General features: G+C 70.7%; 59 protein-coding genes (2 of these 59 running past the window's edge). 33 read left to right on the plus strand and 26 right to left on the minus strand.

Annotated features, from left to right (window positions below; all coding sequences use genetic code 11):
* The 3 genes in view from ABD785_RS26545 to ABD785_RS26555 are tightly spaced (each overlapping or abutting the next) and all read left to right on the plus strand, a layout consistent with a single transcriptional unit that may run on beyond the window.
* Positions 1–909: the 3' portion of an ABC transporter substrate-binding protein gene (locus ABD785_RS26545; protein ID WP_344833386.1), read on the plus strand. Its footprint begins 327 nt before the window's first position; 909 of the gene's 1,236 nt are visible here — the last part of the coding sequence; its start codon lies off the left edge, out of view; it ends in the stop codon at positions 907–909.
* A complete protein-coding gene (locus ABD785_RS26550; RefSeq protein WP_344833390.1) occupies positions 909–1,772 on the plus strand; it encodes a branched-chain amino acid ABC transporter permease in 864 nt (287 codons plus the stop codon). Before ABD785_RS26545 ends, ABD785_RS26550 begins: the two co-directional genes overlap by 1 nt.
* Positions 1,769–2,794: a branched-chain amino acid ABC transporter permease gene (locus ABD785_RS26555; protein ID WP_344833393.1), complete on the plus strand. Its 1,026-nt coding sequence runs from the start codon at positions 1,769–1,771 to the stop codon at positions 2,792–2,794. The genes ABD785_RS26550 and ABD785_RS26555 overlap by 4 nt, the downstream gene beginning before the upstream one ends.
* Here the strand turns inward: ABD785_RS26555 and ABD785_RS26560 are convergent.
* From ABD785_RS26560 to ABD785_RS26590, 7 genes are all read right to left on the minus strand, one after another.
* On the minus strand, positions 2,701–3,555 hold the full coding sequence (locus ABD785_RS26560; RefSeq protein WP_344833396.1) for a metal-dependent hydrolase: 855 nt from the start codon (positions 3,553–3,555) through the stop codon (positions 2,701–2,703). The two genes, ABD785_RS26555 and ABD785_RS26560, sit on opposite strands and share 94 nt — an antisense overlap.
* Positions 3,552–5,123, minus strand: coding sequence for a flavin-containing monooxygenase (locus ABD785_RS26565; RefSeq protein ID WP_344833399.1), 1,572 nt, complete (start codon positions 5,121–5,123; stop codon positions 3,552–3,554). Before ABD785_RS26565 ends, ABD785_RS26560 begins: the two co-directional genes overlap by 4 nt.
* 79 nt (positions 5,124–5,202) lie before the next feature.
* A complete protein-coding gene (locus ABD785_RS26570; RefSeq protein ID WP_344833402.1) occupies positions 5,203–7,068 on the minus strand; it encodes a helix-turn-helix domain-containing protein in 1,866 nt (621 codons plus the stop codon).
* Positions 7,069–7,108: 40 nt separating this feature from the next.
* Positions 7,109–7,882 (minus strand): 3-hydroxybutyrate dehydrogenase, encoded by a 774-nt coding sequence (locus ABD785_RS26575; RefSeq protein WP_344833404.1) that lies wholly within the window; start codon positions 7,880–7,882, stop codon positions 7,109–7,111.
* A 101-nt stretch (positions 7,883–7,983) separates the two neighbouring features.
* Complete coding sequence (locus tag ABD785_RS26580) at positions 7,984–8,730, minus strand: SDR family oxidoreductase (protein ID WP_344833407.1); 747 nt, start codon at positions 8,728–8,730, stop codon at positions 7,984–7,986.
* Between the two features lie 11 nt (positions 8,731–8,741).
* On the minus strand, positions 8,742–10,172 hold the full coding sequence (locus ABD785_RS26585) for a hypothetical protein (RefSeq protein ID WP_344833410.1): 1,431 nt from the start codon (positions 10,170–10,172) through the stop codon (positions 8,742–8,744).
* A 3-nt stretch (positions 10,173–10,175) separates the two neighbouring features.
* Positions 10,176–10,958: a sporulation protein gene (locus tag ABD785_RS26590; protein WP_344833413.1), complete on the minus strand. Its 783-nt coding sequence runs from the start codon at positions 10,956–10,958 to the stop codon at positions 10,176–10,178.
* 211 nt (positions 10,959–11,169) lie between these two features.
* Between ABD785_RS26590 and ABD785_RS26595 the strand changes: the two genes are divergently transcribed.
* The 6 genes from ABD785_RS26595 to ABD785_RS26620 all read left to right on the plus strand — a co-directional run bounded on the left by ABD785_RS26595 (position 11,170) and on the right by ABD785_RS26620 (position 17,925).
* On the plus strand, positions 11,170–13,002 hold the full coding sequence (locus ABD785_RS26595; protein ID WP_344833416.1) for an acyl-CoA dehydrogenase: 1,833 nt from the start codon (positions 11,170–11,172) through the stop codon (positions 13,000–13,002).
* A gap of 102 nt (positions 13,003–13,104) precedes the next feature.
* Complete coding sequence (locus ABD785_RS26600; RefSeq protein WP_344833418.1) at positions 13,105–13,869, plus strand: tetratricopeptide repeat protein; 765 nt, start codon at positions 13,105–13,107, stop codon at positions 13,867–13,869.
* A gap of 82 nt (positions 13,870–13,951) precedes the next feature.
* A complete protein-coding gene (locus ABD785_RS26605) occupies positions 13,952–14,185 on the plus strand; it encodes a DUF6458 family protein (protein ID WP_344833421.1) in 234 nt (77 codons plus the stop codon).
* Positions 14,186–14,364: 179 nt separating this feature from the next.
* Positions 14,365–15,483 carry a pyruvate dehydrogenase (acetyl-transferring) E1 component subunit alpha gene (pdhA, locus tag ABD785_RS26610; protein ID WP_425547820.1) on the plus strand — a complete coding sequence of 373 codons (1,119 nt, stop codon included), beginning with the start codon at positions 14,365–14,367 and terminating at the stop codon, positions 15,481–15,483.
* A complete protein-coding gene (locus ABD785_RS26615; protein WP_344833424.1) occupies positions 15,476–16,486 on the plus strand; it encodes an alpha-ketoacid dehydrogenase subunit beta in 1,011 nt (336 codons plus the stop codon). The genes pdhA and ABD785_RS26615 overlap by 8 nt, the downstream gene beginning before the upstream one ends.
* Positions 16,480–17,925: a dihydrolipoamide acetyltransferase family protein gene (locus ABD785_RS26620; RefSeq protein WP_344833427.1), complete on the plus strand. Its 1,446-nt coding sequence runs from the start codon at positions 16,480–16,482 to the stop codon at positions 17,923–17,925. The genes ABD785_RS26615 and ABD785_RS26620 overlap by 7 nt, the downstream gene beginning before the upstream one ends.
* Positions 17,926–17,969: 44 nt before the next feature.
* On the opposite strand, the gene ABD785_RS26625 is transcribed toward ABD785_RS26620, so the two are convergent.
* Positions 17,970–19,580 (minus strand): hypothetical protein, encoded by a 1,611-nt coding sequence (locus tag ABD785_RS26625; protein WP_344833430.1) that lies wholly within the window; start codon positions 19,578–19,580, stop codon positions 17,970–17,972.
* Positions 19,581–19,703: 123 nt separating this feature from the next.
* Here ABD785_RS26625 and purS point away from each other — a divergent pair, with 123 nt between their 5' ends.
* The 5 genes from purS (at position 19,704) to ABD785_RS26650 (ending at position 24,138) form a co-directional block, all read left to right on the plus strand.
* Positions 19,704–19,946 (plus strand): phosphoribosylformylglycinamidine synthase subunit PurS, encoded by a 243-nt coding sequence (gene purS, locus ABD785_RS26630; protein WP_344833431.1) that lies wholly within the window; start codon positions 19,704–19,706, stop codon positions 19,944–19,946.
* A gap of 171 nt (positions 19,947–20,117) precedes the next feature.
* The gene (locus ABD785_RS26635) at positions 20,118–20,549 is read left to right on the plus strand and encodes an ATP-binding protein (RefSeq protein ID WP_344833433.1); all 432 of its coding nucleotides are present in this window, start codon (positions 20,118–20,120) and stop codon (positions 20,547–20,549) included.
* Between the two features lie 61 nt (positions 20,550–20,610).
* Positions 20,611–21,285 carry a phosphoribosylformylglycinamidine synthase subunit PurQ gene (purQ, locus tag ABD785_RS26640; protein ID WP_344833436.1) on the plus strand — a complete coding sequence of 225 codons (675 nt, stop codon included), beginning with the start codon at positions 20,611–20,613 and terminating at the stop codon, positions 21,283–21,285.
* Positions 21,282–23,525: a phosphoribosylformylglycinamidine synthase subunit PurL gene (purL, locus tag ABD785_RS26645; protein WP_344833439.1), complete on the plus strand. Its 2,244-nt coding sequence runs from the start codon at positions 21,282–21,284 to the stop codon at positions 23,523–23,525. The genes purQ and purL overlap by 4 nt, the downstream gene beginning before the upstream one ends.
* 82 nt (positions 23,526–23,607) lie before the next feature.
* Entirely contained in the window at positions 23,608–24,138 is a 531-nt protein-coding gene (locus ABD785_RS26650) for a GNAT family N-acetyltransferase (protein WP_344833440.1), read from the plus strand.
* A gap of 6 nt (positions 24,139–24,144) precedes the next feature.
* Here the strand turns inward: ABD785_RS26650 and ABD785_RS26655 are convergent, their stop codons facing one another.
* The 5 genes from ABD785_RS26655 to ABD785_RS26675 all read right to left on the minus strand — a co-directional run bounded on the left by ABD785_RS26655 (position 24,145) and on the right by ABD785_RS26675 (position 30,819).
* Positions 24,145–25,299, minus strand: coding sequence for a type III PLP-dependent enzyme (locus ABD785_RS26655; protein WP_344833443.1), 1,155 nt, complete (start codon positions 25,297–25,299; stop codon positions 24,145–24,147).
* A gap of 13 nt (positions 25,300–25,312) precedes the next feature.
* The gene (locus tag ABD785_RS26660; protein ID WP_344833446.1) at positions 25,313–26,602 is read right to left on the minus strand and encodes an alginate lyase family protein; all 1,290 of its coding nucleotides are present in this window, start codon (positions 26,600–26,602) and stop codon (positions 25,313–25,315) included.
* Positions 26,603–26,660: 58 nt separating this feature from the next.
* Positions 26,661–27,563, minus strand: coding sequence for a coiled-coil domain-containing protein (locus ABD785_RS26665; RefSeq protein ID WP_344833449.1), 903 nt, complete (start codon positions 27,561–27,563; stop codon positions 26,661–26,663).
* A 53-nt stretch (positions 27,564–27,616) separates the two neighbouring features.
* The gene (locus ABD785_RS26670) at positions 27,617–28,744 is read right to left on the minus strand and encodes a S8 family peptidase (RefSeq protein WP_344833452.1); all 1,128 of its coding nucleotides are present in this window, start codon (positions 28,742–28,744) and stop codon (positions 27,617–27,619) included.
* Positions 28,745–28,824: 80 nt separating this feature from the next.
* A complete protein-coding gene (locus ABD785_RS26675; protein ID WP_344833455.1) occupies positions 28,825–30,819 on the minus strand; it encodes a serine/threonine protein kinase in 1,995 nt (664 codons plus the stop codon).
* Between the two features lie 74 nt (positions 30,820–30,893).
* Here ABD785_RS26675 and ABD785_RS26680 point away from each other — a divergent pair, with 74 nt between their 5' ends.
* Complete coding sequence (locus ABD785_RS26680) at positions 30,894–31,253, plus strand: sterol carrier family protein (protein ID WP_344833459.1); 360 nt, start codon at positions 30,894–30,896, stop codon at positions 31,251–31,253.
* A 66-nt stretch (positions 31,254–31,319) separates the two neighbouring features.
* Positions 31,320–31,973 (plus strand): LamG domain-containing protein, encoded by a 654-nt coding sequence (locus tag ABD785_RS26685; protein WP_344833462.1) that lies wholly within the window; start codon positions 31,320–31,322, stop codon positions 31,971–31,973.
* Here the strand turns inward: ABD785_RS26685 and ABD785_RS26690 are convergent.
* Positions 31,951–32,307 carry a hypothetical protein gene (locus ABD785_RS26690; protein ID WP_344833464.1) on the minus strand — a complete coding sequence of 119 codons (357 nt, stop codon included), beginning with the start codon at positions 32,305–32,307 and terminating at the stop codon, positions 31,951–31,953. The genes ABD785_RS26685 and ABD785_RS26690 overlap by 23 nt on opposite strands.
* A gap of 94 nt (positions 32,308–32,401) precedes the next feature.
* On the opposite strand from ABD785_RS26690, the gene purF reads away from it, so the two are divergent.
* From purF to ABD785_RS26705, 3 genes are all read left to right on the plus strand, one after another.
* Positions 32,402–33,850, plus strand: coding sequence for an amidophosphoribosyltransferase (gene purF / locus ABD785_RS26695; protein WP_344833467.1), 1,449 nt, complete (start codon positions 32,402–32,404; stop codon positions 33,848–33,850).
* Positions 33,851–34,879, plus strand: coding sequence for a phosphoribosylformylglycinamidine cyclo-ligase (gene purM / locus ABD785_RS26700; protein WP_344833695.1), 1,029 nt, complete (start codon positions 33,851–33,853; stop codon positions 34,877–34,879).
* A gap of 217 nt (positions 34,880–35,096) precedes the next feature.
* The gene (locus tag ABD785_RS26705) at positions 35,097–36,125 is read left to right on the plus strand and encodes an NAD(P)H-dependent flavin oxidoreductase (RefSeq protein ID WP_344833470.1); all 1,029 of its coding nucleotides are present in this window, start codon (positions 35,097–35,099) and stop codon (positions 36,123–36,125) included.
* A gap of 16 nt (positions 36,126–36,141) precedes the next feature.
* On the opposite strand, the gene ABD785_RS26710 is transcribed toward ABD785_RS26705, so the two are convergent.
* On the minus strand, positions 36,142–36,570 hold the full coding sequence (locus ABD785_RS26710; protein WP_344833473.1) for a VOC family protein: 429 nt from the start codon (positions 36,568–36,570) through the stop codon (positions 36,142–36,144).
* A gap of 227 nt (positions 36,571–36,797) precedes the next feature.
* Here ABD785_RS26710 and ABD785_RS26715 point away from each other — a divergent pair, with 227 nt between their 5' ends.
* The gene (locus tag ABD785_RS26715; protein ID WP_344833476.1) at positions 36,798–37,637 is read left to right on the plus strand and encodes an N-acetylmuramoyl-L-alanine amidase; all 840 of its coding nucleotides are present in this window, start codon (positions 36,798–36,800) and stop codon (positions 37,635–37,637) included.
* 68 nt (positions 37,638–37,705) lie between these two features.
* Here the strand turns inward: ABD785_RS26715 and ABD785_RS26720 are convergent, their stop codons facing one another.
* Entirely contained in the window at positions 37,706–37,960 is a 255-nt protein-coding gene (locus tag ABD785_RS26720; RefSeq protein WP_344833478.1) for a hypothetical protein, read from the minus strand.
* A gap of 181 nt (positions 37,961–38,141) precedes the next feature.
* Entirely contained in the window at positions 38,142–39,149 is a 1,008-nt protein-coding gene (locus ABD785_RS26725) for a LacI family DNA-binding transcriptional regulator (protein WP_344833481.1), read from the minus strand.
* 279 nt (positions 39,150–39,428) lie between these two features.
* On the opposite strand from ABD785_RS26725, the gene ABD785_RS26730 reads away from it, so the two are divergent.
* Complete coding sequence (locus tag ABD785_RS26730) at positions 39,429–40,094, plus strand: TetR/AcrR family transcriptional regulator (protein WP_344833484.1); 666 nt, start codon at positions 39,429–39,431, stop codon at positions 40,092–40,094.
* 185 nt (positions 40,095–40,279) lie between these two features.
* Here the strand turns inward: ABD785_RS26730 and bldC are convergent, their stop codons facing one another.
* Positions 40,280–40,483 carry a developmental transcriptional regulator BldC gene (gene bldC / locus ABD785_RS26735; protein WP_012850682.1) on the minus strand — a complete coding sequence of 68 codons (204 nt, stop codon included), beginning with the start codon at positions 40,481–40,483 and terminating at the stop codon, positions 40,280–40,282.
* Positions 40,484–40,846: 363 nt separating this feature from the next.
* Positions 40,847–41,590, minus strand: a complete 744-nt coding sequence (locus ABD785_RS26740; RefSeq protein ID WP_425547821.1) for a DUF8083 family protein — start codon at positions 41,588–41,590, stop codon at positions 40,847–40,849.
* 105 nt (positions 41,591–41,695) lie between these two features.
* Between ABD785_RS26740 and ABD785_RS26745 the strand changes: the two genes are divergently transcribed.
* Positions 41,696–42,754, plus strand: a complete 1,059-nt coding sequence (locus tag ABD785_RS26745) for a Glu/Leu/Phe/Val family dehydrogenase (protein WP_344833489.1) — start codon at positions 41,696–41,698, stop codon at positions 42,752–42,754.
* Between the two features lie 201 nt (positions 42,755–42,955).
* On the plus strand, positions 42,956–43,210 hold the full coding sequence (locus tag ABD785_RS26750) for a DUF3073 domain-containing protein (protein ID WP_425547822.1): 255 nt from the start codon (positions 42,956–42,958) through the stop codon (positions 43,208–43,210).
* A gap of 75 nt (positions 43,211–43,285) precedes the next feature.
* Here ABD785_RS26750 and ABD785_RS26755 read toward each other — a convergent pair whose 3' ends face one another.
* Positions 43,286–43,948, minus strand: a complete 663-nt coding sequence (locus ABD785_RS26755) for a SanA/YdcF family protein (protein ID WP_344833700.1) — start codon at positions 43,946–43,948, stop codon at positions 43,286–43,288.
* 64 nt (positions 43,949–44,012) lie between these two features.
* Between ABD785_RS26755 and ABD785_RS26760 the strand changes: the two genes are divergently transcribed.
* Positions 44,013–45,422, plus strand: a complete 1,410-nt coding sequence (locus ABD785_RS26760) for a DUF7059 domain-containing protein (RefSeq protein WP_425547823.1) — start codon at positions 44,013–44,015, stop codon at positions 45,420–45,422.
* A 124-nt stretch (positions 45,423–45,546) separates the two neighbouring features.
* Complete coding sequence (locus ABD785_RS26765; RefSeq protein WP_344833495.1) at positions 45,547–46,152, plus strand: nitroreductase/quinone reductase family protein; 606 nt, start codon at positions 45,547–45,549, stop codon at positions 46,150–46,152.
* Between the two features lie 17 nt (positions 46,153–46,169).
* Here the strand turns inward: ABD785_RS26765 and ABD785_RS26770 are convergent, their stop codons facing one another.
* Complete coding sequence (locus ABD785_RS26770) at positions 46,170–47,174, minus strand: quinone-dependent dihydroorotate dehydrogenase (protein ID WP_344833497.1); 1,005 nt, start codon at positions 47,172–47,174, stop codon at positions 46,170–46,172.
* A gap of 169 nt (positions 47,175–47,343) precedes the next feature.
* Here ABD785_RS26770 and ABD785_RS26775 point away from each other — a divergent pair, with 169 nt between their 5' ends.
* On the plus strand, positions 47,344–47,559 hold the full coding sequence (locus ABD785_RS26775) for a hypothetical protein (RefSeq protein WP_344833500.1): 216 nt from the start codon (positions 47,344–47,346) through the stop codon (positions 47,557–47,559).
* On the opposite strand, the gene ABD785_RS26780 is transcribed toward ABD785_RS26775, so the two are convergent.
* Both ABD785_RS26780 and ABD785_RS26785 read right to left on the minus strand, forming a co-directional pair.
* Positions 47,547–47,801 (minus strand): YiaA/YiaB family inner membrane protein, encoded by a 255-nt coding sequence (locus tag ABD785_RS26780; RefSeq protein WP_344833503.1) that lies wholly within the window; start codon positions 47,799–47,801, stop codon positions 47,547–47,549. The two genes, ABD785_RS26775 and ABD785_RS26780, sit on opposite strands and share 13 nt — an antisense overlap.
* A gap of 66 nt (positions 47,802–47,867) precedes the next feature.
* The gene (locus ABD785_RS26785) at positions 47,868–48,788 is read right to left on the minus strand and encodes a toprim domain-containing protein (protein WP_344833504.1); all 921 of its coding nucleotides are present in this window, start codon (positions 48,786–48,788) and stop codon (positions 47,868–47,870) included.
* Positions 48,789–48,942: 154 nt separating this feature from the next.
* On the opposite strand from ABD785_RS26785, the gene ABD785_RS26790 reads away from it, so the two are divergent.
* The 7 genes from ABD785_RS26790 (at position 48,943) to ABD785_RS26820 (ending at position 53,212) form a co-directional block, all read left to right on the plus strand.
* Positions 48,943–49,563 (plus strand): MBL fold metallo-hydrolase, encoded by a 621-nt coding sequence (locus ABD785_RS26790; protein ID WP_344833507.1) that lies wholly within the window; start codon positions 48,943–48,945, stop codon positions 49,561–49,563.
* Between the two features lie 183 nt (positions 49,564–49,746).
* The gene (locus ABD785_RS26795; protein ID WP_344833510.1) at positions 49,747–50,574 is read left to right on the plus strand and encodes a hypothetical protein; all 828 of its coding nucleotides are present in this window, start codon (positions 49,747–49,749) and stop codon (positions 50,572–50,574) included.
* Positions 50,575–50,618: 44 nt separating this feature from the next.
* Complete coding sequence (locus ABD785_RS26800) at positions 50,619–50,825, plus strand: hypothetical protein (RefSeq protein ID WP_344833513.1); 207 nt, start codon at positions 50,619–50,621, stop codon at positions 50,823–50,825.
* 25 nt (positions 50,826–50,850) lie between these two features.
* Positions 50,851–51,270: a hypothetical protein gene (locus tag ABD785_RS26805; RefSeq protein WP_344833515.1), complete on the plus strand. Its 420-nt coding sequence runs from the start codon at positions 50,851–50,853 to the stop codon at positions 51,268–51,270.
* Between the two features lie 63 nt (positions 51,271–51,333).
* On the plus strand, positions 51,334–51,936 hold the full coding sequence (locus ABD785_RS26810) for a hypothetical protein (protein WP_344833517.1): 603 nt from the start codon (positions 51,334–51,336) through the stop codon (positions 51,934–51,936).
* Between the two features lie 34 nt (positions 51,937–51,970).
* Positions 51,971–52,600 (plus strand): LysE family translocator, encoded by a 630-nt coding sequence (locus tag ABD785_RS26815; RefSeq protein ID WP_344833521.1) that lies wholly within the window; start codon positions 51,971–51,973, stop codon positions 52,598–52,600.
* A gap of 39 nt (positions 52,601–52,639) precedes the next feature.
* Positions 52,640–53,212 (plus strand): VanZ family protein, encoded by a 573-nt coding sequence (locus ABD785_RS26820; RefSeq protein ID WP_344833523.1) that lies wholly within the window; start codon positions 52,640–52,642, stop codon positions 53,210–53,212.
* Here the strand turns inward: ABD785_RS26820 and ABD785_RS26825 are convergent.
* The 3 genes from ABD785_RS26825 to ABD785_RS26835 form a co-directional block, all read right to left on the minus strand.
* Positions 53,094–54,164, minus strand: coding sequence for an acyl-CoA dehydrogenase family protein (locus ABD785_RS26825; protein WP_344833525.1), 1,071 nt, complete (start codon positions 54,162–54,164; stop codon positions 53,094–53,096). The genes ABD785_RS26820 and ABD785_RS26825 overlap by 119 nt on opposite strands.
* Complete coding sequence (locus ABD785_RS26830; RefSeq protein WP_344833527.1) at positions 54,161–55,318, minus strand: acyl-CoA dehydrogenase family protein; 1,158 nt, start codon at positions 55,316–55,318, stop codon at positions 54,161–54,163. Before ABD785_RS26830 ends, ABD785_RS26825 begins: the two co-directional genes overlap by 4 nt.
* 117 nt (positions 55,319–55,435) lie before the next feature.
* On the minus strand, positions 55,436–55,715 hold the 3' end of the coding sequence (locus ABD785_RS26835) for an ROK family transcriptional regulator (RefSeq protein ID WP_344833530.1). Its footprint extends 842 nt past the window's final position; 280 of the gene's 1,122 nt are visible here — the last part of the coding sequence; its start codon lies beyond the right edge, outside the window; its stop codon occupies positions 55,436–55,438.

Here is a 55,715-nt window from a genome sequence, read left to right on the forward strand (position 1 = left end):
ATCCTCGACGTCCCCTCCAGCGCCGCCGCGCTCGCCGTCGCCACCCAGGCCAAGACCAAGAAGAAGATCTTCATGGCGATCGGGCCCGCGACCACCGCCCTGGAGGGCGCGAGCTGCAACAAGTACACCTTCCACTACGGCTACAACACCTACATGCTCGCCCAGGGCACCGGGAAGGTCGTGACGGCCGACGGGGCCAAGAACTGGTACATCGTCTACCCCGACTACGCGTTCGGCCAGGACATGAACAAGTCGTTCACCACGGCCATCGAGGGCGCGGGCGGCAAGATCGTCAAGGCGGACCCGGCGCCGTTCCCCAACGACAACTTCTCGACCTTCCTGCTGAAGGCCCCCGGGCTCAGCCCCAAGCCCGAGGTGCTCGGCACCATGCAGGCCGGCGGCGACCTGGTCAACCTGGTGAAGCAGTACAACGAGTACAAGCTGAAGGACAAGGGCATCGGCCTCGCGGTCGGCCTCATGTTCATCACCGACATCCACTCCCTCGGCTCCGACGCCCTCGCCGGCACCAAGTTCACCGACCCCTGGTACTGGAACGCCACCCCCGAGAACCGGGCCTGGGCCGACAAGTTCCTGGCGAAGACCCAGAAGCGCCCGACGTTCGCGCACGCCGCGAACTACTCCGCCGCCCTCCAGTACCTCGAGGCCGTCCAGAAGGCCGGCACCGACAGGTCCGACGACGTCGTGAAGACCCTCGAGGGCCTCAAGTTCAACGACGTCTTCGCCCAGAACGGCGAGATCCGCGCCTCCGACCACCTGCTGCTCCACGACGTCTCGCTCGCCCAGGTGAAGCCCGCGGCCGAGGTCAAGGAGCCCTGGGACTACGAGAAGATCCTCAAGACGGTGCCGGCGGCCGAGGCCTTCCAGCCCGCGGCGGGATGCACGTTCTGATGCTGGTCCAAGCCTTCAACGGCCTGGTGGGCGGGGCGTTCTACGCCCTGCTCGCCCTCGGTCTCGCGGTCATCTTCGGAATGCTCGGCGTGGTGAACTTCGCCCACGGCGCGTTCTACATGCTGGGGGCGTTCGGGGCGTTCGTCGCCCTCGACTCCTTCGGGCTGAGCTTCTGGTGGGCGCTGCTGCTGGTCCCGGTCGTGCTGGGACTGCTCGGCGTCGTGCTGGAGCGGCTGTTCATCCGGCGGCTCGCGCCGCTCGACCCGCTCTACAACTTCCTGTTCACGTTCGGGCTCGCGCTGATCCTCCAGGACGTCGTGAAGCGCAGGTACGGGGTGAACTCCCAGGCCTACGAGCGCCCGGCGCTGCTGGACGGCTCGGTGAACCTCGGCTTCTTCGACTACCCCGCCTACCAGGTGTTCGTGCTCGTCCTCAGCGCCGCGGTCTGCGCTCTGGTCTGGGTCGTGCTGACCAGGACCAGGGTCGGGATGATCGTCCGGGCGGCGACGGAGAAGCCCGAGCTCACCCGGGCCCTCGGCATCGACGTCGCCCGCTGGGTGACGCCCGTGTTCGGCTTCGGCATCGCGCTGGCCGGGCTCGCCGGCGTGCTCGCCGCGCCGATGCGGGCGATCAACCCGCTGATGGGCGGCGACCTCATCATCACGGTCTTCGCGGTCGTCGTGATCGGCGGGCTGGGGTCGGTGTTCGGCTCCGTGGCCGCCGGGTTCGCGATCGGGCTGATCTCCGCGCTCGGCAACCTGTACGTTCCCGCGCTCTCGCAGACGCTGGTCTTCATCCTGATGGCCGTCGTGCTGCTGTGGCGTCCCGCCGGCCTGTTCGGCCGAGAGGAAGGCCTGCTGTGATCATCCGTCGTCTCGCCCACCGTCCGGTCCTCCTGGCCGCGGGCCTGTTCCTGGCCTTCGCCCTGCCGTGGCTGGTCTATCCACCGGTCGCGATGGACATCGCCGCCTGGGCGCTGTTCGCCGCCGCCGTCGATCTGCTGCTCGGCTACACCGGGCTGCTGTCGTTCGGGCACGCCGCCTTCTGGGGCGTCTCGGCCTACGTGACGGGCTATATCGCGCTCCACACCGGGCTGCCGTTCCCGGTCGCCGTCCTCGGCGGGACGGCCGCGGCGGGGCTGCTGGCCGTCCCGATCGGGCTGCTGTCGGTGCGGCTCAGCGGGATCTACTTCTCGATGGTCACCCTGGCGTTCGCCCAGATGGTCTACTTCGTCGTCAACCAGTGGCGCGACGTCACCGGCGGCGAGAACGGGCTCCAGGGCGTCCCGCGGGAGCTGTTCGGGCTCGACCTGACCGACCCGTTCGTCTTCTACTACGCGGGGATCCCGCTGGTCCTGCTCGGGCTCGCCGCGCTCTGGCGGATCGTCCACAGCCCGTTCGGGCAGGTGCTCGTGTCGATCCGCGACAACCCGTCGAGGGCGCGGGCGCTGGGCTACCCCGTCGACCGGTACCGGCTGCTGTCGTTCGTGCTGTCGGCCGCGCTGGCCGGGCTCGCCGGCGGGGTGTTCTCGATCAGCCACGGCTTCGCCAGCCTGCACGACGTCTACTGGACGACCTCGGGGCAGGCCGTGATGATGGTCGTCCTCGGCGGGATCGGCACCCTGTGGGGCAGCGTCCTGGGCGCCGCGCTGATCGTCTCGCTGAACGACTACCTCGCCACCGCCGGTTTCGAGGAGACGGGCATCATCACCGGTTCGATCTTCGTGGTGATCGTCCTGCTGTTCCGCAAGGGGCTGTGGGGCACCGCCGCGGGGCTCCTGGCAGGGCGGCTTCAGGAGAGACGGCCGGTGAGGGAGCCGTCGGGGCCGAAGAGCTCGGCCCGCCAGCGTTCGAGCAGCTCGGTGGCGTCGAAGTCGTCGGGATGAAAGCCCGGCCGGTTGTAGGCGCGCAGCCGGGCGCGGACGGCCGGGTCGAGGAAGGGGTTGCGGCGCAGGGCGGCCAGGCTGCGGAACAGCCGCCGCGGGTCGTAGGCGGCCCGGTCGCCCAGCAGCGACAGGAACGTGCCGATCACCACGACGGCGAGCAGGCCGAACGAGGCCTCCACCATCGTGCGGCGGCGCATCCGCTCGCTGCCGCCGACGGCCCGGTACACGTCGAAGGCGACGGCCTTGTGCTCGGATTCCTCCAGCGCGTGCCAGAGCAGGACCCGGCGGACCTCGGTGTCGCCGAGCAGCTCACGGGCGCGGGGATCGCTCAGGACGCACTCGGCGAGGGTGGCCGTCCAGTGCTCGAACGCCGCGGTCTGGCCGAGCCGGACGCGCGGCGGCATGATCCGGTCGCCGAACGCCAGGGCGCGTTCCACGAACCGGTCCACCCGGTGGGTCGGATAGCCCATCTCGCGCAGCGTCCGGTTGAGGACGTCGTGCTCGCGGCCGTGCACCACCTCCTGCCCGATGAACGCCTTGATCTGCTTCTTCAGCTCGGGGTCGGTGATCCGGTCGGAGTAGTGCCGGACCGAGCGGATGAAGAAGTCCTCGCCGGGCGGGAACGTCGCCGACAGGACCGCGACGATGTGGCTCATGACCAGGTCGCCGCCGACGTAGTGGCGGCGCAGGGAGCCCCGCGGATAGGCGAAGCGGACCCGGCGGACCCTGACGGTGCGTTCGGGCACGGGCTGGACGGTCACGCGGACCTCTTCTCCTCGGCGGGGGGCCGCAGCACGGCGGCCGGGACGGTGAAGACGTAGTCGTCCAGCGGGAAGGAGGCGCTGGCGGCGCGGGCCTGGGCCGAGCTGGTGGGGCGCAGGTAGGGGGTGTCGCCGTGGTGGTCGAAGTAGTAGCTGTGAGCGGTCGCGCAGGTGTCGGAGGCGAAGATCGAGCCGCCGAGCCGGGCGCGCATCTCCTCCGTCCAGCGTTCGGCCGGCTCCCGCCGGACCTCGACGGAGGTCGCGCCCCGGCGGCGGGCCTCGGTGATGACCCGGACGATGTGCGCGCCCGCGGTCTCCACGAGCTGGTGCCAGGTGCCGCCGACCCAGCCGTAGGGCCCGAACATCATGAAGTGGTTCGGCAGGCCCGGCAGGCTGACCCCCTCGTAGGAGGTGAGCCGGTGCTCGGTGTAGTGGTCGGCGAGGTCGAAGCCGTCCCGGCCCCTGACCGGGGTGCGCCGGAAGTTCTCCGGGTCGGACGCCAGCCGGAATCCCGTCGCGAGGATGATCGCGTCGAAGGGGCGCTCCTCGCCGTCCGCGGTCAGCACGCCGTCCCGGGTGATCCGGGCGATCGGCTCGGTGACGAGGGAGACGTTCGGCCGGTTGAAGGTCCGCAGGTAGGTGTTGGAGACCGAGGGCCGCTTGCAGCCGAACCCGTAGCCGGGCGTCAGCCTCCGCCGGGTCTCAGGGTCGCGGACCTGGCTCCGGTACCAGGCCGAGCGCAGCAGCCGGGCGAGCCCGCCGGTGATCGCTGGCCGGTGGTGGACGACGCCGTCGATGAGCAGGTATTCCACGCCCCTGGTCGTGGCCCGCCGGACCGCCTCCTGGACGCGCGGCACCCGCCTGTACAGCCGCCGGAGCGCCGCGGGGGTCGGCAGGTCGGGCTTGGGCCCGACCCAGATCGGGGTCCGCTGGAAGACGTCCAGCCGGCCGGTCGTCGCCGCGATCTCCGGCACGATCTGCACCGCGCTGGCGCCCGTCCCGATCATGGCCACCCGCTTGCCGCGCAGGTCGTAGCCGTGGTCCCACGACGACGACCGCAGCAGCTTCCCGGCGAAGTCCTCCGCGCCCGCGATGTCGACGGGCTTGGGGTCGACGAACGCCCCGATCGCCGAGACCACGTACCGGGCGGCGACCTCGCCACCGGGCACGGTCAGCCGCCAGAGCCGGGCGTCCTCGTCCCACTCGCGCCGGGTGACCTCGCAGTCCAGCCGCACGTGCGGCCTGATCCCGTAGCGGTCGGCGACCCGGTCCACATAGGCCTTGACCTCCGATCCGGGCGCGAACACCCGGCTCCAGGACGGGTTGAGCTCGTAGGAGAACTGATACGCCTGTGCGGGAACGTCGACCCCGATCCCGGGATAGGTGTTGTCCCGCCAGGTGCCGCCGATGTCCCCGGCGCGCTCCAGGATCACGAAGCCGGTGATGCCCGCCTCCCGCAGGGCGATCCCCATGCCGATCCCGCTGAGCCCGCCCCCGATGACGGCCACCTCGAAATCGGGCCCTGCGGAATAGGGCCCCTCGGAATCGGCCACCTCGGAAACGGCCATGGAGCAACCCCCTGTTGGAAGAATCGTCCAATACTTGCTAGAGGCATCGTCCAATACGGGAGCGGATCCGGCAAGAGGGTCAGCGGAGCCGGTGCAGGCGCAGGGCGAGCTGGAGCTCCAGGGCCCGGTCGGGGGAGTGCCAGGCCGGTCCGAGCAGCCGGGCGATGCGGTCCAGCCGCTGCGTCACCGTGTTGACGTGGATGTGGAGACGTTCGGCGGTCTTGGCCAGCGAGGCGTTGCTGCCGAAGTAGGCCTCCAGGGTCTGCACGAGCTCGGTGCCGCGCTTGGCGTCGTAGGCGAGGATCGGGCCGAGCGTGGTCTCCAGGAAGCCCGTCACGTTGTGGTCGTTGCCGAGCAGCAGCCCGACGAAGCCCAGCTCGGTGATGCCGGCGCCGTCGCCGGTGCGGTCCAGGGCCAGGAGCGCCTCGGCGCAGCGGGCGGCCTCGGCGTGGGCGGGGCGCAGGCTCGTCAGGTCGGTGACGGGGCCCGAGGCTCCGGCCGTCACGGGGGAGCCGAGGGAGCCGCCGAGCTCGCGGGCGACCCGGCGGGCGGCGTCGCCGGGGTGGGTGCCCGGCAGCAGCAGGACCAGATCGGCGCCCCGGATCGTGAACAGCCCGTGCTCGACCGAGGCGTGCGAGGAGGCCCAGAACGCGGCCCGCTCACGGGGGGCGCCGTCGGTGATCCGCACCACGCACAGCACGTGCGGGACCGCCGGGTCCACCCCGATCCGGGACGCCCGCGCCGCCAGCGACGAGGGATCGGTGACGCGCTCGGACAGCAGATCGTCGAGGAGCTCGCCGCGGACCCTGCCCTCGGCCTCGGCGCCGGTCCGCTGGATCAGCCGCAGCAGGGCGGTGACGAGCGCGGCGCGTTCCAGGATGCGCTGGTCGGTGGCGGGCAGGTCGTCGCGGAGCAGGACCAGCGTGGCCAGGGTCTCCGAGCCCGCGGCGGCGCTGGCCACCCACAGGCGCCCCCGCTGGACGGTCCTGCCCGCGGCCCGCGACGCCAGCGCGGCCTCCGCCGCCTCGGCCAGGCGGAGCTCGGCCGGGACGCCCACCGAGGCGATCATCTGGTCGGCGGAGTCGAGGATGAACAGGCTGCCGCCGAGCATGTCGACCACGACCCGGCCGACGTCCTCCAGGCCGCCGCCGCGCACGACGAGCCCGGTCATCCGGTCGTGGGCGAGGGCGGCCCGCTCGACGGCCGCGCCCCTGGCCTGGATGACCTCGTTGGCCGTGCTCAGCTCGTCCAGGGCGGCCCGGGTCTCGGCGAGCAGCCGGGCGTTGTCGATGGCGACGGCGGCGTGCGCGGCCAGCGAGCTCAGCAGCACCACCTCCTCCTGGGCGAAGGGGTGGTCGGTGCGGTGCGCGGCGAACAGGACGCCGATCACGTGCGTGCCCAGCCGCATCGGCACGCCGAGGATCGAGACGATCCCCTCCTCGCCGACGGCCGTGTCGATGTCGGTGCGGTGCCGGAACCGGCTGTCGGCCAGGTAGGAGCCCGAGGTGTAGGGCGTGGCGGTCTCGGCGACGAGCCCGCCGAGGCCCGCGCCCATCGGCAGCCGCAGCCGCTGGAAGGCGGCCGAGACCGAGCCGTCGGTGACCCGCATGAAGGTGTCGCCGCGGACCTCGTCGTGGAGGGTCATGTAGGAGACGTCGGCGTTCAGGAGCCTGCGCGCCCGCCGGACGATCGCCTCCAGCACCGCGTCGAGGTCCCGCAGCCCGGCCAGGTCGCCGGCGGTCTCGAACAGCGCCGACAGCTCGGCCTCGCGCCGCGCCCGACGCTCCAGGGTGGCTCTGACCTGCAGCGCGGCCAGCTTGCCTCGTTCCAGCTCGGCGATGGTCTCCGGGGTGGCCCCGGCCGCCCGCGCCTCCAGGATGGGCACCTCGAACTCGACCACGGGCGCCTCACGTGCCAGCAGTTCGAGGTAGAAACCCGTCGTCATGCGCTCCAGTATGCGGTTCCCCACACCGTCCTCCGTCTGTTCAGGCCGCGGTCCAGCCGCCGTCCATGGCGATGGAGGTGCCGGTGATCATGGCCGCCTCCGGGGTGCAGAGGTAGGCGACCAGGCCGGCCACCTCGTCGGGCTCGATCAGCCGCTTGACCGCGCTGCGGCGCAGCATGACCGTCTGGACGACCTCGTCGGCCGGGATGCCGTGGGCGGCGGCCTGGTCGGCGATCTGGTTCTCCACCAGCGGGGTCCGGACATAGGCCGGATTCACACAGTTCGAGGTCACCCCATGGGGGGCGCCCTCCAGGGAGATCACCTTGGAGAGCCCCTCGAGGGCGTGCTTGGCGGTCACGTAGGCGGCCTTGTAGGGCGAGGCGACGAGGCCGTGGATGCTCGACAGGTTGACCACCCGTCCCCAGCCGCGCCCGTACATGCCCGGCAGCGCCGCCGCGACGATCCGGAACGGCGCCTCGACCATCAGCCGCAGGATCGCCGAGAAGATCTCCGGCGGGAACTCCTCCAGGGGCGCGACATGCTGGAAGCCCGCGTTGTTGACCACGATGTCGCTGGCCGCGGCGGCCTCCGCCACCGCGGCGAGCGCCCCGAGATCCGACAGGTCCGCGACGATCGCCCGTCCGCCGATCTCGGCCGCGAGCTTCTCGGCGGGCTCGGCGTGCAGATCCACGACGACGACCCGCGCCCCGTCCCGCGCCAGCCGCGCGGCGACGGCCCGCCCGATCCCGCTCGCGCCCCCGGTGATCAGCGCTTGCCGCCCCTGGAGCCCGGGCGCAGATGTGGCGTACGTCATGTCGCCAGAAATTACGGCTCCGCGGCCCTCCGGACGATGGAGGACCGCCCCATGCTTCCCCGCGACCTTGTGTTCTCCCGCCACATAGTGCGGGAGAGGCCTCAGGCGCGGGGACGGACCGAGACGTCGGTGACGATGGCGTCGGGCGGGGTCTCCAGGGCGCCGAGGATGGTGCGGGCGACCGTGGAGGGGGCGATGTAGTCGGCGGCGTCGTAGGGGGCGCCCTCCTGGGCACGGACCCTGCGCTGCATCTCGGTGGCGGTGCGGCCGGGGTAGACCGAGGTGACGCGGATGGCGGGCTCCTCGGCGCGCAGGGCGTCGGCGAGGGCCTTGAGGCCGTGCTTGCTGGCGGCGTAGGAGCCCCAGCCGGGATGGGTGCGCAGGCCGGCGCCGGAGTTCACGAAGATCACATGGCCGCGGGCGGCGCGCAGGGCGGGCAGCAGCAGCCGGGTCAGCTCGGCCGCCGCGACGAGGTTGACCATGAGCTGGTCGATCCAGGCCTCCGCCTCCTGGTCGGCGATCGTGCCGAGGTCGCAGACCCCGGCGCTGTGGATCACCCCGTCCAGGACGCCCGGCAGCTCGGCGACGGCCAGCGCGGCCTCGATCCGGCGCGGCTCGGACAGGTCCAGCGGGATCGTGCGCACGTGCTCGTGGCCCGAGGCCTGGGCCTGGGGCAGGGTCCAGGCCTGCGTCCTGCCGTAGGGCGTCGCCGCGAACTGCTGGGCGATCTTGTAGAGGCGCTCCTGGGAGCGGCCGGAAAGGATCAGGTTGTGCCCGTGTTCGCGCAGCAGCTCCGCGGTGGCGAGGCCGACGCCGCCCGTCGCGCCGGTGATCAGATAGGTCCCCATGGTGTCCCCAGTCAGTTGGGCTTGAGTACTCGTGTCACGCCCGCGATGAGTGCGGTGGCGAGAATCCAGCCGCTTGCGATGATTCCGTACGCCAGCCACTGGGTCCAGCCGACCGGGTTCCAGGTGTCCCGCAGCCCGAACGCGCTGATCGGGATCAGCAGGTCGACCACGTAGGCGAGGGCGTGGAAATCGGGGAGCTCGGCGGGCTCGCGCAGCGGCCGCGGCTGTTCGACGCTGAAGACGATCGTGCCGACCGTGATGAGGACGGCCAGCCAGGCGGCCGCCTGCCAGGGCCGGTAGCCGTAGCCGACGGTGTAGTCGAGCAGGGCGCTCCAGGTCCGCGACGGCCACGGCAGCTTCGCCCGGCGCCGCCGGAACTTCATGAGCTGTGTCTTGCGGGCCAGATGTTCGTGACCCTCGCGCAGGAACCAGGCCGAAAGCTGCTCGTAGGGCTGTGACCGGAACTCCGGGGCCCGGTTCACCCAGTCGATGCGCGACTTGAGATGCCGGTCGTGCTCCAGGACCTCGGCGCGGAGCGTCTCGTAGACGAGCCCGTCGAGGTCGATGCTCGCCGGCCAGGAGGAGTACCGGTCGAGGACGACGCCGACCCGCGAGTAGCGCAGCGAGACCATGCCCTCGATCGGCGCCGAGGGCGAGAGGATCAGCTCGGTGACCTGCATGTGGCTGAGATGCAGGGCGATGTGGCCCGGATTGCTCATCGGGCCGGCCTGGTCGAAGGACAGGGTCCCGTTGACCTGGGCGTTCCTGAGCTTGATCCGGCCCTCGGAGGTGAAGCCCGCGCTGCACTCGACCGCGTCGGCGGCGATGATGTTCTGGGCGTCCAGGGCGAGGCGCCCGGGGTTGACCAGCCGGGCGCCCTGGAGGAACAGCCCGGCGTTGAGCCGCGAACCGACCAGCCGCATCCCGCCGGTGATCACGCTCTCCTGGGCGAACATGCCGCCGTCGACGACCATGCTCCCGCTGTAGAAGGCGAAGGGGCCGCCGGTGTTGGTGATCCGGGTGCGCTTCATCCACAGGCCGCTGAGGAACTGGGCCCGCACGAGGTTGACCTGGCCGTCGATGACCGAACCCGACAGGCTGATCGCCCGCTCCGCCCGCATCCCCGCGCCCTCGAAGCCGGGCATCGAGCACTCCAGCAGCCTGAGCTGCTTCACCTGGGCGTTGCTGAAGTCCGGGGCGGTGTCGAGGATGCAGTTCTTGAGGCGGACGTCGCAGCCGACCGTCCCGCCGCTGACGTTCAGGGCGCCGACGACGGTCGCGTTCTCCAGCCGGAGCTGGGGCACGAAGCCCTTCCTGGGCTCGCAGGCCCCGAGCAGCAGCCGGACGATCACCGAGGCCGAGACGGAGCCACCGCCGAGATCGACGGTGGCTCCGATCGGATAAGCGCGCCATAGCCGCTGTTCGGCGGCCGTCAGGGCCACCTTCTAGAAGAAGCCGCGCTTGCGCCCGGCCTGCTGGAGGAAGCCGTCGAGCTGCTGCTCCCAGTTGGCGGACTCGAAGCCCGCGTTCGGGACGGTGAAGCGGTGGAAGGTGTCGTGGCTGTCGCCGAACATCGTCCGCTTGTCGAGCTCCAGCACCACCTCGGTGGAGTGCGGGTTGCTGACGAAGGTCACCTCGAGCTGCTTGAACGCGTTCGCGTAGTTGTGGCCCGGGTGGAACTCGATCTCCTGGTAGAAGGGCAGGAGCTGGTTGACGCCGTGGATCCGGCCCTTCTCGCAGTCGGCGTTCACGAAGCGGAAGCCGAGGTTGGAGAAGGCGGCCAGGATGCGCTCCTGAGCGGGCAGCGGGTGGACCGCGATCGGGTCGAGGTCGGTGGCGTCGACCGCGCGGGCGACCTCGAGCTCGGTGGCGACGCCGACGGTCGTGCCGCGCAGCGGGGTGCCGTACATGTGGGTGAGCGGGGTCTCCCACGGCACCTGGAGCTGGAACGGGAAGCTGTGACGCGCGCCGGAGGCGAGCTGGAAGGCGCCGGAGAGATGCGCCTTGGCGTACTTCTCGTTCTGGGTGTACTCGCTGTCGCCGGACTCGACCTCGACCCGGGTGACGAGCGCGACGTTGATGCCGATGATGTCGCTGCTGTTGTCACCGCCCTGGAGATGGATGTCTCCGGTCACGACGTCGCCGGGGCGGACGTTCGCGTTGTGCAGGATCGTCTCGATCGAGGGGCCGCCGACGCCGAGCGCACCGAGAAGCTTCTTGAAGACCACGTTCTTTCTCTCCTACTGTCCGTACGGCCGAGGCTTGACCAGTTAACACCGACTAGTTAGTCGCCGGGAGAGATGCATACGTTCCCGGTGTGTTGTACGTCACATTCTGGTCAAACATAGCCAAGCCCTACTGGCGGGTAGCATCTATTTGGTTACTGACCAGTAGTTGCGGGGCGCGAGGCTACCCGCTCGAGCGAGACGGGGTGTCGCCATGGGGCACTACAAGAGCAACCTCCGGGACATCGAGTTCAACCTGTTCGAGGTGTTCAAGCGGCAGGACCTCCTGGGCAAGGGCCCCTACGAGGACCTGGACGAGGACACGATGCGCAGCATCCTCGACGAGGTGAACCGCCTGACCACCGGCCCGGTGGCCGACTCCTTCGAGGACGCCGACCGCAACCCGCCGAAGTTCGACCCGGTCACCGGCGAGGTGAAGATGCCGGAGTCGTTCAAGAAGTCGTTCAAGGCCTGGATGGACGCCGAGTGGTTCCGCGTGGACCTCGACGCCGAGTTCGGCGGCACCGGCGCTCCGCGCTCCCTCACCTGGGCGATCGCCGAGCAGGTCCTGGGCGCCAACCCCGCCATCTACATGTTCTCCTCCGGCCCCGGCTTCGCCCAGATCCTCTGGCACGAGGGCAACGCCGCGCAGAAGCGTTTCGCCGAGCTCGCCCTGGAGCGCCAGTGGGGCGCGACGATGGTGCTGACCGAGCCCGACGCGGGCTCCGACGTCGGCGCCGGCCGCGCCAAGGCCGTCGAGCAGCCGGACGGCTCCTGGCACATCGACGGCGTGAAGCGCTTCATCACCAGCGCCGAGCACGACATGTCCGAGAACATCTTCCACCTGGTCCTGGCGCGTCCCGAGGGCGCGGGCCCCGGCACCAAGGGCCTGTCGCTCTTCCTCGTGCCGAAGTACCACGTCGACCTCGAGACCGGTGAGCTGGGCGAGCGCAACGGCGCCTACGTCACCAACGTCGAGAAGAAGATGGGCATCAAGGCGTCCACGACCTGCGAGCTCACCTTCGGCGAGAAGCACCCGGCCATCGGCTGGCTCGTCGGCGACAAGCACGACGGCATCCGCCAGATGTTCCTGGTCATCGAGTACGCCCGCATGATGGTCGGCACCAAGGCCATCGCGACGCTCTCCACCGGCTACCTGAACGCCCTGGAGTACGCCAAGGAGCGGGTGCAGGGCGCCGACCTCACCCAGATGACCGACAAGGCCGCCCCGCGCGTCACGATCACCCACCACCCGGATGTGCGCCGCTCGCTGCTCACCCAGAAGGCCTACGCCGAGGGCATGCGCGCCCTGGTCCTGCTCACCGCGAGCTACCAGGACAACGTGCAGATGGCCAAGTTCAACGGCGAGCACGACGCCCTGTCGGAGAAGCTGAACGACCTGCTCCTGCCGATCGTCAAGGGCTTCGGCTCCGAGCGCTCCTACGCCCTCCTGGGCGCCGAGTCCCTCCAGACGCTGGGCGGCTCCGGCTTCCTGCAGGAGTACCCGATCGAGCAGTACATCCGGGACTCCAAGATCGACACCCTCTACGAGGGCACCACCGCGATCCAGGGCCTCGACCTGTTCTTCCGCAAGATCATGCGGGACCAGGGCGCGACGCTCAAGGTCCTCGCCGACGAGATCAAGGCCTTCGCGGCCTCCGACGCCGGCAACGGCCGCCTCAAGAACGAGCGTGCGCTGCTGGCCAAGGCGCTCGAGGACACCGAGGGCATCATCAACGCGATGGCCGGTGCCGCGATCGGGTCGCTGGAGAACCCGAAGGAGATCTACAAGATCGGCCTGAACACCACGCGCCTGCTGCTCGCCCTCGGCGACACGATCGTCGCGTGGCTGCTCCAGCGCCAGGCCGAGATCGCGCTGGCCAGGCTCGGCGGCGACATCTCCGAGGCGGACAAGAACTTCTACACCGGCAAGGTCGCGGCGGCCCAGTTCTTCGCCCAGACCGTCCTGCCGCGCATCACCTCCGACCGCGCCATGGCCGAGGTCACCTCGCTGGACGTCATGGACGTTCCCGAGGCCGCGTTCTAGGACCGCACCGCAGGAGCCCCTTCCCCGGCCCCCGCTCCCCTTCCGGGGGGCGGGGGCTTTTTGGGCCTGTTCGAAAGCCGATCTTGGACGTTGATTGGAGTCATGCGAACCGTCGTCCTGCTGCGCGACCGTGCCCTGCGGCACGAGGAGGCGGGCCGCATGGACAAGGCGATCCGGGTGTACCGGCGGCTCAGCGCCCACGCCGCGCGGAGCCTGCCCGCGGGGGATCCGCTCCTGCTGGACTGCCGCGACCGGCTCGGCCGCGGCTATCTGCGCGCCGGACGCCTCGCCGAGGCCGCCCGTGTCTTCGAGCGGACGATCTCCGAGACGCCCGCCGATCCCGCCGCCCGGCTCGGCCTCGCGGCCGTCAGGGCCGCCCAGGGCCGCGGAGAGGAGGCGGCCGACCTCGCGGAGGAGGCCTTCGCGGAGCTGGAGACACCGGGGCTCGGCGCGATGCTCGTCCGGGTCGAGGCGCACCGGGCGGCCGGAGATCTGGACCGGGCCCTGAACCTCGCCGAGCTGGCCCTGTCCGAGCAGCGGGCGCGGGCGGGCGAGACCGATTCCGGCACCTGGACGGCCCGCGCCGCGCTGGCCCGCGTCCGGCTGGCCCGCAAGGAGGCGGGACGGGCGGCGAGGGAGCTCGCGCCCGTCTGGTCGTCCTGGCAGCGCGACCGCAGGCTGCGCACCCATCCCGACGCCCTGAGCTGCGGCAACGATCTGGCCGAGATCTATCTGGCCCTGGGCAGGGACGCCGACGCCGACGCCCTGCTGCGGCGCGTCCTGTCCCTGGCCGGACGCCGCTACAGCGTGGGCCATCCCGAAATCGTCCGGGCCAGGGAGAGCCTGTCCCGTATCTCACCTCAATGAGAGTGATCAAGGCCTGGTGCGGGGACCACACCGGCGCTTTACTGGGGGTGACGCATCCATGGCCGGCTGAGGAGTGAACGCTTTGGGCTTCGGGATCAGCATCTTCACCATCACCCTGGGGGCGATCCTCAAGTTCGCCATCCATGCGGACACCGATCCCGTGGACATCAACCTGATCGGCGTCATCCTCATGATCGTCGGAGGCGCCTCGTTCGTCCTCCAGATGGTCTTCGCCAAGCAGCTCAACGAGGGCGCCCCGCGCTCCAACGGCAATGGTCAGGGCTTCCCCGGCCGCATCAACCGCGACGACGACTAACGGTCTTCGCGCCGGGTAGATCTTCCTTCACCTGCGTGGCGCTCATCGAGTGATTTGTGCCACTATGGGCGCAATTAGACCCTCTGGCATCCGTCGTGACCCGACGGGGTAGGGGTGTCTCATCCGCAGACCGCGGTTTCACGGTGACCCCGTGAGTGCGGCCAGAGGAAGGAGACGGTGTGACCATTGACGTTCACTCCGTGCAGGACGCAGAACTGGTCCAGCTGCTGACCCCCGAAGGGGAACGGCTGGAACACCCGGACTATCCGCTGAGCCTGTCCGACCAGCAGATCCGCGAGCTCTACCGCGATCTCGTGGTCGTCAGGGCGCTGGACCGCGAGGCGGTCGCGCTCACCCGCCAGGGCGAACTGGGGCTCTGGCCCTCCCTGCTGGGCCAGGAGGCCGCGCAGGTCGGCTCGGGCCGCGCCATGGGCGCCCACGACATGGTCTTCCCGACCTACCGGGAGCACGGCGTCGCCTTCTGCCGCGGCCTGCCGTTCCTGGAGATCCTGAAGATGTTCCGGGGCGTGAACCACGGGTCCTGGGACCCGAAGGAGTTCGGCTTCCACCTGTACACGATCGTGATCGGGTCGCAGGCGCTGCACGCCACCGGCTACGCGATGGGCATCCAGCGCGACGGCTTCCAGGAGAACGGCATCGGCGACGCCGCGATCGCCTACTTCGGCGACGGCGCCACCTCGCAGGGCGACGTCAACGAGGCGTTCGTCTGGGCCGCGGTCTACAACGCGCCGGTCGTCTTCTTCTGCCAGAACAACCAGTGGGCGATCTCCGAGCCGCTGGAGCGGCAGACGAAGATCCCGCTGTACCGGCGGGCCCAGGGCTTCGGCTTCCCGGGCATCCGGGTCGACGGCAACGACGTCCTGGCGACCCTGGCCGTCACCCGGCGGGCGCTCGACCTCGCCCGCACCGGCCAGGGCCCGACGCTCATCGAGGCCTTCACCTACCGGATGGGCGCCCACACCACCACGGACGACCCGACCCGCTACCGGCACTCCGACGAGCTGGAGGCCTGGAAGCTCAAGGACCCGATCGCCCGCGTGAAGGCCTACCTGTCCCGCTCCGGGCTGGCCGTCGCCGACTTCTTCGACGAGGTCGACGCCGAGGCCAAGGCCGCCTCCCGGACCCTCCGCGAGGCCTGCCTGGCGCTGCCCGACCCCGCGGTCTCCGCGATGTTCGAGCACGTCTACCGCGCCCCGCACCAGCAGCTCGACGAGGAGCAGGCCGCCTACGAGGCCTACCTCGCCGGCTTCGAGACCACGGCAGGTTCCGGTGACTGAACTCCTCTCCGACGACGTCCAGGGGCAGAGCGCGCAGACCCTGACGCTCGCCAAGGCGCTCAACGCGGGCATGCGCCGCGCCCTCGCCGACGACCCGCAGGTCGTCATCATGGGCGAGGACGTCGGCAAGCTCGGCGGCGTCTTCCGCGTCACCGACGGCCTCCAGAAGGAGTTCGGCGAGGACCGGGTGATCGACACCCCGCTCGCCGAGTCCGCGATCATCGGCACCGCGATCGGCATGGCCCTGCGCGGCTACCGCCCGATCTGCGAGATCCAGTTCGACGGCTTCGTCTTCCCGGCCGCCGACCAGATCATCACCCAGCTCGCCAAGATGCCCGCGCGCTCGCAGGGCGGCATCGAGATGCCCGTCGTGATCCGCATCCCGTGCGGCGGCGGCATCGGCGCGGTCGAGCACCACAGCGAGTCGCCCGAGGCCTACTTCACCCACACCGCTGGGCTGCGGGTCGTGGCCTGCTCCAACCCGGTGGACGCCTACTGGATGATCCAGCAGGCCGTGGAGTGCCCCGATCCGGTGATCTTCTTCGAGCCGAAGCGCCGCTACTGGGACAAGGCCGCGATCGACCTGTCCGGTTCGGCCCCGGTGCCGTTCGACAAGGCCGTCGTGGTCCGTCCCGGCACCGACGCGACCCTCCTGGCCTACGGCCCGATGGTCAAGACCTGCCTGGAGGCGGCCGAGGCCGACGAGAGCCACTCCCTCGAGGTCATCGACCTGCGCACCCTCTCGCCCCTCGACACCGAGACGATCTTCGAGTCGGTGAACAGGACCGGCCGCTGCGTGATCGTCCACGAGGCGCCGGTCTTCGGCGGGCTCGGCGGGGAGATCGCGGCCCGGGTCACCGAGGCGTGCTTCTACCGGCTGGAGGCCCCGGTGCTGCGCGTCGGCGGGTTCGCCACGCCCTACCCGCCGTCCCGGCTGGAAGACCACTACCTGCCCGACCTGGACCGGGTCCTCGACGCGGTGGATCGGACGTTCGCATGGTGAAGCACTTCAGGCTCCCCGACGTCGGCGAGGGCCTGACCGAGGCCGACATCGTCAAGTGGCACGTCGCGGTCGGTGACACGGTCGAGATCAACCAGACCATCGTCGAGATCGAGACGGCCAAGGCGATCGTCGAGCTGCCCTGCCCGTTCGAGGGCGTCGTCACCGAGATCCTGGTGGCCGAGGGCGACACCGTCGACGTCGGCACCCCGATCATCGGCGTCGCCGAGGAGGGCGCGGAGCCCGTCGCGGAGTATCCCGCCCCCGGCGCCCCGGTCGAGGAGCTGGCCCCCTCTCCCGCCGCCGACCCCGGCACCCACATCGCCCCCACGACCGGCCCCGACGTTCCCGAGGAGCCCGGCGGCGGCGCCGCGAAGCGGACTCCGGTGCTGGTCGGCTACGGGGTCAAGCCGGGCGCTACCAAGCGGCGTGCCCGCAAGGACTCCACCCGCCCGGTGACCGCCGTGCCCGCCTCGACCCGTCCCGCGGTCTCCGGCGGGCAGGCTCCGGTCAAGCAGGCTCCGGTCAGGCAGGCCCCCGAGCGGCGGGGCGCGCAGGCGCTGGCCAAGCCGCCGGTCCGCAAGCTGGCCAGGGACCTGGGCGTCGATCTGGCCGCCGTCACGGGCACGGGCCCGGCGGGGTCGATCACCCGGGAGGACGTCCGCGCCTTCGCGGTGCCGGTCGTTCCCGGCTCCCCCGCGGCGACGGCGCCGGGGGTTCCGGTGACGGTGGCGGTGACGGTGGCGGCGCCGGGCGAACGCGAGACGCGGATCCCGGTGAAGGGGGTCCGCAAGGCGACGGCCGGAGCCATGGTCGCCTCGGCCTTCTCCGCGCCGCACGTCACGGAGTTCCTCCAGGTCGACGTGACGGCCACGATGAAGGCCGTCGAGCGGCTGCGCGCGTATCCCGAGTTCGAGGGCCTCAAGGTCAGCCCGCTCGTGCTCGTGGCCAGGGCGCTCCTGCTCGCGGTGCGGCGTCATCCGATGATCAACGCCTCCTGGGCGGACCAGGAGATCGTCCAGAAGAACTACGTCAACCTCGGCATCGCCGTGGCGGCCCCGCGCGGCCTGATCGTCCCCAACATCAAGGACGCCCAGGACCTGACGCTCCCGGGCCTGGCGGAGGGCATCGCGACCCTGGCGAGGACCGCCCGCGAGGGGAGGTCGACCCCGCAGGACCTGTCCCAGGGCACGATCACGATCACCAACGTCGGCGTGTTCGGGATCGACGCGGGCACCCCGATCCTCACCCCCGGCGAGGTCGCCATCCTGGCGTTCGGCCAGATCCGTGACCTGCCCTGGGTCCACAAGGGCAAGGTCAGGCCGAGGAAGGTCACCACCCTGTCGCTCTCCTTCGACCACCGTGTCGTCGACGGGGAGCTCGGCTCGGCCGTCCTCCGCGACGTCGGCGCGATGCTCCAGGACCCGCTGCGCATGCTCTGACCGTCACCGGGCCGCGGGGGATCCTCCCGCGCGGCCCGGGGCCCTCACTCGCGCGAGAGGGCCCGCGTGGCGCCCGCGGCGACGGTGAGGCCGAGCAGGAGGCCGCCGGCGACGAGGATGTTGGCGACGACCTGGTAGACGCCGTCGGGGGAGAACTCGATCTCCTGGCCCAGGGAGCCGATCGGCAGGAGCAGGTCGAGGGTGTAGAAGAAGGCGTTGAAGTGCGGCTTGTGGCCGTCGTCGAGGATCTCCGGCGGGTGCAGGGCGAAGACGACGGTGCCGACGGCCTGGAGGAAGATCAGCCAGGCGGCGGCGCGGAACGGCCGGTAGCCGTAGCCGACCAGGCCGTCCTGGAGGTAGCCGACCCCCTTGCGGAGCAGGGTCTGGGTGGAGCGCCGGTCGCGCTGCTTGGCCAGCAGGATGCTGCGGCCGTCGGCGTCCATGCCGATGGTGCGGTACGTGGCGGCGAGCCGCTCGTAGGGCTGGGGGATGTAGCCGTCCTTGTCGCGGCGGACCCAGGCCAGGCGCTCCTTAGCGGTGAGCGGCGGCTCCAGCGACTCGTAGGCCAGGCCGTCGAGCTGGAAGGTCTTCGCCCAGGTCGCCGGGTCGTCGCGGAGTAGGTTGATCTTGGCGTAGGAGAAGTCGACGAGGCCGTCGACGGGGGTCTCCGGCCGGAGCAGGAGTTCCTCCGCGGTGATCCGCTGGATGCTCAGGGCCGTCCCGGACGGGTTGACGAGCCGGGCGCCCTTGAAGCTCAGCTGGCCGCCGATCCTGGCGCCGTTGAAGCGTGCCTCGCCGGTGCAGGTGAAACCCTCGGAGCAGTAGACGTCGGTGTCGACCGTCAGGTCGTCGGCGTTCAGGGCCAGGCCGCCGTGGGTGAGCTTGGCCCCGACGAACGACAGGTAGCCGCCGATCTGGCCGCCGCGCAGCCGGACCTCTCCGTCGGCGGTGAAGCCCCCGTCGCAGAACACGTTCGAGGCCACGTTGAGCCGTGAGGCGTACAGGGCGGGGCCGCCGGGGTTGCGGAGCCGGGCGTTGCGGAAGATCAGCTGTCCGCCGATCTGGGCGCCCGGCAGGCGCACCTCTCCGTCGGTGGTGAAGCCGTCGTTGCAGTAGACGTTGGCGTCGACCTGGAGGCGGTCGCCGAGCAGGGCGTCGGCGCCGGGGTTGGAGAGCTGGACCTGGCTGAGGTTGAGGATGCCGCTGATGTGCGCGCCGTCGAGGACGAGACCGCCGCTGATCACCGAGCCCTCCAGCCAGAGATGGCCCTCGATCCGCGCGCCCGAGGCGACCAGCCCGGGCAGCCGGCAGCGGATGAGCTGGACCGAGGTGAGCTGCGCCCAGTACAGGTGAGGGGGCTCCTCGAAGACGCACTCCGTCAGCGCCAGCGGCACCGACACCTGGGCGTGCCCGAGGTTGAGGGAGTCGGTGATGTGGGCGCCGGTCAGCCGGACCGCGGCGACCTGTCCCGGCTCCGGCTCGCGGGCGCCGGCCAGCAGCGCGACCAGCACCTCCGCCCTGACCCTGCGGTTCGGGCCCCACGCGGTGTCCTGGGTGGTCTGGTCGTGGCCGTTGCCGGCGAGATCGACGAGTTCGCCGGAGGGGAAGGCGTCCCAGACGCGACGTTCTGCGGGGGTGAGGTCGGCGACGTTCAAGGGGCTCGGCTCCTGGGGGGTTGACCTGCGAAGCAACGCCGGTGCCGTACGCTTCGGTGCGTAAAAGACTAAATCAGTGATCAAGCCCGGGGGTAAGTCCCCTGGATCGAGGGGGAACCCGAAGTGGCGCGTGTGGTCGTCGACGTCATGCTGAAGCCGGAGATCCTGGACCCGCAGGGGCAGGCGATCGTCCGCAAGCTTCCGCAGCTCGGCTTCGAGGGTGTGACCGCGGTCCGCCAGGGCAAGCGGTTCGAGATCGAGGTGGACGGTCCCGCGGACGAGGCCGCCCTCGAGAAAGCACGCAAGATCGCCGAAACTCTTCTCGCCAACACGGTGATCGAGTCATTCGAGGTACACGCCGAATAAACAGGGCGGGAACGCCCTGTGAATTGGCCCGTTCCAAGCGATGGGGAATCCAAAGAGTAGGCGAGCTCACGATTACGCCAGAGGCCGCGGGGAAGTGTTAACTTCGTCCGAGTTTTACGATCGGCGGCCGGATCCACGCAGGATCCGGAGCCATGAGGTGGCCTGGTGGACATGAAGTTCTCGCTGACGTTGCCCCGTGAGGCCCTGAGCGTCCCGGTCATCCGCCGGGTCCTCGGAGACGCTTTGCGCGGACTCGGCGTTTCCGAGGATTGCATTGGTGACATTCTCGTCGCGGCCTCCGAGGCGTGCACGAATGTCGTCCGGCATTCGACGACCACCGAATACGAGGTCGTCGGCCGCATTGACGACGAGACCTGCTCGTTGAAAGTCACCGACCACGGCACCGGTTTCCGGCGGCCGCGTCCGATGGAGGACCTCGCCGAGTCCGGCCGCGGGATGGGCATCATGCGCGCCCTCGTCGACGACCTGACCCTGACCGCGACCCCCCACGGGGTGAGCGTCGAGCTGTGCAAACGGCTGACCTGGCACGACGAGGCGCTCATGCGCCGCCTCGAATCCGAACTGGTACACAGCGCCCGGTAAGTTAGACGCGAGACGGTGTGTTCCTAAGAGCGGACCGCCGAGGATCGCTAATGGAGCGCCGATGGCCCGGGTGGGCGTCATCACTTTTCCTGGTTCCCTTGACGATCGCGACGCCGCCCGTGCGGTGAAGCTCGCCGGCGCGGAGCCGGTGGCCCTGTGGCACGCGGACACCGACCTGCGGGGGGTCGACGCCGTGGTTCTTCCCGGCGGATTCTCCTACGGCGACTACCTGCGTGCCGGCGCGATCGCCCGCTTCGCCCCGCTGATGGGCGAGCTGATCCCGGCCGCGGAGGCCGGACTCCCGGTGCTGGGCATCTGCAACGGCTTCCAGGTGCTGGCCGAGTCGCACCTGCTGCCCGGCGCGCTGATGCCGAACGCGGCCGGTCACTTCGTCTGCCGCGACCAGCGGCTGCGCATCGAGAACGCCACGACCCTGTGGACCTCGGACTACGAGGCGGGCCAGGAGATCGTCATCCCGCTGAAGAACGCGGACGGCCGGTTCACCGCGTCCGAGGAGACCCTCGCCGAGCTCGAGTCGTCCGGGCGGATCATCGCCCGCTACATGGACGTCAACCCGAACGGGTCCATGAACGACATCGCGGGGATCACCAACGAGGCCGGGAACGTCGTCGGCCTCATGCCTCACCCCGAGCACGCCGTCGAGTCCCTCACGGGCCCGACCACGGACGGGCTGGGCTTCTTCACCTCGATCATCAAGGGTCTTGTGAGCGCATGAGCACCGACAACGTAGAACTCGCGAAGCAGACGCCCGACCATCCCCAGCCCTACAAGGAACTGGGGATGAACGACGAGGAGTACGGCCGCGTCCGCGACATCCTCCGCCGCCGTCCCACGGCCTCCGAGCTGGCCATCTACTCGGTCATGTGGTCGGAGCACTGCTCCTACAAGTCGTCCAAGGTGCATCTGCGCCAGTTCGGCGACAAGGCGCCCCAGACCGAGGCGCTGCTGGTCGGCATGGGCGAGAACGCCGGTGTGGTCGACGTCGGGCAGGGCTGGGCGGTGACCTTCAAGGTCGAGTCGCACAACCACCCGTCCTACGTGGAGCCCTACCAGGGCGCCGCGACCGGTGTCGGCGGGATCGTCCGCGACATCATCTCGATGGGCGCGCGGCCGGTGGCCGTCATGGACTCCCTGCGCTTCGGCCCGGCCGACGCCCCCGACACCAAGCGGGTGCTGCCCGGCGTGGTCGCGGGCGTGGGCGGCTACGGCAACTCCCTCGGCCTGCCGAACATCGGCGGCGAGACGGTCTTCGACCCCTGCTACCTCGACAATCCGCTGGTGAACGCGCTGTGCATCGGCGTGATGAAGCACGAGGACATCCATCTGGCGACCGCGTCCGGCGCGGGCAACCAGGTGATCCTCTACGGCTCCTACACCGGCCCCGACGGCATCGGCGGCGCCTCGGTGCTCGCCTCGGCCACCTTCGACGAGGAGTCGCAGGCCAAGCGGCCCGCCGTCCAGGTCGGCGACCCGTTCACCGAGAAGCTGCTGATCGAGTGCTCGCTGGAGCTCTTCCACAGCGATCTCGTCGTCGGCATCCAGGACCTCGGCGCCGCCGGGGTCTCCTGCGCGACGACCGAGCTGGCGGCCTCCGGCACCGGCGGCATGGACGTCAAGCTGGACCTCGTCCCGCTCCGCGACCCGACGATGAGCCCTGAGGAGATCCTCATGAGCGAGTCGCAGGAGCGGATGATGGCGGTCGTGACGCCCGAGAACGTCGAGGCGTTCCTGGCCGTCTGCGCCAAGTGGGAGGTGCCCGCCACCGTCATCGGCGAGGTCACCGACTCCGGCCGCCTGGTCATGACCTGGCACGGGGAGGTCATCGTCGACCTGCCGCCGCGGACCGCCGCCCACGACGGCCCGGTCTACCAGCGTCCCATCGCGATCCCCGAGGACCAGGCCTCGCTCCAGGCCGACGCCCCCACCCGGCTCGCCCGCCCGTCCAACCGCGACGAGCTCCGCAAGACGGTCCTGTGGATGATCGGCTCGCCGAACCTGGCGTCCAAGGAGTGGGTGACCTCCCGGTACGACCGTTACGTCCTGGGCAACACCGTGCTCGCCCAGCCCGAGAACGCGGGCCTCATCCGCCTCGACGACGAGACCGGCCTCGGCGTCGCGCTCTCCCTCGACGGCAACGGCCGCTACACCAGGCTCGACCCGTACGCGGGCGCCCAGCTCGGCCTGTCGGAGGCCTACCGGAACGTCGCGGCGACCGGTGCGCAGCCGCTGGCCGTCACGAACTGCCTGAACTTCGGCTCGCCGGAGGACCCGGGCGTCATGTGGCAGTTCGCCGAGGCCACCCGCGGCCTCGCTGACGCCTGCCTGGCGCTGGGCATCCCGGTCACCGGCGGCAACGTCAGCTTCTACAACCAGACCGGCACGACCCCGATCAACCCGACCCCGGTGATCGGCGTCCTGGGAGTCCACCAGGACGTCCGCCGCCGCAACGCGATGGCCTTCGCCGCCGAGGGGCACAAGGTCGTCCTGCTGGGGGCGACCCACGAGGAGTTCGGCGGCTCGGAGTGGGCGCACGTCATGTACGGCCACCTGGGCGGCCTTCCGCCGCGCGTCGATCTCCAGGCCGAGGCCGCCCTCGGCTCGGTCCTGATCACCGCGGCGCACGAGACGCTCCTGTCGGGCGCGCACGACCTCTCCGACGGCGGGCTCAACCAGGCCCTCGTCGAGGCGTCGCTGCGCGGCGGCCTGGGCGTGCGGGTCGCGCTGGGCGAGGACCCGTTCACGTACCTGTTCTCCGAGTCGGTCGCCCGCGCGGTCGTGGCCGTCCGGCCCGAGGCCGAAGCGCGCTTCGTGGACATCTGCGAGCAGGCCGGAGTGCCCTACACCACGATCGGCATGACGGGCGGCGACTCCTACGCGGTCGACGGCCAGTTCAGCATCCCGCTGCACGAGCTCCGCGAGGCGCACACCGCGACCCTCCCGGGGATCGTCGGCTGATCTTCGCTCGTAGCAAAAGGGCCCACGGCGACGTGGGCCCTTTCCGTTTGGACGTTGTCCATCTGATCCGTCACGATGAAGCATGAGTGTCCCCGAAACGATTGACCTGGGTGATTTCACCCTTCGCCGCTGGACCGCCGATCGCGCGGAGGCCCTCCACGAGGCCGTCAGGGACTCCTTCCCGTCACTGCACCCGTGGATGCCCTGGGCGGCGGCGCCCGCGACGATCGCGGACCAGGTGGAGTACCTGACGGCCGTGGAGAAGTCCTGGGAGGCCGGTGAGGCCCACAACTACGCGATCCTCGACGGCGAACGGGTGATCGGCTCGATCGGGCTGATGAACCGGGTGGGCCCGGGGGCCACGGAGATCGGCTACTGGCTCCGCACCGGCGCCACCGGCCGCGGGGTCGTCACCAGGGCCGTGACGGCCCTCATCGCGGTCGCCCGCGCCGACCTGGCCGTCGCCCGGGTCGAGATCCACTGCGACGAGCTGAACCTCCGCAGCGCGGCCGTCCCGCAGCGCCTGGGCTTCACCCTCGCCCGCACCGACACCGTCACCCCCGAGGCTCCCTCCGAGACCGGCCGCCTCCAGATCTGGACCCTGGAGTCCTAGCAGGTCTCAGGACAGGTAGTGGACGGCCGGTTCGGGATGCATCAGGAAGCCGTGGTGGGAGATGTTCCAGGCGTAGGCGCCGGCCATCTGGAAGACGACGAGGTCGCCGGCGGCGAGGGCCTCGACGGGGCGGTTCCGGGCGAAGACGTCCTTGGGGGTGCAGAGCTGGCCGACGAGGGTCACGGAGGTGCGGGCGAGGGAGGGCACCCCCGCCGCGTGCCGGGGAATCACCTCGAACGGCTGGTCGTGGCCCTTGGCGACCGGCGTGCGGAGGTGGTGGGTGCCGCCGCGCAGGATCGCGTGGTCCTCGCCGTGGGCGCGCTTCACGTCGAGGACGTCCGTCACGTACCAGCCGTAGTGGACGCTGAGGGCCCGGCCGGGCTCGATCCGCAGGGTCTCGCCGGGCCCGGCCAGGGCCGCGATCGCGGCGCCGTACCCGGGCCAGTCGAAGCGGGCGGCCGGGTCGCCGTAGTCGACGCCCATCCCGCCGCCGAGGTTGTACTCGGGGCGGGCGACCCCGGCGGCGGCCAGCCACGGCCGCGCCCAGGCGAGGATCTCCCGCTGCTGCCGCACGATCGCCTCGGCCCGGAGCCCCGACGCGAGATGGGCGTGGATCCCGCGCAGCCGCAGGTGGGGTGCTCCGGCGAGGACGCCGAGGCAGTCGCCGATCAGCTCCGGGTCCATCCCGAACGGCCCGGCCATCGCCAGCGCGGCGCCCCGGCGCTCGGCGGCGAGGTTGACGCGCAGGAGGAGGTCGGCCTCGCGTCCCTCCCCGGCCGCGAGACCGGCCAGCCGCCGCAGCTCGTACGGGCTCTCGACATGGATCCGCTCGACCCCCAGGGCCAGGGCGGCACGCAGCTCCCCGTCGGTCTTGCCGGGTCCGCCGAACGCGATCCGCGCGTCCGGCAGGACCCCGCGGACGTGTGCGAGCTCCCCGCCGGAGGCCACCTCGATCCCGTGGACATGGGGCGCGACGGCCCGCAGGATCCCGGCGTCGGGATTGGCCTTGGCGGCGTAGAAGAGCTCGGGCCCGCCCGGCGCGGCGAGCGCCCGGCGGACCCCGGCGACGTGTTCACCGAGCGCCGCCAGGTCGTACACGTAGGCGGGCAGCCCCTCCGGGGGGAGCCCGCCTACGAGCTCCCGGACCGACGGCGTGGTCATGCCCGCCGCCCGGTCAGGGAGTGGCCCAGACGAGGGTGTCCCAGGCGACGAACTCGTGCGGGGTGCCCGGACGCTGCTTCTTGATCAGCTTGCGCGTGTAGGGCAGGTTGACCTGCTTGTGGTAGGCCGTGTAGCCGATCTCGAGGCCGCCGGGCAGCATCTTGTCGGCGAGCTTGCCGCCGCAGAGCGTCGCGGGCGGGGCCTGGAGGGAGTACTTGGCGTGGAACTCCATCGACGCGGTCAGGCGCCGCTTGAGCTCGGGGAACAGGTTGACGCCCTGGATGTGGGCGGTCGTCGCCGTCTCGATGGTGGCGTCGATGCCGTAGGTCGGGTGCTTCATGTCGCGGCACGTCTCCTGGGTCTGGCCCTCGAAGTAGTGCGCGGCGACGGACGGCGGGCACTCGCCGGGCCCGCCCTTGCCGGGGGCCGTCACCAGGTCCTCGGGGGCGACCTCGGGGCACTGGTACCAGTACCGGTTGACGCCCCAGACGCCGTCGACCGGCTCGCGCGGGGTGTCGCCGTCGCTGTTCAGGTAGAAGTAGGCCGGGACGCGGTCGCGCAGCAGCTTGATGGCCTTGTCGAACGTCTTGTGATCGTCGAGGTAGACGGCCATCTCGATGGTGGCGTCGGCCGAGGCGAGGTCCCAGTTGCCGTTCATGCCCTTCTGCGTGCCGTTGACGACCAGCGGCAGGTAGGCCTTGCGGAGCATGGTGCCGAAGCGGCCCGCCTGCTTCCACTTCTTGCCCTTGGGCATCGAGTAGCGGACGATCTCGGCGGCCTTCGCGAAGTTGATCCCGGCCCACGCCGCCTCGAGCGGGGCGTCGGCCTTGAGGTCGTTGCCCGGGTCGCCGGTGTGCTTCTTGACCGTGCGCGAGTAGGCGTCCATGATCCGGCCGGCGGCGTACAGGTACTTCTTGTTCTTGCTGATGTACCAGACGAGGGCGTCGGCGTAGGCGGCGAGCGAGTCCGCGCGCTCGTTGGCGCAGCCCGCGTTCGGCATGGGCTTGGTGCCGGGGTAGCAGACGACGTTGGCGTACGGGTGCGGCTTGCGGGCCGGGTCGGCCAGCTTGTCCTTGCGCAGCGCCGCGTAGGCCGACTTGTACGGCTCCTTCTTGATGTTCTTGCGGACCTTGTCGAGCTGGGCCCGGCTGACGAGCACGCCGGGATGCTTGAAGTGACCGGTCGCCTTGGCGGCGATGTGCTTGGCGTGACCGGCCCGCGGAACGACCACGACGGCCGTCACGGCGAGGAGGACGAGCAGCACGCCGCCGATCCCGGTACTGAGTGCGGATCGCTTGTTCAAGGGGAGTCCCTGGGTCACTGGGGGTCTGGGGTCACTGGGGTCTGGGGTCCGGTGAGAACTAGAACACCGAGATGTGCACGTGGTCGTAGTGGTTCTGGGTGATGCTGCCGCGGTCGCTCATCACCTTGTTGCTGCCGCTCTGGGCGTCGTAGTACCGCTGGCGCCAGATGACGTACTTGATCCCGTACTTGCTCGCGTTCGCGAGCGCCCACTTGAGGACGTCGTTGCCGTGCGCGATGTGGTCGGCGGTCGGCATCCGTCCGCCGGTCGACTCCATGAAGTCGCAGGCGCGGCCGCTGCCGTGGTCCTGGGGGTCGCCGGGACGCAGGCAGCCGATCATCAGGAACGGGCCCTTGGCGGCGATCAGGGCGTCGCGCATGGAGACCAGCCGCGGCGTCAGGCTGGAGTTGCCGATGATCGGGGACGGCTGGAACTTCTCGATCAGCTTCTTGATCTCGGCCTTGCGGGACTTCATGTCGTTGACGGCGCGCTGGAGCTTGTTGAGCTTGTAGGTGGCGTCCTTGGCGGCCTTGACCTGGAGGTTCACGACGGCCTGGATCTGCCCGACCCGGGCGGACTCGTTGTTCTGCATCCACTGGGCGAGGCCCGCGTTCTGCAGCGCCACGGCCGGGTCGCCGGTCTGCAGGACCGACATCGACGGGTCGAGCCCCTGGTTCATGTACCGGCCGGCGGCCAGCCTGCTGACGACGCTCTGGGACTTGCCGAGCTCCTCCTTCAGGTCGTCCTTGCGCTGGACGGCCTTCTGGGCGGAGTCCTTGAGGTCCTCGAGGTCGGCGAGGTCGCCGCCGAGCTCCTTGTCGAGGGCCGCGAGCTCCTTGGTGAGCGCGGCCAGCTTGGCCTTGTCGGTCGGCTTGCTGACGACGGCGCTCGACGACGGCGCGGCCAGGAGCACGGCACTGGCGGCGGCCGCGATGGCCAGCGGCACCCTGCGCTTCATCATGCTCCTTTCATCCGAACCCGGGGGACAATCTAGCCCCAATGGTCACGCCTCGGTCACAGACGCCCGGAATAGAGCAGACGATTGTGAGATCCGCGGGGAAGCTTCTTCAGCTTCTTCGTGGTCGCCTGCTTGTGGAGCCACTGGGACAGTTTGCCGGAAGTCGTCGGCCCATGGGTCGACTTGTAGAGGGCCGCCACGCCCGCCACGAACGGCGAGGCCATCGAGGTACCGCTGTAGACGCCGACCGACGCGTGGGGAAGGTCGGACGTGATGTTCTTGCCGGGGGCGTAGAGATCGACGCAGCGACCGTGGTTGGAGAAGCCCGCGACCCTGTCGGAGGACGTGCTCGCGCCGACCGTCTCGACCGCGGAGGCGCCGGCCGGGGAGGTCTTGCAGGCGTCGCGGTGGTCGTTGCCCGCCGCGACCACGACGAAGACCCCGGAGTTCGACAGGCGTGTCACCGCCCTGTTGAGTGCCTTGGACTTCGGGCCGCCGAGCGACAGGTTGACCACCGCGTTGGCCTTGTGGTGCTTGCGCACCCAGGTGAGAGCGGCGATGACCTTGGAGTAGGCGCCGCCGCCCTTCTTGTCGAGGACCCGGACGGCGTGCAGCTTCACGCCCTTGGCGACGCCGTACCTGGTGCCGCCGACGATGCCCGCGACATGGGTGCCGTGGCCGTTGGGGTCGCCCTTGCGGCCGTCTCTGACGGAGTCGTAGACGAGGTCGGCGCGGCCGCGCAGGTCGGGATGGGCGAGGTCGATCCCGGTGTCGATCACGTAGACGTTGGCCCTGGCGCCGGTGTTCCGGTAGGTGTAGCCGTGGGAGCGCCCGCCCTTGCGCTGGTCGATCCGGTCGAGGCCCCACGGCGGCCTGCTCTGCGACACGGTGATCTTCGCGATCTGGTCCTGCTCGATCGCCGTGACCGACGGGTCGCGCCTGAGCCTGCTCACCTGGCTCGGGGAGAGCCGGGCGGCGAAGGCGCCGTCGAGGTCCTGGAGGGCCGCGTAGGCGCGGGCCTTGGCGCGTGAGGCCGCGTCGGTCCTCATCGTCACGATGTACTGCCCCTCGATCCCTCCACCCTCCGCGTAGGCGATCGGCGCGAGGACCACCTGGACCGGGACGACCAAGGCCGCCGTCACGGCGGCGGCGGTCAGGGCGGCCAGGAGGGGACGGCGGGGCAAGACGGGCTCCTCGGGGGACGGCGAAGGGGGCCACCCGAGGATATGTAACGATTTAACCGTAATTGACGTTTATGTTGGCTCTAACGGCTGAGGGTCGCCTCGTAGTGCCGTGTTCCGTTGACCCACGCGTAGGTCAGGCTGCCGCCCTTGTCGGTGACCGTCACCTTGCCGGGGGTGCAGCGGCCCGAGGTGATCTTGAGGGCCATCTCGACGGACTTGCCCGCGCCGCCCGTCTTGGTGAGCTCGGCGGTGCAGGGGCCCGCACTGATCTTGGCTGTGGCCTTTCCGGCGTCGGCGAAGGTGACCTCGACCCGGAACTTCGCGCCGTCCTGGTTGACGGCGGTCCCGCTCCAGGTGCCGCTGAAGACGTCCGCGGCGGGCGCGGCCGAAGGGGTCTTCGCCTCCGGCTTCTCGCCGCCGCCGAGGCCGCCGAGCATCGTGATCACGAGGATCCCGCCCAGCACTCCCACGGTCAGGGCCGCGAGACCCTTGATCACTCGCTTGTCGCGCAGCTTCGAGCGGAGGGCGTCCTGGAAGCCCGCCGTCCGTCCCGCGGGGGCGGCCGGGCGCGGCTCCTCCGGGGGGCGCTCCCAGACGGCCGTCCGGTTCTCGAATCCGGGCGCGGGCGACGGCGCGGGCGGCAGGTAGGGCCCCGAGAACGGGTCGATCCCGCCCGAAGAGGCGCTCGGGCCGTCGCCCGCGGTCTCCGTCGGAGGGCGGTAGGGGTCGGCGAACGCGTCCGCCGCCACCTCGGACGGCGCCCGGTGGGCCTCGGCCGGAAGCGGCGCGGCGAACAGGTCCGCGTCCGGACCCGGCGGCGCCGCGAACGGCTCGGGGCTCACGAACGGCTCGGGGCTCACGAACGGCTCCGGGCTCACGAACGGTTCGGGGCTCACGGGAGGGGCGGCGAACGGGGCCGGGAGGGGCGGGGCGCCGAAGGGCTCGGGGGCGGCGGGGGCGGAGTGGTCCGGGTTGGCCAGGGGCGGCGCGCCGAACGGCTCGTGCGCCGCGGGGGCGCCGCCGAAGGGATCGGCTCCGGTGAGGGCGCCGAACGGGTCGGGGCTCGGGGCCGTGCTCAGGACCGGAGGGGCGTCGAGGCTGGTGGCGAGCGGGTCGCCGATGAGGGGGGCGAAGGAGCCGGAGGTGCTGCGCGGCTCGGTGCCCAGCAGGGTGTGGGCCTCGGTGAGCTGGTCGGCGGGGAGCGGGAGGCCGTTGCGCAGGAGGGTGCCCAGCAGCGCTTCGGCGGTGGGCCGGCGGGACGGGTCGCGGCCCAGCGACATGATCACGAGCTCGCGGAGGGAGTCGGGGACGCGGTCCAGGTCCGGGCCCGAGCGCTGGATGCGATCGCTGATCGCGGCAGCGGTGTCGTCGCCGAACGGAGGACGGCCCGAGGAGACCGTCGCGATGATCGCCGCCCACGACCAGATGTCGGCGGCGGAAGTGGCGATGCCGCCCGTGAGCTGCTCGGGCGCGAGGTAGGTGGGCAGGCCCGCGTCGACGGGGACGCCCGCGGCGGCCAGGGCCTGGGCCACGGCCACGTCGATCAGCTTCGGGCCGTCCGGCGCGAGCAGGACGTTCGACGGGCGCAGCTCGCCGTGGGTGATCCCGGCGCGGTGCAGGGCGGCGAGGCCGAGGGCGAGGCCGACCGCGAGCCGCTCGACCGTCACCTGGTCGCCGCGGCCCGTGGCCGTGATCATCTCCTGGAGGGACGGCCCGGTGACGAGCTCGGTCACCACGTAGGGCCAGTCACCGGCCACGTCGGCGCCGAGGAAGCGGGCGAACCGCGACCCCTCGGCCCGCTGGACGTCCTGGAGCGTCCGGCGGAACTCGGCCCGGGCGGCGCCGTCCCCGCTCAGCCGCGTGTGCAGAAGCTTGACGGCCACGCCGGACGGCTTGTAGCCGGGCGCGTCGCGGCCCAGGCTCTGCGCGGACCCGTCGTCGGAGGGCGTCAGGCCGCCCGGCAGGGCCACGCCCTGGAAGACGACGCCGCGGCGTCCCTCGCCGAGACGGCCGACCAGGGTGTGGTCGCCGAGCCGGCCGGGGTCCCCTGGCTGCAGCGGCACAACGTCAGACAAACCGTTCACCTCGAAAGATCGCAAGTAACCGGGACATTCTGCCTGTAGCCGACCCCGCATGTAACGTCTCTGGCATGAAATCCGACGCGAGGACGGGCGGGGAGGCGCTGGCGGCGACCCTGGCGGCCTACGAGGCTGATGAGCCTCCCGGCCGTTCACTAGAGAAAGCGGCGGTCAAGCACGTTCTGTCACTCTTGGGCGATCGGGCTCCCGGAAAAGCGGTGGAAGTCCGGATTCCGCCGCACGCCGCGATCCAGTGCGTCGAGGGCACCACGCACACCCGCGGCACACCGCCGAACGTCGTCGAGACCGATGCCAGGACCCTCCTCGGGCTGGCCACCGGCGCGCTCTCCTGGCCCGAGACCGTCAGGGACGGCCGGGTCCGCGCGACCGGCACCCGCGCCGATCTCAGCGCCTATCTCCCCCTCGTCTGATCCGCTGTTCGCGGCACCCGGTAACTGGGCCTTGCGCCCTGGACGTACCGGGAGGAACGTGACGGCATGCTCGCCGCACACTGGACGTTCGAGGACGACACGATCCAGCAGTCGGGCCGGCAACGGCAGGCTCTGGACGTCACGGGGACGGGACTGCGGGCGGCCCTCGACTCGGGCGTGGGGGTCGTCCCGGGGCGGGTGGGGCGCGCCCTCAGCTTCCACGGCTCCGACCGGGCGGTGATCCCCGCCGCACCGCAGCTCGCCCTGAGCCAGCTCTTCGGCTTCAGCGTCGCGTTCTTCCTGCGCCTGGCCGAGGAGCCGACGGGCCAGTGGCGCGGTGTCTTCTACAAGCCGGTCGGCCCGCACGACGCCCGCGGCATGGGCTCGTGGATCTACCCCGACGAGCAGCGGCTGCGGTTCCAGCTCTTCACCGTCAAGGGCGGGGCGGAGTACGCCGACACCCAGACCCTGATGCGGGCGGGCGCCTGGACCCATGTCGCGATGGTCGTCGATCCGGACGAGATTTATCTCTATCTCGACGGCAAGCTCGATATGGCCGTCCGGCTAGATCATCCGGTGGTCACCCCGGCCGGTCCGATCTATCTGGGCTGTGATCCGACGGGGCTGGGCTTCGTGGGACAGGTCGCCGATCTCCGGGTCTACGCGACCGCCCTGACGAGCGAGTCGATCACCGAGCTCAGCCGGCAGGATGCGCCTTGAGCAGCGGGAACTTGGCCTCCATGCAGGTGGACCTGTCGATCTCCTGGGCGTAGCCGCGGCAGTCGACGGCCTGGCGTCCGAACCACACGAGCGCGCCCGCCGCGATCGCGAGGGCCAGGACCGAAAGGGCAATTCCGGCAAATGCAAAGATTCTGCCCTGCCCCTTGATGACGGCCATCACCCCGACGGCGATCCCGACCGCGGCCACCAGCATCCCCAGGCCGCACATCCAGAAGGTCAGAAGCCCGATGACACCCAGCGTGAGGGCGGTCATGCCGAGCCCGCGCGGTTCGGGCGGGGCCTCGATCCTCGTGCGGTAGCCGGGCAGTGTCATGTCCCAAGGGTTCCCCCTGCCCCACAGGTCACGCGCGTTCCCACGGCAAGGGTCGCTTAAAAACCATCTGTTCGCAGCCCCTAAACTGGACACCGTGCCGCCCTACGCCGATGGACGCCTGAGCCACGAGCTCGATCCCTCCGACAAAGGCCCGCAGGACGCCTGTGGCGTCTTCGGTGTCTGGGTCCCCCCAGACGCCGCCGCGACCGCCGAAGTATCCAAACTCGCCTATTACGGTCTCTACGCACTCCAGCACCGCGGCCAGGAATCGGCCGGAATCGCGGTGTCCGATGGAGCGCGGATCGTGGTCTTCAAGGACATGGGCCTCGTCGCCCAGGTCTTCGACGAGTCCGTGCTCAGCACCCTGCGCGGACACATCGCCATCGGCCACTGCCGGTACTCCACCACCGGCTCGCCGACCTGGGAGAACGCCCAGCCGACCTTCCGTTCCACCGACGACGGCTCCCTGGCCCTCGCCCACAACGGCAACCTGATCAACACGCCCGAACTCGCCGCCAAGCTGGAGGCCGGGCAGCTCCTGGCCACGACCGACACCGAGGTCCTCACCGCCCTGCTGGCCACCCGGCCCGGCGGTCCCCTCGCCGCCGCGCACGAGATCCTTCCCGTGACGCGCGGAGCGTTCTCGCTGGTCTTCATGGACGAGCGGACCCTGTACGCCGCCCGTGACCCCGAGGGCATCCGGCCCCTGGTGCTCGGACGCCTGGAGCGCGGTTGGGCCGTGGCCTCGGAGACGGCCGGGCTCGACATCGTCGGCGCCCAGTTCGTCCGGGAGATCGAACCCGGCGAGATCATCGCGATCGACGCCGACGGCATCCGCTCCGAGCGGTTCGCCGACGCCCGCCCCAAGGGCTGCGTCTTCGAGTACGTGTACGTGGCGCGTCCCGACACGACCATCGCCGGACGCTCGGTCCAGGCGACGCGCGTCGAGGTCGGGCGGCTGCTGGCCAGGGAGCACCCCGTCGAGGCCGACATGGTGATCCCCACGCCGGAGTCGGGCACGCCCGCGGCGATCGGCTACGCCGAGGAGTCCGGAATCCCCTACGGGCAGGGGTTCGTGAAGAACTCCTACGTCGGGCGGACCTTCATCCAGCCGTCGCAGACGATCCGGCAGCTCGGAATCCGGCTGAAGCTGAACCCGCTGCGCGAGGCCGTCGAGGGCAAGCGCCTGGTCGTCGTCGACGACTCGATCGTGCGCGGCAACACCCAGCGCGCCATCGTCAAGATGCTGCGCGAGGCGGGGGCGACCGAGGTCCACATCCGGATCTCCAGCCCGCCGGTCCAGTGGCCGTGCTTCTACGGCATCGACTTCGCCACCCGCGCCGAGCTGATCGCCGGGAACCTGTCGGTCGAGGAGGTCCGCCAGTCGCTGGGGGCCGACTCGCTCGGCTACGTCTCCCTCGACGGCCTGGTCCAGGCCACCGAGCAGCAGAAGGACCGGCTCTGCCGGGCCTGCTTCGACGGCGTCTACCCGATCCCCGTCGAAGAGTCCGCTCGCGGCAAGCACGTTCTGGAAGGTGTCTAGATCTTGAGCACGTACGAAGCGGCCGGCGTCGACATCGCCGCCGGTGAGCTCGCCGTCGAGCTGATGAAGTCCCGTGTGGTCCGCAGCCGCCGTCCCGAATGCGTGGACGACGCCAGCGGCTTCGCCGGCCTCTTCGACGTCTCCGCCCTCCTGAAGTACCGCCGTCCGCTCCTCGCGACCTCGACCGACGGCGTCGGCACCAAGGTCGATCTGGCCCGCCGTCTCGGGATCTACGACACGATCGGCCACGACCTCGTCGGCATGGTCGTCGACGACCTCGCGGTCTGCGGCGCCGAGCCCCTGTTCATGACCGACTACATCGCCTGCGGCAAGGTCGTCCCCGAGCGCATCGCCGACATCGTCGGCGGCATCGCCGACGCCTGCGTCCTGGCGGGCACCGCCCTGGTCGGCGGCGAGACGGCCGAGCACCCCGGCCTGCTGGAGCCCGACGAGTTCGACGTGGCGGGAGCCGCGACGGGCGTCGTCGAGGCGGACGAGCTCCTCGGCCCCGACCGCGTCCGCCCCGGCGACGTGGTGATCGCGCTGGCCAGCTCCGGCATCCACAGCAACGGCTACTCCCTGGTCCGCCACATCCTGCGGGAGTCGACCCTCACCCTCGACGACACGATCGCCGAGCTGGGCCGCACGGTCGGCGAGGAACTCCTCACCCCGACCCGCATCTACGCCCTGGACTGCCTGGCCCTGAAGAACACCTCGACCGTCCACGCCTTCTCCCACATCACCGGCGGCGGCCTGGCCGCGAACCTGGCCCGCTCGCTCCCCTCCACGGTCGACGCGGTCCTCAACCGCGCCTCCTGGACCGTCCCCCCGATCTTCCAGCTCCTCCAGCGCTACGGCCAGGTCGCCCAGGCCGACCTCGACAAGACCTTCAACCTGGGCGTAGGCATGGCCGCCATCGTCCCCCCCGAAGCCGCCGACCCCATCCTCGAGATCGCCGCCACCCGCGGCCTCCCCGCCTGGATCCTCGGCGAGATCATCCCGGGCACGGGCAAGGCCACCTTCGCCTGACCTGTCCTAGGCGCACTGACCACTCCTACGGCGGCACCGCGCAGGACGCGAGCCTGCTCCCGGTCCACGTCCACCGCCGCCACGAGTACGCCTTCACGCTCCACAAGCGCTTCCGACCCCTGCCCGGCGCGCGGTTTTTCCGACACGGCCGTATCGAGATCGGGCGGTGGGCGGACCGTGGATGATGGGGGATCGACGCGATGAGGAGGGGCTGGTCATGGGTTCTCTGATGGCTCGGTGGGGGATGTCGCTGCCGGTCCTGGCGGCGCCGATGGCCGGCGGGACGAGCACGCCCGCGATGGTCGTCGCGGCGGGGCGGGCCGGCGGACTGGGGTTCCTGGCCGCGGGATACCGGAGCGCGGAGGGGATCGCCGGGCAGATCCGGGAGGTGCGGGCCCAGGGCGTGGTGTTCGGGGTCAACGTGTTCGCGCCGAATCCGGTCCCGGTCGACCAGGACGCCTACCGGCGCTACGCGGAGGCGCTGCGCGGGGACGCCGGAAGACTCGGGGCCGTCCTTCCGGAGGCGCCCGTCGAGGACGACGATTTCTGGGCGGAGAAGGTCGAGCTGCTGCTGTCGGACCCGGTGCCGCTGGTGTCGTTCACGTTCGGGCTGCCCGCCGCGGGGCTGGTGAAGGAGCTGCGGGCCGCCGGGACCTCGGTGCTGCAGACCGTCACGAACGCGGACGAGGCGCGTGCCGCGGCGGAGCTGGGGGTGGACGGGCTGATCGTCCAGGCCTCGGCCGCGGGCGGGCATTCGGGCACCCTCACCCCGGAACGCGCCGTCGCGGACGTCCCGCTGCCCGAGCTTGTCGCCCGGATCCGGCACGCGGCCGATCTGCCGGTCATCGCCGCCGGGGGGCTCGCCACCTCGGCCCAGATCGCCGAGGTGCTGCACGCGGGGGCGCAGGCCGCCATGGTCGGGACGGTCCTGCTCCGCGCCGACGAGAGCGGGGCCTCCGCCCCCTACCGCCAGGCGATCGCGAACTCCGAGCACGACACCACCGTGATCACCCGCGCCTTCACCGGACGTCCCGCCCGGGGCCTCCGCAACCGCTTCATCGACCGTTACGAGCCGCTGGCCCCCGCCGGGTACCCGGCGATCCACCATCTCACCAGCCCGCTCCGCAAGGCCGCGGCCGCTGCCGCCGAGACCGGTCTCCTCCATCTCTGGGCGGGCACCGGCCACCGTCACACCCGCCCGGAACCGGCCGCCGAGATCCTCACCCGCCTGGCCCGCGCCCTCTGACGCCCGGGATCCCGCCTCATCCGGGGGAGGGAGCGACGCAGAACTCGTTTCCCTCGGGGTCGGCCATGACGATGTGGTGGCCGGAGTACTCGGCGAGAACGGTGGCGCCCGCCGTGACCAGGCGTGCGGCCTCGGCTCTGGTCCGGGCCCAGCGTTCTGCGGGGGTTCCGCCGGAGGGGACGCGGATGTCGAGGTGGAGCCGGTTCTTGGCCGTCTTGGGCTCGGGGACCCGGAGAAGGGAGAGGCGGGGGCCCGCACCGGAGGGGTCGCAGAGCCAGGCACCGTCGGCGGGGGAGGCGTCCGGGTCGTGGTGGGCGAGCCATTCCGCGCGGGTGGCGAAGGGGGCGGGCGGAGGCTCGTCGACATAGCCCAGCGCCGTTCTCCAGAAGGCGCCGAGGATGCGGGCGTCCGCACAGTCGAGCGTCAGATCGATTCTGGCTACCATGCCAGGACCCTACGGGCCGCTCCGGCGGTCACCCGGGCGAACGGGCGAACGTCGAGGACTCCCGGCCATGCGACGCGGCGGGCCGGGGCACGGGGAGGGCCGGGCCGGCGCGGCCCGGCCCTCCGCGCTTTCAGAGCGATGCGACGTGACTTCGGAACCTGGTCAAGATCGCTCCAGTTCGCCGTAGACTGATTCGGTTCATAACGGACTGATCACGGGAGTAGATCTTGACCGCACGGAAGACACTGGCGCTCGCCCTCGGGTCGGCCGCGGCCGTATCCGTGACGATCAGTGCCTGCTCGGGCGGTACTCCCTCGGTGGCGGAGAAGCCCACCGGGGTCTCCGCCAACACCTCCGTGAAACCCGGCGGCAAGGGCGGCAGCGGCACCACGGCCAAGAACAAGGGCGGAGCCGCCCTCAAGGGCAAGGTCGTCGTGCTGGATCCCGGCCACAACGCCAAGGTCCGCGGCGGCCAGGTCTTCATGGGCAACGGCTACAAGGCCTGCGACACCTCCGGCACCGCGACCAACGCGGGCTACGAGGAGCACGAGTTCACCTGGGACGTCGCCGTCCGCATGCGCAAGATCCTCAAGGCCCGCGGCGCGAAGGTCGTCCTGACCCGCGCCGACGACAAGAGCGCCGGACCGTGCGTCGACGAGCGCGCCGCCATCGGCAACAGGGCCCGCGCGAACGCCGTGATCTCCATCCACGCCGACGGCCACGAGGACCCGGCGGGCCACGGCTTCCACGTCATCGAGCCCAAGCTGGTGAAGGGCCACAACGACGCCATCGTCGTCCCGTCGCGCAAGCTCGGCACGATCGTCCGCGAGACCTTCCGCAAGGAGACCGGCACCCCGTTCGCCAACTACCTGGGCGGCGGCACGGGCACCACGGTCCGCGACGACCTCGGCGGCCTCAACCTCTCGACGGTGCCGAAGATCTTCGTCGAGACGGGCAACATGCGCAACGCCGGCGACGCGGCCCGGCTGTCGAGCGCCAAGTTCCGCCAGCGCATCGCCCTGGCCCTGTCCGACGGTCTCACGACCTTTCTGACCAGCAACAAGTAGCGATCCCTGTAGCAAAGGAAGAAGGGCCGCGACGCAACCGTCGCGGCCCTTCCCCCATTCCTGACCGGCTATCGCAGCAGAGCGGCGTCCTCGCGGCACAGCAGCGCGGCGAGCGCACGGGCCTCGTCGGCGTCGAGCCCCAGGACCACCCGGGGACGTCCCCACGGATGGTCGATGGAGTGGGCGACATAGCTGGCGACGGACTCGGTGACCTGGCCGGGACCGGTCTCGGTCAGCCCGCGCATGTGCCGCCACTGCGACCACGCGCGCTCGAGTTCGTTCGCCGCGCGCTGGGCGCAGGACACGAGTTCGGGATCACGCAACGGAACTACCCCCTTTGGGAGCCAATGGTTCCCCGTTAGAGCGGCCGTCCGGCGGATTCCCCCTGCCGCCGGACGGCCTCATGAACACGAGGAACATCAAAGGCCGAGCCGTCCGGCGACGCGAGGGCTTCAAGGCCCTCTGGGGCAAAGCATTGCCGTTAACGTGAAAGATCTCCCAGGGTCACCCCGAGAGCGGGCCGGTAGTGGAGCGGACCACAAGGTGCGGCACAACAAGCTCCTGCCTGACCTCGCGGCCCGGATCCTCGATCCGTGAACACAGCAGCTCGGCCGCGACCCGTCCCATGTCCCGGCGCGGCTGGTCCACGCTGGTCAACGAGATGTGCCGGATCGCCGCGAGATGCGTGTTGTCGTAGCCGATGATCGAGACGTCCTGCGGGACCCGGAGGCCCAGCTCGTCGGCGGCGGAGAGGGCGCCGGTCGCGACCAGGTCGTTGGGGGCGAAGATCGCCGTGGGACGGTCCACCCGCGTCAGCAGCGCACGCGCCGCGCGGTAGCCGCCGTCCTCGGTGAAGTCACCCACCTCGATCATGACCTGGTCGGCGAGGCCGTGCCTCCCCATGGCCGCTTCGTAGCCGGCCCTCCGGTAGCGCGCGGTCGCCGACGGGGCGCCCTCGATGTGGGCGATCCGCCGATGTCCGTGCGCCACCAGATGGTCCACGGCGAGACTCGCACCGAGCTCGTCGTCGTCCACCACGATGTCGACGCCCTCCACGTCCCGCTCGCCGACGACGACCACGGGCACGCTCGCCGCCGCCTCCTTCAGCGAGTCGGGGACCACGCTGAGCAGGACCAGGCCGTCGACCCGCATCTCGAGGAAGGCCTCGACGGCCTCCGCCTCGAACAGCGGATCCCAGCGGCCGGAACCGACCAGCATGCGGAGCCCCTCACCGTGCAGGGACTCCTGCAGGCCGTCGAGGAACTCGGCGAAGAACGGGTTGTGCAGGTCGGCGACGAGCGCGCCGATCAGCCGGGTGCGCCCCTCGACGAGGCTGCGCGCGACGGCGTTGGGCCGGTACCCGAGTTCTCGGGCGGCCTTCAGCACCGCCTGCCGGCGTCTTTCACTCACATGCGGCGAACCGCGCATGACGAGCGACACCAGTGACTTCGAGACTCCCGCCCGCTCCGCGACATTGCGGATGGTCGGTTTGCTCGCAGCCTGGCGTGGCACCAGTGGCTCCAGGCGTGAATCCTGGAGCCCGGGGGGGCTTTCTTCAGTTGACATGGCTCTCCCTGTCGGGGGGAACTGCAGGGCCGCCGCCTATCCGGGACTTACCTCACAAGAAAGAAGATGCCATGATGCCCCCCGTTAACGCCAAACGGGTCCGAACTCCGAGTAACGGACGGGTGTTATCCAGGGATCAGACACGACCGAATACCGAGATGGATATTTGTGAGTCGTGATCTGTGGGTTCGCGCAGTGGGCCTGGACCTCGGATACGCTTCGCTGGTGGGAGATCGGGAAGCGGCAGGAGCGCAGGGACGGCGGGGCAGGAGAAGGCTCAGCGTCGACGAGCGGCGCGACGAGCTGATCGAGGCCGCGCTCGATCTGTTCAGCCGCCGCCCGCCCGAAGAGATCTCCATCGATGACGTCGCCGCCGCGGCCGGCGCCTCGCGGGCGCTGGTCTACCACTACTTCGGCGGTAAGCAGGAGCTCTACGTCGCGGCCCTGCGCAGCGCCGCCGCCCAGCTCGGCGAGTTGCTCAAGCCGCCGACCGAGGGCAGCCCGCTGCAACGCCTCGCCCTGTCGCTCAAGCGCTACTTCGACTTCGTCGAGGACCACGCGCCGGGCTATCTGGCGATGCTCCGCGGCGGTCCCGCCAGCCGCTCCGGCGAGCTGGGCGAGATCGTCGAGTCCGTCCGGGCGATCCTGCTGAACCGGATCCTCAAGGAGATGGGCCTCGAGGACCCCTCGCCGGTCCTGCGCATCACGCTGCGCTCCTGGATGGCGGGCGTGGAGACCGCCGCCCTCGACTGGCTCGAGAACAAGGACATGCCGCGCGACGAGCTGGAAGCGCTGCTCGTCGACCAGAACATCGTGCTGCTGCACAACGCGGCCCAACGCGATCCGGCCGTGATGGCCGTTTTCAATGATCTGGCGGCACAAGAGCAGTAATCGCAGCAAAAGCGACACTGCGGAAAAAGAGCCATAAAACACTGCCGGCCGCCGGCGCCCCCGAAAGGCGGCCGACGGCCGGACTGAAGTTTTCGCGAACCCGTGCTCCGCTGCTCTGCGTCGGATCACATCAGTGAGAGCAACCGAGCACGGATTCGCGCATCCCCCTTGTAACAGGGGGTTCGTTACTCCGAACGCTGCTGCGGAATTCCCGCCAGCAGCGCGCGGACTTCGGCCTCGCGGTAGCGCCGGTGCCCACCCAGGGTCCGGATGGACGTCAGCTTGCCGGCCTTCGCCCATCGCGTGACCGTCTTCGGGTCGACGCGGAACATCGTCGCCACCTCTGCCGGGGTCAGCAAGGGCTCTGCCTCTGGTGTACGTGCTGACATGTGTGCGGCCTCTCCTCCGTGGACCGTCTGACAGCCGATCCTGCGATGTATGGATTCGCGCGGGTTCACGATGTCCTCTATAGCCCGGAACGAGCCACTATGACATCACAAGGTGTAACCTTGCCATCACTCAGCGCAGTAAGCAAGTCCCTGGCTCAAATCTGCGTGTTCGTGATGAGTGCGTTACGCTGCGTGATTCTAGCGACACGTATGGTGCCATGGCGTGTGGAATCGAGAACTTTCTGCGGGAGTTTGTCCGGGGCGCTCCGTGACCGTTCGTCACTCAGCGCTCTGAGCAGGGGTTTTTACCTCCGCTTTGCCCAGCTCATCCGTTAGTGCGTCAGTTGCTCATCCGTCAGGACGTCAGTTGGCGGTCTCGATCGCACGGATCGCCCGCCACCGCTCCTTCAGTCTCAGGCGCATCGCGACGGCCAGTTCGATCTCGTCACGTTCCCATGCCACCAGGGCCACGGCCGTCTCGCCGACCGAGTCGTCGGCCTCGAGCGCGGCGTCGTCCAGGAGGTGGACCAGCCCGCCGTAGTCGAGTTCGACCAGCGACTCCGGGTGGAAGCGCGACAGCGCCCGCGCGAGACCCCGGACGTCACCGAACGGAAGGGCGGACGTCCTCTCCCTGACGGCCTGGGCCCGGCCGAGCCGATCGCGGGCCCTGGCCATCGTCGTCACATAGGTGAGAGTGCGCGGACGTTCGAGGGAGATCCATCTCTCCTCGCGGAGAAAGGGCACGAACCACTGCCGCGGGACGTGCCAGGTGCTCTCCCTGATGTGCTGCCGGCCGGTGACCTCCACCGACAGGCCCTGCGCGGCGCTGAAAGCCGTCCAGGAGCGCAGGCGGCGCTGCCATGGGCAAATGTAGGTCTTGCCATGGAAACGCCGCAGATAGGCGTTCTGGCTCTCATGTACCAGGGACGGTCCCTCGTCCGCCCTGACGATGAGGGCCCGCAGGGACTCCTCCTGCTCCGCCTGAAGCGCCTGCACCCGTCGCGGCCTGGCCTTCGACGAGGCATAGGCCCGCCACCACGTGCGCTCCCGTTCGGGGAAGGCCTCCAGGGGCTCATAGACCCTCAGGTACGCGGTGTACGGCAGCACGCGACGCATCGTGACACGCCCGCGACCTCCGTGCGCGCGCCGAAATCCCATCGTTGTGATTCCAGATCGGCGCAACTGCGTCCACGACGGGCATAGGCTGTTGTGGTGACCGTTTTTCAGGGGCACGAACAGGTCGTCTTCTGCCAGGACGAGGCGAGCGGCCTTCGCGCGATCATCGCGATCTACTCAACCGCGCTCGGCCCGGCGCTCGGCGGCACCCGTTTCTACCCGTACGCCTCGGAAGAGGCGGCGCTCTCGGACGTGCTCAACCTCTCCCGCGGCATGGCGTACAAGAACGCCATGGCGGGGCTCGACCTCGGCGGCGGCAAGGCCGTGATCATCGGCGATCCGTCGCGGGACAAGTCCGAGGCGCTGTTCCGTGCCTACGGCAGGTTCGTGCAGTCGCTGTCCGGCCGGTACTTCACCGCCTGCGACGTGGGCACCTTCCCCAGGGACATGGACCACGTCGCCCGCGAATGCGCCTATGTCACCGGCCGCACCGAGGCCAACGGCGGCGCCGGAGACTCCTCCGTCCTGACCTCCTTCGGCGTCTTCCAGGGGATGCGGGCCGCGGCCGAGCACACCTGGGGCGCGCCGACCCTGCACGGCAGGCGCGTCGGGATCGAGGGCGTCGGCAAGGTCGGGCACCGGCTGGCCGACCTCCTCGCCGAGGACGGCGCCGAACTCGTCATCTGCGACGTCAGCGAGGCCGCGACCGATGTGGTGAAGGCCCGGCATCCCGGCGTCACCGTCGTCGCGGACACCGCGGAACTGCTCGCCTCCGACCTCGACGTCTACGCGCCCTGCGCCCTGGGCCAGGCGCTCACCGACGAGGTCGCCATCTCCCTCACCGCGAAGATCGTCTGCGGCGGGGCCAACAACCAGCTCGCCCATCCCGGCGTCGAGAAGATCCTCGCCGAGCGGGGCGTCCTCTACGCGCCCGACTACGTCGTGAACGCCGGCGGAGTGATCCAGGTCGCCGACGAGATCCACGGTTTCTCCATGGACCGCGCCCGCAACCGGGCGTCGGGGATCTTCGAGACCACCCAGTCGATCTTCGCGCTGGCCGACGAGGAGGGCGTGCCTCCCGCTGTGGCCGCCGACCGGCTCGCCGAACGCCGAATGTCCGAGGTCGGACGGCTCCGAGGGATTTGGCTGAACTAACTCTGGGTCATGCGATCATCACCCAGGGCCCTTCAGTCCCAGGTCAAGGCGGTATTTCAAGGCCACTACACTGAGCTCCACCACGGCAAAGCGAGGCGCCACCGCGTAGACACGTACCGAGCCGCGCGTAAAACGGGTACGGTTGTACCCGTAGCTGACGCACGGCTCAGACGTGTCAGCGCGTATGCGATAAGCGTAGCGATGGGGCCAGTAGAAGCCCTGACCATCAAGGGGGTCGAGCCAATGGGGCGAGGCCGAGCAAAGGCCAAGCAGGTTAAGGTCGCTCGCCAGCTGAAGTACAACAGCGGCCACGCGGACTTCGACCGCCTTTCCGAGGAGCTCGGAGTACCTTCGGCGACACCGGTAACGGAGGTCGACGATGAGCTCGTAGACGAGCTCGTCGACAAGTACGCCGATTACGCCGACTATCAGCCAGGTGACGGCACCTCACGATGACGGCCAAGGCCATCGCCGGCTGACCGGCGATGGCCTTGTCGCGCTCGTGCGGCTCCCCCTCGGACCGGTTCCCCCTCAGCCGGTGGCGAGGGCTTTTTCGATTCCCGGCTCCTTCGGGCCGAGGAAGCGCGGGTCGTTGTCCAGAAGGACGTCGTTCATGGCCTTCAGGGTGGCGGGGATCTCGCGGGCGTAGCCGTAGAGGGTGCGGGCCCTGTCCTTCTGGGAGTTCCCCACTCCCTCGGCGGAGAGGCCGGCCTGGCGGCAGAGGGCCACGGCCCTGGCCATGTGGAAGTCCTGGCTGACGACGGTCACGCTCTTCACGCCGAACACCTTGCCGGCGCGCACGCACGAGTCCCAGGTGTCGAAGCCCGCGTAGTCCAGGACGATCTTCTCGGCCGGTACGCCCCGGGAGACGAGGTAGTTCTTCATGACCTCGGGCTCGTCATAGGACTTGCGGCTGTTGTCGCCGCTGACCAGGATCGCCCTGACCTTGCCGAGGGAGTACAGGCGCACGGCCGTGTCCAGCCGTCCGGCCAGGAACGGGGTCGGCAGGCCGTCGGGGTAGATGCCCGCGCCCAGCACGAGGGCCACCTCGGTCGTCTTCACGTGCTCGACGTCCTGCACGTGACCGGCGGAGCGGGCGTAGGCCCAGCCGGTCGGGGTGAGGACCAGGACGGCGCCCAGACCCAGCGGAATCCAGAGTCGCGGAGACCGGATGATCCGGGCGATATGTCTCATGTTCACGCGCACAAGATATGAGACGACCGTTAATCTTCGGCGGTTCGGGCAGGATTGGGGGGTGCTGAAGACCATCCGATCGTGCTTCGACCAGGCCGGGTACACCGTCGACGGGGTCCGCGACCTCCTCGGACCCGTGGCGGGTGGCGCGCTGGCCAGGGACGAGATCGTCCCGGCGCTCCGCGCGACCCACGACGGGACCGTGCTGTCGCGCCTGACCCGCCTGTTCTGGCTCCAGACCCCCGTTCCCGCCGACGACCTGCCGGCCGAGGAGCTGATCGCCGCGGGGCTCGCGGCCCCCGCGGGAAAGGCCGGATGGCTGCGGCCCGCGCTGCACGTCGAGCCGCTGGAGTGGGAGGGGCCGACCCGCTACGCGGTGTCCGATCTCAAGATCAGGCCCGGCGACGGCGCGGTGCGTCCCGATCATGTGGTCGGTGTGGGCGGAGCCTCGTACAACCTGGCCAGGCTCGTCATCCAGAAGGACGTGGAGACGGCGCTCGACCTCGGGACGGGCTCCGGGGTCCAGGCGCTGCTGATGTCCGGCCGGGCCGGGCGGATCGTCGCGACCGACACCAACGCCCGCTCCCTCGAACTGGCCCAGCTCAGTTTCGGGCTGTCCGGGGTCACCGGTGAGACGCGGCTCGGATCGCTGTTCGAGCCCGCTCCCGAGCGGTTCGACCTGATCGTCTCCAACCCGCCGTTCGTGATCTCCCCGGACGGCCGGTTCGAGTACCGCGAGTCCGGGATGGCCGGCGACGAGGTCTGCCGCCGCCTGGTCGAGGAGGCCCCCGAGCACCTCACCGACGGCGGCTGGTGCCACCTTCTGGCCAACTGGCTGCACGTCGAGGGCGAGCCGTGGCAGGAGCGCGTCGATTCCTGGATCGACGGCTGCGACGCCTGGGTCGTGCAGCGCGACGTCCAGGATCCGGCCGAGTACACCGAGCTCTGGCTGCGTGATTCCTGCGAGACCGGAACCCCCGAGTACCGGACGCGCTACGGCGAATGGCTCGACTATTTCGAGCGTCACAAGGTGACCGGGATCGGCTTCGGGTGGATCACGCTGCGCGCGGGCGGCAGCTCGGTGAAGATCGAGGAGCTGCGGCACCAGGTGGACCAGCCGGTGGGCGCCTATGTCGAGGGGGTCGTGGACGGCATCGCGGCGGCGGACCGTCCGTTCCGGAAGCTGGCGCTGGCCGAGGGCGTCGTCCAGGAGCAGTTCGCGCGTCCGGGGGCCGAGGATCCGGAGCGGATCGTGCTGCGGCAGCTCGGCGGGCTGCGCCGGGCGACCGCGGTCAACACCGTCGAGGCGGCGCTGGCGGGGGTCTGCGACGGCTCCCTGCCGACCGCGCCGCTGCTCGGGGCGATCGCGCAGCTGACCGAGCACGACGAGCAGGCCGTGCTGGACCACGCCGCCGCGGTCCTTCCCGAGCTCGTCGCGGACGGCTTCTTCACCGTCGCGGACGACAGCGCGTAGCGTAGCGATCCGGCGACCCGCCCGATTTGTACCGTTCCGTTCAGTCCGGATGTGGTCTTGATGTAGTGATTCGCGCCATATGTGGCATAGCGTTCCCCGCCAGGTGCTATCGGTGAGGAGCGCTATGAGTGTGCGACAGGAGGGGCCGCCGTCTCCCTGGGACGAGAAGCCCTGGTACACCGCTCCCTTCCGCTGGCTCTTCTGGCCGTTCGCGCTGATCCTGCGCCCCTTCTTCCAGTGGCTGGCCGGGACGGGCGCCTTCGCCGCGGTCGGCCCCACCCTGGTCCCGCGCATGGACAAGGCCGTCCACCGGCTGAGCGGCGGACGGCTGCTCATGAGCCGGACCCTGGTCCCGACCCTGCTGCTGATCACGACCGGGCACCGGACGGGGCGGCAGCGGCTCGCGCCGATGACCTGCGTGCCCGAGGCCGACGGCAGCTTCCTCGTGGTCGGCTCCAACTGGGGCCGCGAGGAGCACCCGAACTGGTCGATCAGCCTGCTGCGCCGCCCGCACGCCACCGTGGTCTACCGGGGGTATGAGATCCCGGTCCTCGCGCAGCTCGTCGAGGATCCGGAACGCTCCTACGTCTGGCCCCGCCTGCTCAGCGTCTGGCCGGTCTACGACCGGTACGCGCTGCGGTCGGGGCGGCGGCTGCGGGTGTTCCGGCTGGTCCCGCAGCTCGCCTCGCTGCGCGCCCCCGACGGCAGGGTGCAGCCCGCCGCCTGGTGAGCCGGGCGACGGCCGGGTCAGCCCCGGCGGAGCTCTCGATTGATCTTGTAGGCCCAGAGCGGGCCGCCGTAGATCATGCCCGTGTAGCCCTGGACCAGGGTCGCGCCGGCCGCCAGCCGCGCACGGACGTCGGCCGCGGTCTCGATCCCGCCGACGGAGATCAGCACCAGGCCGTCGCCGGTGCGGGCCTTGAGGCGCTTCAGCACCTCGACGGAGCGGGCCTTCAGCGGGGCTCCGGACAGGCCGCCGGTCTCCTTGACGATCTCGGGATCGCCGCTCAGACCGTCCCGGCCGATGGTGGTGTTGGTGGCGATGATGCCGTCGAGGCCCAGTTCGAGGGCCAGGTCGGCGACCGCGTCGATGTCGGCGTCGGCGAGGTCGGGGGCGATCTTCACCAGCAGCGGGGTGCCGCCCTTGGCCTCCTGGACGGCCTGGAGCAGGGGCCGCAGATGCTCGACGGCCTGGAGGTCGCGCAGTCCGGGTGTGTTCGGCGAGCTGACGTTGACCACGAGGTAGTCGGCGAGCGGCGACAGCAGCTTCGTGGACTTCACGTAGTCGGCGGCGGCCTCGGCCTCGGGCACGGCCTTGGTCTTGCCGATGTTCACCCCGACGATCACGTTGCGGCGCCTGGCCAGCCGGGGCGCGGCGGCCGCTGCCCCGCCGTTGTTGAAGCCCATCCGGTTGATGACGGCGCGGTCGGGGATCAGCCGGAAGAGCCGCTTGCGCGGGTTGCCGGGCTGCGGTTCACCGGTGAGGGTGCCGACCTCGATGTGACTGAACCCGAATCCGGCGAGCGCCTCGTAGGCGACGGCGTCCTTGTCGAAGCCGGCCGCGAGCCCCAGCGGGCCGGGGAACTCCAGGCCGAGCGCGTGGATCGGCCGCCCGTTCGCGCCGAACGCCCGGCGGAGCAGCCCCGCCAGCCCGGGCACCGCCTGGACGGCCTTCAGCGCTCCGATCGTCAGATGATGGATCCGCTCGGGATCGGTCCGCTTCAGCACCGAGGAAAACAGCAGTTCGTACACGGTGTGTCATTCTATTGAGGGTGGGCAAGCACGAGCCGCCCCCCTGCGGCCACTGTTCGGGCACGGGACAGGTCACCTACCAGCGTCCCCGGAGCGAGAAGGACGGGTCGGTGACCTGGGTCGACAGCGTTGAGGACTGCCATGTGTGCGACGGCAGCGGGTTGTGCCGGTGACGCGCCGCGAACGGTGCGGCAACGAGCCCTGCCGCTGGTGCGACCGGAACGACGTGAGCTGCCGCTTCTGTGCGGGTTCGGCGTGGTGGCGGCCGGAGATGCCGCAGCCGGAGCCCGACGGTGTGATCGGCTGGATCAGGGTGGACGAGCCGTGCCGGATGTGCGGCGGCACGGGCAAGGAGCACGATCCTCTCAAGCCTCAGCCCGCGTAGTACTGCGGGTTGCCGGTGACGCGCTCCAGGATCGCGGCCTCCTGCCGGTCCCGGATGCACTTGGCCAGGGTGAAGGTCGAGGTCACGACGTAGAGCGAGCCGATGCCGAGGAATCCGCGCACCCAGATGTCGACGGGCAGGAACGCGATGCCGAGGCCGACTCCGGCGAACGAGACGATGAACGAGATCGCGGCCTGGAGGAAGAAGGCGTTGGTGGAGCGGTTCTGGGGTGAGTTCGTCATGCCGCAATCGTCCGCTTTTCGGGGGACCGGGGCCTGAGTCGAAGTACTCAAGAGCGGTACTCAGATTCACATGCCGGCCAGAGACTCGACCACGTAGGCGGTGACGTCGGCGGGCGCGAAGCCGAGCCGCTGGGCGGTCCGCGCGACCTGGCGGGCCACCTGGTCGGGGCGCATCCGGGCGATCACATGGGCCGCGGCGCGCGCCGCGGCGATCTGTCCCTCGACGAACCGCAGATGGTGGCGGTCGATGGCGGCGTCGGTGACCAGGTCGGCGAGGGGGATCTCGGCGCGCAGAGCCAGCCGGACCGCGTCGAGCCCGCCGTCGCGGAGCAGGTCGGCGGGGTCCCGGCCCGCGGGCAGCACCACCGCCCCGATCCGGCCCGGCAGCGACGCCAGATGCTCCCAGGCCTGGACGGCCCCGCGGCGCCCGGCCGGGTCCCCGTCCATGGCCACGAGCACGTCGTCGCCGAGCATCGCCGCCTGCTCCGCGGTCAGCCGGGTGCCGCAGGGCGCGGCCGCGGGAACCCCCGTCAGCCGGACGGCCAGCGCGTCGAGCGGGCCCTCGACCAGGACGGGCCGGGCGGGCCTGGCCGTCGGCAGCGTGTAGAGCAGGGCGCCCTTGTGGAAGCGCTCGGTGTCGGGGCAGTTGAGGTAGCGGGGACCCCCGACGTCGTCGGCGGTCCTGCCGATGAATCCGGCGATCCGGCCGTAGGGGTCGCGGATGGGGAACATGACCCGGTCGCGGAAATGGTCGTAGAGGCGGCCGTGCCGGGACCTGCGGACGAGCCCGGTCTCGACGATCCGGTCGTCGGACAGTCCGCGGGAGCGCAGCAGCTCCACGACGGTCCGCCAGTGGGGCGGGGCGTAACCGAGCTCGAACCGGCGCTGGACGTGCTCGGGGAAGCCGCGTCCGGCGAGGTAGCCGGGGACCCAGCTGTCGCGGCGCCGGGAGCGGAAGAAGTCATGGGCGAGCTGCAGGGGATCCATCGTTGCCTCCTCGATGCCGCGGTCATACGCGGGCGGGGAAGCTGCCCAACAACCTCGATACCCCTTGTTTCAGGGGCAAATAACCCCGAATCGGGGTCCGGGTGTGGACGTCGGGGAAGATGGGGGAACGGCTCAACGATCAGAGGGGGAAGAGATGCGACTGGTGAAGTATCCGCACGCCTGTGTCCGGCTCGAGACGTCGGAGGGCGTCCTCGTGATCGATCCCGGGCTGTTCTCCGGTCCCGACGCGCTGACCGGCGCGGACGTCCTGTTCATCACCCATCTGCACATGGACCATCTCGACACCGAGGGCGTGAAGGCGCTGGCCGCGAAGCGTCCCGATCTCAAGATCTACGGACCGCCGTCGCTGGTCGACGAGCTCGGGGACACGCCCTTCGTGGTCGTCCAGGATGGTGACACCATCACCACCCTGGGGATAGCGGCGACGGTCCACGGCGAAAAGCACGCCGAGATCCACCGGTCGATCCCGCTGATCGAGAACGTCGGCTACTACATCGACGGCCTCTACCACCCGGGCGACTCCTTCACCGTCCCCGACCGCCCGGTCGGCACCCTGCTGGCCCCGATCGGCGCCCCGTGGCTCAAGCTCAGCGAGGCCGCCGACTTCATCGACGCGGTGGCGCCCAGGATCGTGCACCCCATCCACGACGCGGTCCTGAGCGAAGCGGGCCAGACGGTCGCCGACCGCCTCCTCGGCACCGTCACCAAGCCCGAGTACGTACGCCTCGGCCCGGGGGACTCCCTGGAGCTGTAGCGCCCCCGGCGCCCTGCGCGATCACAGAACGGTGACGTTCGGTGTTGCGGCCCATCCGTTCCGTGACGGAATGGTTGCATGACGCTCGCAGGGCCATCGCTCGGGGGAAGGTGCCACCTGTTGACGCCCATTCGCTTGGCGCCCACGTGCGCGACATCCGCTCGTCCAAGGCTCGCCGGGACCGTGCTCGCGGTGCTGGTCGCGGCCGGGCTTCTGGCCGTCCCGGCCGGGCCCGCCGCGGCGGACTGCGTCGCGCCCGCGGGGCGGGCGGCCTCCTGGTCCGGCCGGGACGTCCGGTGCGCGGTCCCGGCGCTCCCGGCCGTCCCGGTTCCGGCGGAGCGGCCGGACGGGCGGATCGCCATGACGCCGACGCCGGGCGAGGTGAGCGCCGAGCCGCGGCCCGACGGCGAGATGCCGTGGCGGAGCCCGGTGTACGGGGCGCTCGTGCTGCTGCTGTTCGCCCTGCTCGGGGCGCACCGGCTGGTGACCAGGTCGGAGCCGGCCCTCGCCGCGGAGAGCAGGGCCGCGCCGACCGGCCAGCGCAGCGCGGTCTCGCACGTCGAGGACACCGACACCGTCGGGGTGACCGGGCCGGGCGGCGACGGCTTCCTGCGGGCGGTGCTGGTCGAGCTCGTGACGCGCGGCGGCGGCCAGGTCGTCCTCGGCAGGGCCGAGCTGGACCGCCTGTTCGGCGGGCGCCTGGAGCGGGGGGTCCTGGCGGCGCTCGCGCCGAGGCTGCGCGTCCGCGACCGGCTCGCGGACGTCGTCGAGTACCTCGAACTGGAGTTGCTGCTCGAGGGCGAGGATCTGCACTGGTTCGTCGCGCCCGGCACGGACGCCGACGCCGTCCGCCCGCTCCTGGCCTCCGGCCGGCTGCGCGCCCTGGTCCTCGGCCCCTGGGAGCGGACCCGCCACATCGACGGCCAGGGCATCCTCGACGGGCAGCTCGTCCCGACGTTGACCTCGGCCGAAGCCGCCGAACGCCTGCACTTGTACACCCTGACCCTCTGAGCGCCGACGATATGATCGAATCTCTGTTCGGATAGAGTGCGGCCATGCGTGACGCGCCGACCCTCTGCCCCTACGGCCACGATCTCGGTCCCGGACGGGTCCTGGTCGGCTGGATGCCGTGCCGCTGCGACTGGGCGCGCGAGACCGGCGGTCATCGCACCTACTACTGCACGGCCTGCCGGGAGCTGTCGGACCGCCGCCAGACGATCTGCTATTTCCCCCCGCATCGGATCATCCGGGACGTTCCTTGACCTGATCCGGGGCATCACCCCGAACGTGAGCAGAGTGATCGGCGAGTCCCTCCCGGGAGAGCACACCGCCCGCGCGACCGACCAGACGGTGCGCCTGCTCGCCGCCATGTCCGGAACGGCGCTGCTGGTCAGCACGCTGCTCCCGTGGGCGGACGGGGCGAACCTCAGCCTCGTCACGGTCGTCGGGGTCGCGGGAATGCTCGCGGTCTACGGCGCGGTCCTCGGCACCCGGCGGCAGCGGCGGGTCCTGCTGGTCCCCGCGGCCGTCCTGGCCTGGGTCGCGGTCGGGCTCTGGCTGGCCCGCACCGGCAGCCGCCGCCTCGGCGAGGGCGAGCCGTTCCTGCCGGGCGACGTGCTGATCGGCGGCTGGACCGCCCTGCTCGGGACGGTCGCGGTCGCCTGTGCCGCGGTCCTGTCGCTGAGGGACTCGTTCAGGGCCTTCTGACTTTGCCGCCATTTCCCCGGTTCATGGCGTAATCGTCCGGATGCCATGGGTAGCGTCCCCGATATGAGTGATCTCGATCCAAGAGTCGCGGGCATGGCCGGCGATCTGGCCGACAACGCGGGCCAGGACAGCGCGGCCCGCGCGTTCGGCGCGCTCTCGGGCATCGGGCTGCTGCTCAGCGCCGTGATGCCCTGGGCGAGTTTCGGCGTGGGGAACGGGCTGCTGCCGTCGGACATGGGCGTCAACCAGCTGTTCACCGGGTTCACCCATGAGAAGACCTGGATCAGCATGGCGGTTCCGCTCGTGGTCGCGGGCCTGCTCATGCTGCTCGCGGTGCTGATCCCGAGCCGGAAGGCCGGCAAGGGGATGTTCGGCCGGGTCTCGTCGGGCGGCAGCCCGTCCGGGCGGCGCGTCCTGCTGTCGCTCGGCACGCTGATCGCCATCGTGACGACCGTGCTCTGGACGATCCAGATCGGCCAGTTCCGCATCAACGACGGCTACGACTTCCTGCCGGGGAACGTCCAGTACGGCGCCTGGGTCGGGATCGGCGCCACCATCGCGGGCGTCCTGGCCAGTGCGCTGAGCTACTTCGGCGCGGCCAGGTCCGTCAAGGTCCCGAAGACGGTTCCGGTGGACCCGCGGACCCCTCCGGGCTCCGCCGTCTGACCGTTCCGCCTCGCACGGATGCGACAATCCGGACATGGTGGAACTGGGGCAGGTGCTCGGCATCACGGCGGTCGCGCTGGGAATGGTCCTCTCGCCCGGCCCGAACATGATCTATCTGGTGTCGCGGTCGATCTCGCAGGGGAGAAGGGCGGGACTGATCTCCCTCGGCGGTGTGGCCTGCGGGTTCCTCGTCTACGTGGTCGCCGTGACGGCGGGGATCGTCGCGGTCTTCACCCTCGTGCCCGCGCTGTACGTGGCGCTCAAGATCGGTGGCGCGCTCTATCTCGGCTGGCTGGCGTGGCAGGCCCTGAAGCCCGGCGGACGGTCGGCGTTCGCGCCGCGCGAGCTCGACCACGACTCGGTCCGCAAGCTGTTCGGTATGGGATTCCTCACGTCGGTGCTCAACCCGAAGATCGCGATCATCTACATGTCGCTGCTGCCGCAGTTCGTCATCCCCTCGCACGGACATGTCGCGGTCCAGAGCCTGCTGCTCGGGTTGTGCCAGGTCATCGTGGGAGTGACCTTCAACGGGCTGTTCGTGCTGACCGCCGGATCGATCTCGGGATTCCTGAAGGCCAGGCCCGTGTGGATGCGGGTGCAGCGGTACGTCACCGGGACGATCCTGGGGATCTTCGCCGTGCGGATGGCCGTCGAGCCGAAGTAGCGACATAAAGGCAGGGAGATCGGGAAGAGAAGCGCCGTGGTGCGAAGGATTCTGCGGGTACTGACGGCGCTCGTCGCGATCGCGGCGTTCGGTCTCTTCTCCTATTGGGCGTACAGGTTCACGCTCACCCCTGTCGACGACCCGCACGGCTGGGCGGTCGGCAACACCAAGCCGGGGCACACCCTCCAGTTCTATCTGGACAAGCCGAGCATCAGGGAGGCCGTCGTCGCGATCGGCGGCAACCTCGCGCTGCTCGCGCCGATGGGCGTGCTCCTGCCGCTGATCTCCCGGCGCCTGCGCGGGCTGTTCCGGATCACGTTCCTCGTGGCGCTGGTCTCGACGGGCATCGAGGTCGTCCAGGGGAACCTGATCAGCGGCAGGACCTTCGACGTCGACGACATCATCCTCAACGTCGCCGGCGCCGTCATCGCCTATCTGGTGCTGGGGCGCGGCGTCGGCAGGTGGATCCACCCGCCGAAGCGCCGCGGGCGGGTCAGAGCGGCAGCTCCACCAGTTCCGCGAGCACGCTCCGGTGCGAAGAAGGCGAGCCCAGCGCGAGCGAAGCGCTCTTCGCGCGCTTCAGGAGCAGGTGCGCGGGATGCTCCCAGGTGAAGCCGATGCCGCCGTGCAGCTGAACGCACTCCTCGGCGGCCTTGAGCGCCACGGCTGAGCAGTGGGCCTGCGCCACCGCGACCGCGACGGGAACGTCGGGGTCGTCGGTGGCCAGACAGTCGGCGGCGTGCCTGGCGACGGCCCGTGCCTGCCCGACGCTCGCCCACAGATCGGCCAGCCGGTGCTTGAGCGCCTGGTAGGAGCCCACCGGACGGCCGAACTGGTAGCGCGTCTTCACGTACGCGATCGTCATGTCGAGGCAGCGTTCGGCGATGCCGAGCTGCTCCGAGGCGAGCAGGCCCGCGCCGACAGAGAGGGCGTGGTCGAGCGGCAGGTCCCCGACCGCGACCCGGCGGGCGGGCGCCCTGTCGAAGGACAGGTCGGCCAGCGGGCGGGTGCGGTCGAGCGAGATGACCGCGGTCCGGTCGACGTCCCCGCCGCCGACCGCGAACAGCCCCTCCACGGTGGGGACGAGCAGCAGATCGGCGCTCAGCCCGTGGGCGACGCTCGTCACCGTGCCCGACAGCCGGTCGCCGTCGTTCGTCACGGTGTTCCTGAAGACCACGCCGGGGGCGGTCGTGAACGGGATCGCGAGGGCTGCCGTCAGCGTGCCCGTCGCCAGATCCCGCAGGTAGGCGTGGTCGTCGGCGGCCAGCAGCGCCGCCGTGGCCAGCACCGAGCTGGTCAGGAACGGCACCGGCGCGACCGAACGTCCCAGCTCCTCGAGCACCACGGCGGTCTCCCGCCAGGACGCGCCCGCGCCGCCGAGCTTCTCGGGGATCGCCAGGGCCGCGACGTCCATGCCGGTGAGGCCGTTCCACAGCGACGTGTCGTGCGGCTCGTCCAGCTCGGTCCACTCCAGGACGGCCTGCCACGGCGCCCGGTCGTCCAGGAACTCGCGGACCGCCCCGCGCAGCTCCGTCTCGGTCTCGTCGTAGAGGAGGTCGCTCATTTGGGCAGGTCCTTCCAGGGGACGTCCTTGTCGACGCGGATCTCGCCGGGCAGGCCGAGGACGCGCTCGGCGATGATGTTGCGGAGGATCTCCGAGGTGCCGCCCTCGATCGAGTTGCCCTTGGCACGCAGGTAGCGGTAGCCGGGCGAACGGCCGGTCATCTCGACGCTGGAGGGGCGCCGCATCGTCCAGTCGTCGTAGCGCAACCCCTCCTCGCCGAGCAGTTCCACCTCGAGGCCGGACAGTTCCTGGCTGAGGCGGGCGAAGGCCAGCTTGACCGCGCTGCCCTCCGGGCCCGGTGCCCCGACGGCCATCTGCTGCCGGAGCCTGCGGCCGGTCAGCCTGGCCGCCTCCGCCTCGACCCACAGCCGCAGCAGGGCGTCCTGGAGGGCGGGGGTGCGCAGCTCGGGGCGTTCGCGCCAGGTTCCGGCGACGATCCCGATCAGGCCGTCCTCGCGGCCCGCGCTGCGGCCGCCGATCGCGACGCGCTCGTTCATCAGGGTCGTCGTCGCGACCCGCCAGCCGTCGCCGACCTCGCCGAGCCGGTCGCCGTCGGGAAGGCGGACGTCGCTGAGGAAGACCTCGTTGAACTCGGCCTCGCCGGTGAGCTGGCGCAGCGGGCGCACCTCGACGCCGGGGGCGTGCATGTCGAGGGCGAAGTAGGTCATGCCGCGGTGCTTGGGGGCGTCGGGGTCGGTGCGGGCGACGAGCAGGCCCCAGCGGGCCTCGTGCGCCATGGACGTCCAGACCTTCTGGCCGTTGACGATCCAGCCGTCGCCGTCGCGGACCGCCCGGGTGGCGACGTTCGCCAGGTCGGAGCCCGCGCCGGGCTCGGAGAACAGCTGGCACCAGACCTCTTCACCGGTCCACAGCGCGCGCAGCCAGCGTTCCCTCTGCTCGGCGGTCCCGGCGGCGAGGATCGTCGGCGCGGCCATGCCCAGCCCGATCCCGATGCGGTCGGGACGGTTCGACGGGGTTCCGGCGAACGCCCGGTCGACGGCGCTCTGCGCGCCCCGCTCCAGGTCGAGGCCGCCGAGCCCGGCCGGGAAGTGCACCCAGGCCAGTCCCGCGTCGAACCTCGCCCGGAGGAACTCCGCGTCGGGGAGGCCCCGATGCTCCTCCACGAACTGCCGTGCTGCCGCCTCGACGTCCACGCCACCCCCATCGTCGTCCGGAAATCGTCGTCCGGAGATCGTCCCGGAAGGGTCCGGTCCGCCCACCCCAGCATGCCGCCGGGGCGTCGTCCAGAGGGGTTGGGCGAACGACCAGCCTCAGAAGGCGAGGGCGTGCTCGATGACCAGGCGGGCCGCGCCGGTGACGCCCGCGCGGTCGCCCAGATGGCTGGCGCGGACCGCGAGATGCTCGGTGGTGCGGGGGACGGCGACGGCGCCGATCCGCTCGCGGATGCCCGACAGCAGGGGTTCGCCCGCCTCGGCGAGGTCGCCCGCGATGACCACCTCGGACGGGTTGACGAAGGTGACGAGGGTGCCGAGCACCTCGCCGATGGCGCGGCCCGCGGCGCCGACCAGGCGGAGCGCGTCCGGGCGGCCG

This window comes from Actinocorallia longicatena (assembly GCF_039534125.1).
GTDB classification, from domain to species: domain Bacteria; phylum Actinomycetota; class Actinomycetes; order Streptosporangiales; family Streptosporangiaceae; genus Actinocorallia; species Actinocorallia longicatena.

Bases quoted from the DNA above. Each gene is read 5' to 3' on its own strand.
- ABD785_RS26705 (WP_344833470.1), top strand. From the start codon at position 35,097: ATGGGTTCTCTGATGGCTCGGTGGGGGATGTCGCTGCCGGTCCTGGCG.
- ABD785_RS26825 (WP_344833525.1), bottom strand. From the start codon at position 54,164: ATGAGCGACCTCCTCTACGACGAGACCGAGACGGAGCTGCGCGGGGCG.
- ABD785_RS26575 (WP_344833404.1), bottom strand. From the start codon at position 7,882: ATGACGTACGCCACATCTGCGCCCGGGCTCCAGGGGCGGCAAGCGCTG.
- ABD785_RS26810 (WP_344833517.1), top strand. From the start codon at position 51,334: ATGAGTGATCTCGATCCAAGAGTCGCGGGCATGGCCGGCGATCTGGCC.
- ABD785_RS26655 (WP_344833443.1), bottom strand. From the start codon at position 25,299: ATGACCACGCCGTCGGTCCGGGAGCTCGTAGGCGGGCTCCCCCCGGAG.
- ABD785_RS26815 (WP_344833521.1), top strand. From the start codon at position 51,971: ATGGTGGAACTGGGGCAGGTGCTCGGCATCACGGCGGTCGCGCTGGGA.
- purL (WP_344833439.1), top strand. From the start codon at position 21,282: ATGAGCACCGACAACGTAGAACTCGCGAAGCAGACGCCCGACCATCCC.
- ABD785_RS26785 (WP_344833504.1), bottom strand. From the start codon at position 48,788: ATGGATCCCCTGCAGCTCGCCCATGACTTCTTCCGCTCCCGGCGCCGC.
- ABD785_RS26635 (WP_344833433.1), top strand. From the start codon at position 20,118: ATGAAGTTCTCGCTGACGTTGCCCCGTGAGGCCCTGAGCGTCCCGGTC.
- ABD785_RS26580 (WP_344833407.1), bottom strand. From the start codon at position 8,730: ATGGGGACCTATCTGATCACCGGCGCGACGGGCGGCGTCGGCCTCGCC.
- purQ (WP_344833436.1), top strand. From the start codon at position 20,611: ATGGCCCGGGTGGGCGTCATCACTTTTCCTGGTTCCCTTGACGATCGC.
- ABD785_RS26710 (WP_344833473.1), bottom strand. From the start codon at position 36,570: ATGGTAGCCAGAATCGATCTGACGCTCGACTGTGCGGACGCCCGCATC.
- ABD785_RS26800 (WP_344833513.1), top strand. From the start codon at position 50,619: ATGCGTGACGCGCCGACCCTCTGCCCCTACGGCCACGATCTCGGTCCC.
- bldC (WP_012850682.1), bottom strand. From the start codon at position 40,483: ATGTCAGCACGTACACCAGAGGCAGAGCCCTTGCTGACCCCGGCAGAG.
- ABD785_RS26570 (WP_344833402.1), bottom strand. From the start codon at position 7,068: ATGACGACGGGTTTCTACCTCGAACTGCTGGCACGTGAGGCGCCCGTG.
- ABD785_RS26780 (WP_344833503.1), bottom strand. From the start codon at position 47,801: ATGACGAACTCACCCCAGAACCGCTCCACCAACGCCTTCTTCCTCCAG.
- ABD785_RS26755 (WP_344833700.1), bottom strand. From the start codon at position 43,948: ATGAGACATATCGCCCGGATCATCCGGTCTCCGCGACTCTGGATTCCG.
- ABD785_RS26565 (WP_344833399.1), bottom strand. From the start codon at position 5,123: ATGGCCGTTTCCGAGGTGGCCGATTCCGAGGGGCCCTATTCCGCAGGG.
- ABD785_RS26550 (WP_344833390.1), top strand. From the start codon at position 909: ATGCTGGTCCAAGCCTTCAACGGCCTGGTGGGCGGGGCGTTCTACGCC.
- ABD785_RS26765 (WP_344833495.1), top strand. From the start codon at position 45,547: ATGAGTGTGCGACAGGAGGGGCCGCCGTCTCCCTGGGACGAGAAGCCC.
- ABD785_RS26650 (WP_344833440.1), top strand. From the start codon at position 23,608: ATGAGTGTCCCCGAAACGATTGACCTGGGTGATTTCACCCTTCGCCGC.
- ABD785_RS26790 (WP_344833507.1), top strand. From the start codon at position 48,943: ATGCGACTGGTGAAGTATCCGCACGCCTGTGTCCGGCTCGAGACGTCG.
- ABD785_RS26600 (WP_344833418.1), top strand. From the start codon at position 13,105: ATGCGAACCGTCGTCCTGCTGCGCGACCGTGCCCTGCGGCACGAGGAG.
- ABD785_RS26690 (WP_344833464.1), bottom strand. From the start codon at position 32,307: ATGACACTGCCCGGCTACCGCACGAGGATCGAGGCCCCGCCCGAACCG.
- ABD785_RS26595 (WP_344833416.1), top strand. From the start codon at position 11,170: ATGGGGCACTACAAGAGCAACCTCCGGGACATCGAGTTCAACCTGTTC.
- ABD785_RS26685 (WP_344833462.1), top strand. From the start codon at position 31,320: ATGCTCGCCGCACACTGGACGTTCGAGGACGACACGATCCAGCAGTCG.
- ABD785_RS26750 (WP_425547822.1), top strand. From the start codon at position 42,956: ATGGGGCCAGTAGAAGCCCTGACCATCAAGGGGGTCGAGCCAATGGGG.
- ABD785_RS26665 (WP_344833449.1), bottom strand. From the start codon at position 27,563: ATGATGAAGCGCAGGGTGCCGCTGGCCATCGCGGCCGCCGCCAGTGCC.
- ABD785_RS26680 (WP_344833459.1), top strand. From the start codon at position 30,894: ATGAAATCCGACGCGAGGACGGGCGGGGAGGCGCTGGCGGCGACCCTG.
- ABD785_RS26620 (WP_344833427.1), top strand. From the start codon at position 16,480: ATGGTGAAGCACTTCAGGCTCCCCGACGTCGGCGAGGGCCTGACCGAG.